The organism is Alkanindiges illinoisensis DSM 15370, assembly GCF_000619845.1.
GTDB lineage: Bacteria > Pseudomonadota > Gammaproteobacteria > Pseudomonadales > Moraxellaceae > Alkanindiges > Alkanindiges illinoisensis.
Map to the genome: position 1 here is coordinate 1 of NZ_JHUX01000004.1, position 57,671 is coordinate 57,671.

General features: G+C 47.0%; 48 protein-coding genes (1 of these 48 running past the window's edge). 28 read left to right on the top strand and 20 right to left on the bottom strand.

Annotated elements, in window-relative coordinates; translation table 11 throughout:
* Nucleotides 1-330 precede the first annotated feature (330 nt).
* The gene (locus tag Q337_RS0108845; protein WP_026471294.1) at nt 331-1,935 is read right to left on the bottom strand and encodes an isocitrate lyase; all 1,605 of its coding nucleotides are present in this window, start codon (nt 1,933-1,935) and stop codon (nt 331-333) included.
* A gap of 143 nt (nt 1,936-2,078) precedes the next feature.
* Here Q337_RS0108845 and Q337_RS0108850 point away from each other — a divergent pair, with 143 nt between their 5' ends.
* Entirely contained in the window at nt 2,079-3,065 is a 987-nt protein-coding gene (locus tag Q337_RS0108850) for a LysR family transcriptional regulator (protein ID WP_026471295.1), read from the top strand.
* Nucleotides 3,066-3,137: 72 nt separating this feature from the next.
* On the opposite strand, the gene Q337_RS0108855 is transcribed toward Q337_RS0108850, so the two are convergent.
* Nucleotides 3,138-4,148, bottom strand: a complete 1,011-nt coding sequence (locus Q337_RS0108855) for an AI-2E family transporter (protein WP_026471296.1) — start codon at nt 4,146-4,148, stop codon at nt 3,138-3,140.
* Nucleotides 4,149-4,368: 220 nt separating this feature from the next.
* Here Q337_RS0108855 and Q337_RS0108860 point away from each other — a divergent pair, with 220 nt between their 5' ends.
* Nucleotides 4,369-5,670, top strand: coding sequence for a hemolysin family protein (locus tag Q337_RS0108860; RefSeq protein WP_026471297.1), 1,302 nt, complete (start codon nt 4,369-4,371; stop codon nt 5,668-5,670).
* 163 nt (nt 5,671-5,833) lie between these two features.
* Here the strand turns inward: Q337_RS0108860 and Q337_RS0108865 are convergent, their stop codons facing one another.
* From Q337_RS0108865 to rplU, 7 genes are all read right to left on the bottom strand, one after another.
* Complete coding sequence (locus Q337_RS0108865) at nt 5,834-6,052, bottom strand: DUF378 domain-containing protein (protein WP_026471298.1); 219 nt, start codon at nt 6,050-6,052, stop codon at nt 5,834-5,836.
* A gap of 346 nt (nt 6,053-6,398) precedes the next feature.
* On the bottom strand, nt 6,399-7,772 hold the full coding sequence (cysG, locus tag Q337_RS0108870; protein WP_026471299.1) for a siroheme synthase CysG: 1,374 nt from the start codon (nt 7,770-7,772) through the stop codon (nt 6,399-6,401).
* Nucleotides 7,773-7,819: 47 nt separating this feature from the next.
* Entirely contained in the window at nt 7,820-9,091 is a 1,272-nt protein-coding gene (gene serS, locus Q337_RS0108875) for a serine--tRNA ligase (protein ID WP_026471300.1), read from the bottom strand.
* Between the two features lie 151 nt (nt 9,092-9,242).
* Complete coding sequence (locus Q337_RS0108880; protein ID WP_026471301.1) at nt 9,243-10,286, bottom strand: YheC/YheD family protein; 1,044 nt, start codon at nt 10,284-10,286, stop codon at nt 9,243-9,245.
* A 122-nt stretch (nt 10,287-10,408) separates the two neighbouring features.
* Complete coding sequence (lolA, locus tag Q337_RS0108885) at nt 10,409-11,125, bottom strand: outer membrane lipoprotein chaperone LolA (protein WP_026471302.1); 717 nt, start codon at nt 11,123-11,125, stop codon at nt 10,409-10,411.
* Nucleotides 11,126-11,390: 265 nt separating this feature from the next.
* On the bottom strand, nt 11,391-11,642 hold the full coding sequence (gene rpmA / locus Q337_RS0108890; protein ID WP_026471303.1) for a 50S ribosomal protein L27: 252 nt from the start codon (nt 11,640-11,642) through the stop codon (nt 11,391-11,393).
* A gap of 20 nt (nt 11,643-11,662) precedes the next feature.
* Entirely contained in the window at nt 11,663-11,974 is a 312-nt protein-coding gene (gene rplU / locus Q337_RS0108895) for a 50S ribosomal protein L21 (protein WP_026471304.1), read from the bottom strand.
* Between the two features lie 375 nt (nt 11,975-12,349).
* On the opposite strand from rplU, the gene Q337_RS0108900 reads away from it, so the two are divergent.
* The 6 genes from Q337_RS0108900 (at nt 12,350) to adeC (ending at nt 22,370) form a co-directional block, all read left to right on the top strand.
* A complete protein-coding gene (locus Q337_RS0108900) occupies nt 12,350-13,336 on the top strand; it encodes a polyprenyl synthetase family protein (RefSeq protein ID WP_026471305.1) in 987 nt (328 codons plus the stop codon).
* 43 nt (nt 13,337-13,379) lie between these two features.
* A complete protein-coding gene (locus tag Q337_RS0108905) occupies nt 13,380-15,434 on the top strand; it encodes a site-specific recombinase (protein WP_026471306.1) in 2,055 nt (684 codons plus the stop codon).
* A gap of 358 nt (nt 15,435-15,792) precedes the next feature.
* Nucleotides 15,793-16,332 carry a phosphatase PAP2 family protein gene (locus Q337_RS17255; RefSeq protein ID WP_322835827.1) on the top strand — a complete coding sequence of 180 codons (540 nt, stop codon included), beginning with the start codon at nt 15,793-15,795 and terminating at the stop codon, nt 16,330-16,332.
* A 2-nt stretch (nt 16,333-16,334) separates the two neighbouring features.
* A complete protein-coding gene (locus Q337_RS17260) occupies nt 16,335-17,699 on the top strand; it encodes an efflux RND transporter periplasmic adaptor subunit (protein WP_084494785.1) in 1,365 nt (454 codons plus the stop codon).
* 13 nt (nt 17,700-17,712) lie between these two features.
* A complete protein-coding gene (locus Q337_RS0108920; protein WP_026471307.1) occupies nt 17,713-20,865 on the top strand; it encodes an efflux RND transporter permease subunit in 3,153 nt (1,050 codons plus the stop codon).
* 2 nt (nt 20,866-20,867) lie between these two features.
* The gene (gene adeC / locus Q337_RS17265) at nt 20,868-22,370 is read left to right on the top strand and encodes an AdeC/AdeK/OprM family multidrug efflux complex outer membrane factor (RefSeq protein ID WP_051526746.1); all 1,503 of its coding nucleotides are present in this window, start codon (nt 20,868-20,870) and stop codon (nt 22,368-22,370) included.
* A 118-nt stretch (nt 22,371-22,488) separates the two neighbouring features.
* Here adeC and Q337_RS18820 read toward each other — a convergent pair whose 3' ends face one another.
* Nucleotides 22,489-22,695, bottom strand: a complete 207-nt coding sequence (locus Q337_RS18820) for a hypothetical protein (RefSeq protein ID WP_156935757.1) — start codon at nt 22,693-22,695, stop codon at nt 22,489-22,491.
* Nucleotides 22,696-23,387: 692 nt separating this feature from the next.
* Here Q337_RS18820 and Q337_RS0108940 point away from each other — a divergent pair.
* From Q337_RS0108940 to Q337_RS0108950, 3 genes are all read left to right on the top strand, one after another.
* The gene (locus tag Q337_RS0108940) at nt 23,388-24,947 is read left to right on the top strand and encodes a glycerol-3-phosphate dehydrogenase/oxidase (protein WP_026471308.1); all 1,560 of its coding nucleotides are present in this window, start codon (nt 23,388-23,390) and stop codon (nt 24,945-24,947) included.
* Between the two features lie 170 nt (nt 24,948-25,117).
* Nucleotides 25,118-25,462 carry a YbjQ family protein gene (locus tag Q337_RS0108945; RefSeq protein ID WP_026471309.1) on the top strand — a complete coding sequence of 115 codons (345 nt, stop codon included), beginning with the start codon at nt 25,118-25,120 and terminating at the stop codon, nt 25,460-25,462.
* A 22-nt stretch (nt 25,463-25,484) separates the two neighbouring features.
* On the top strand, nt 25,485-25,955 hold the full coding sequence (locus Q337_RS0108950; protein WP_026471310.1) for a YbjQ family protein: 471 nt from the start codon (nt 25,485-25,487) through the stop codon (nt 25,953-25,955).
* Nucleotides 25,956-25,987: 32 nt separating this feature from the next.
* Here the strand turns inward: Q337_RS0108950 and Q337_RS0108955 are convergent, their stop codons facing one another.
* Nucleotides 25,988-27,664: a putative bifunctional diguanylate cyclase/phosphodiesterase gene (locus Q337_RS0108955; RefSeq protein WP_026471311.1), complete on the bottom strand. Its 1,677-nt coding sequence runs from the start codon at nt 27,662-27,664 to the stop codon at nt 25,988-25,990.
* Nucleotides 27,665-27,989: 325 nt separating this feature from the next.
* Between Q337_RS0108955 and Q337_RS0108960 the strand changes: the two genes are divergently transcribed.
* The 3 genes from Q337_RS0108960 (at nt 27,990) to Q337_RS0108970 (ending at nt 33,203) form a co-directional block, all read left to right on the top strand.
* The gene (locus Q337_RS0108960; protein ID WP_026471312.1) at nt 27,990-29,195 is read left to right on the top strand and encodes an acetyl-CoA C-acetyltransferase; all 1,206 of its coding nucleotides are present in this window, start codon (nt 27,990-27,992) and stop codon (nt 29,193-29,195) included.
* A gap of 24 nt (nt 29,196-29,219) precedes the next feature.
* Complete coding sequence (locus Q337_RS0108965) at nt 29,220-31,355, top strand: 3-hydroxyacyl-CoA dehydrogenase NAD-binding domain-containing protein (protein WP_026471313.1); 2,136 nt, start codon at nt 29,220-29,222, stop codon at nt 31,353-31,355.
* Between the two features lie 399 nt (nt 31,356-31,754).
* The gene (locus Q337_RS0108970) at nt 31,755-33,203 is read left to right on the top strand and encodes a hypothetical protein (RefSeq protein ID WP_026471314.1); all 1,449 of its coding nucleotides are present in this window, start codon (nt 31,755-31,757) and stop codon (nt 33,201-33,203) included.
* A 61-nt stretch (nt 33,204-33,264) separates the two neighbouring features.
* Here Q337_RS0108970 and Q337_RS0108975 read toward each other — a convergent pair whose 3' ends face one another.
* On the bottom strand, nt 33,265-34,545 hold the full coding sequence (locus Q337_RS0108975) for a class I SAM-dependent methyltransferase (RefSeq protein WP_407636772.1): 1,281 nt from the start codon (nt 34,543-34,545) through the stop codon (nt 33,265-33,267).
* Between the two features lie 129 nt (nt 34,546-34,674).
* Here Q337_RS0108975 and trhA point away from each other — a divergent pair, with 129 nt between their 5' ends.
* From trhA to Q337_RS18370, 3 genes are all read left to right on the top strand, one after another.
* Nucleotides 34,675-35,325 (top strand): PAQR family membrane homeostasis protein TrhA, encoded by a 651-nt coding sequence (gene trhA / locus Q337_RS0108980; RefSeq protein ID WP_026471316.1) that lies wholly within the window; start codon nt 34,675-34,677, stop codon nt 35,323-35,325.
* Between the two features lie 332 nt (nt 35,326-35,657).
* Entirely contained in the window at nt 35,658-36,959 is a 1,302-nt protein-coding gene (locus Q337_RS0108985; RefSeq protein ID WP_026471317.1) for an MFS transporter, read from the top strand.
* A gap of 172 nt (nt 36,960-37,131) precedes the next feature.
* Nucleotides 37,132-38,607: a GGDEF domain-containing protein gene (locus Q337_RS18370; protein ID WP_051526747.1), complete on the top strand. Its 1,476-nt coding sequence runs from the start codon at nt 37,132-37,134 to the stop codon at nt 38,605-38,607.
* 30 nt (nt 38,608-38,637) lie between these two features.
* Here the strand turns inward: Q337_RS18370 and Q337_RS0108995 are convergent, their stop codons facing one another.
* Entirely contained in the window at nt 38,638-39,648 is a 1,011-nt protein-coding gene (locus Q337_RS0108995; RefSeq protein ID WP_026471318.1) for a metallophosphoesterase, read from the bottom strand.
* 259 nt (nt 39,649-39,907) lie between these two features.
* Between Q337_RS0108995 and Q337_RS0109000 the strand changes: the two genes are divergently transcribed.
* Nucleotides 39,908-41,530, top strand: a complete 1,623-nt coding sequence (locus Q337_RS0109000; protein WP_026471319.1) for a phospholipase D family protein — start codon at nt 39,908-39,910, stop codon at nt 41,528-41,530.
* Nucleotides 41,531-41,657: 127 nt separating this feature from the next.
* On the opposite strand, the gene Q337_RS0109005 is transcribed toward Q337_RS0109000, so the two are convergent.
* On the bottom strand, nt 41,658-42,497 hold the full coding sequence (locus Q337_RS0109005; protein ID WP_026471320.1) for a lysophospholipid acyltransferase family protein: 840 nt from the start codon (nt 42,495-42,497) through the stop codon (nt 41,658-41,660).
* Between the two features lie 257 nt (nt 42,498-42,754).
* Between Q337_RS0109005 and Q337_RS0109010 the strand changes: the two genes are divergently transcribed.
* The 9 genes from Q337_RS0109010 to Q337_RS0109050 all read left to right on the top strand — a co-directional run bounded on the left by Q337_RS0109010 (nt 42,755) and on the right by Q337_RS0109050 (nt 49,587).
* The gene (locus tag Q337_RS0109010; protein ID WP_026471321.1) at nt 42,755-43,369 is read left to right on the top strand and encodes a superoxide dismutase; all 615 of its coding nucleotides are present in this window, start codon (nt 42,755-42,757) and stop codon (nt 43,367-43,369) included.
* Nucleotides 43,362-43,538, top strand: coding sequence for a hypothetical protein (locus tag Q337_RS18825; RefSeq protein WP_156935758.1), 177 nt, complete (start codon nt 43,362-43,364; stop codon nt 43,536-43,538). Before Q337_RS0109010 ends, Q337_RS18825 begins: the two co-directional genes overlap by 8 nt.
* Before the next feature lie 132 nt (nt 43,539-43,670).
* Nucleotides 43,671-45,152: a ribosome rescue GTPase HflX gene (gene hflX, locus Q337_RS17275; RefSeq protein WP_084494786.1), complete on the top strand. Its 1,482-nt coding sequence runs from the start codon at nt 43,671-43,673 to the stop codon at nt 45,150-45,152.
* 197 nt (nt 45,153-45,349) lie between these two features.
* Nucleotides 45,350-45,775, top strand: a complete 426-nt coding sequence (locus Q337_RS17280; RefSeq protein WP_051526806.1) for a hypothetical protein — start codon at nt 45,350-45,352, stop codon at nt 45,773-45,775.
* A gap of 289 nt (nt 45,776-46,064) precedes the next feature.
* A complete protein-coding gene (locus tag Q337_RS0109030; protein WP_026471322.1) occupies nt 46,065-46,733 on the top strand; it encodes an LrgB family protein in 669 nt (222 codons plus the stop codon).
* A gap of 262 nt (nt 46,734-46,995) precedes the next feature.
* On the top strand, nt 46,996-47,454 hold the full coding sequence (locus Q337_RS0109035) for a DUF2147 domain-containing protein (RefSeq protein ID WP_034279832.1): 459 nt from the start codon (nt 46,996-46,998) through the stop codon (nt 47,452-47,454).
* 120 nt (nt 47,455-47,574) lie between these two features.
* Nucleotides 47,575-48,021, top strand: a complete 447-nt coding sequence (locus Q337_RS0109040; RefSeq protein ID WP_034279836.1) for a DUF2147 domain-containing protein — start codon at nt 47,575-47,577, stop codon at nt 48,019-48,021.
* Nucleotides 48,022-48,490: 469 nt separating this feature from the next.
* Entirely contained in the window at nt 48,491-48,937 is a 447-nt protein-coding gene (locus Q337_RS0109045; protein WP_051526748.1) for a DUF2147 domain-containing protein, read from the top strand.
* Nucleotides 48,938-49,029: 92 nt separating this feature from the next.
* Complete coding sequence (locus Q337_RS0109050) at nt 49,030-49,587, top strand: hypothetical protein (RefSeq protein ID WP_026471326.1); 558 nt, start codon at nt 49,030-49,032, stop codon at nt 49,585-49,587.
* Here the strand turns inward: Q337_RS0109050 and Q337_RS0109055 are convergent.
* The 4 genes from Q337_RS0109055 to pdxA are packed head-to-tail and all read right to left on the bottom strand — an operon-like array spanning nt 49,533 to nt 53,473.
* Nucleotides 49,533-50,372: a symmetrical bis(5'-nucleosyl)-tetraphosphatase gene (locus Q337_RS0109055; RefSeq protein ID WP_026471327.1), complete on the bottom strand. Its 840-nt coding sequence runs from the start codon at nt 50,370-50,372 to the stop codon at nt 49,533-49,535. The two genes, Q337_RS0109050 and Q337_RS0109055, sit on opposite strands and share 55 nt — an antisense overlap.
* 52 nt (nt 50,373-50,424) lie before the next feature.
* Complete coding sequence (locus Q337_RS0109060; protein ID WP_026471328.1) at nt 50,425-51,573, bottom strand: hypothetical protein; 1,149 nt, start codon at nt 51,571-51,573, stop codon at nt 50,425-50,427.
* Nucleotides 51,574-51,581: 8 nt separating this feature from the next.
* Nucleotides 51,582-52,406 carry a 16S rRNA (adenine(1518)-N(6)/adenine(1519)-N(6))-dimethyltransferase RsmA gene (rsmA, locus tag Q337_RS0109065; protein WP_026471329.1) on the bottom strand — a complete coding sequence of 275 codons (825 nt, stop codon included), beginning with the start codon at nt 52,404-52,406 and terminating at the stop codon, nt 51,582-51,584.
* Between the two features lie 56 nt (nt 52,407-52,462).
* A complete protein-coding gene (gene pdxA / locus Q337_RS0109070; RefSeq protein WP_026471330.1) occupies nt 52,463-53,473 on the bottom strand; it encodes a 4-hydroxythreonine-4-phosphate dehydrogenase PdxA in 1,011 nt (336 codons plus the stop codon).
* A gap of 271 nt (nt 53,474-53,744) precedes the next feature.
* Between pdxA and Q337_RS0109075 the strand changes: the two genes are divergently transcribed.
* Nucleotides 53,745-55,730, top strand: coding sequence for a BCCT family transporter (locus Q337_RS0109075; RefSeq protein WP_026471331.1), 1,986 nt, complete (start codon nt 53,745-53,747; stop codon nt 55,728-55,730).
* 94 nt (nt 55,731-55,824) lie between these two features.
* Here the strand turns inward: Q337_RS0109075 and Q337_RS0109080 are convergent, their stop codons facing one another.
* Entirely contained in the window at nt 55,825-56,991 is a 1,167-nt protein-coding gene (locus tag Q337_RS0109080; RefSeq protein WP_034279839.1) for an HlyD family efflux transporter periplasmic adaptor subunit, read from the bottom strand.
* An 85-nt stretch (nt 56,992-57,076) separates the two neighbouring features.
* Nucleotides 57,077-57,671, bottom strand: partial view of a type I secretion system permease/ATPase gene (locus Q337_RS17285; protein ID WP_084494804.1) — the final stretch only. It continues 1,577 nt past the right edge of the window; only the last 595 of its 2,172 coding nucleotides appear in the window; its start codon lies beyond the right edge, outside the window; its stop codon occupies nt 57,077-57,079.

Below are 57,671 nucleotides of genomic sequence, written 5' to 3' on the forward strand. Positions count from 1 at the left end.
GCCAAAAACCAGTAAAAATCCACACAAGTTGTTCTTTACAATCTTTTAATGAATCAGCCCTTAATCTCTTAAGGGCCACAACACCTCGTCAGTGTCGTTCAAATCAGAGCGCGTATTCTATATCATTCACACCCTTTGTCAATCCCCAATTTAGATTTATTTGCAGAAAATTATTTGTTTTAAATTTTCTTGCAATGCTTCATCGCTTGGGGAGGTCTATATTAGCGCATTTGTAGTTTTTTGCAAGTGGTTTTGATAACTTTTTTATCTTTGAAAGATAAAAAAGCCCCACTCTTACGAGTAGGGCTTTTTCTGAACTTAATTCACGTCTTAGTGAGCAGCGAACTGGTTCATGGTGTTTTTGCTGTCATCACCAGCTTTCAGTGCATTGTCACCAGCGAAGATTTCTTTGTGATCATCACCAATGTCAGAACCAGCCATTGCCTGGTGTTTAACACAAGCGATACCGCCGCGGATTTCTTTACGCTGAACACCAGCTACATAAGCCAGCATGCCTTCTTCACCAAAGTAACCTTTTGCCAGCTCATGAGTAGACAGCGCAGCAGTGTGGTAAGTTGGCAGCGTGATCAGGTGATGGAATACACCAGCTTCACGGGCAGCATCAGCCTGGAATGTACGGATCATTTCGTCAGCTACCTGAGCCAGCTCAGTTGTATCGTAATCAGCGCTCATCAGTTTAGCGCGGTCATAAGCAGATACATCTTTGCCTTCAGCAACAAAACGGTCATAAGCCTGTTGACGGAAGTTCAGCGTCCAGTTGAATGATGGGCTGTTGTTGTAAACCAGCTTGGCATTTGGAACGATTTCCTTAACACGGTTAACCATGTGAGCGATTTCAGCAACGTTTGGCGTTGGTGTTTCGATCCACAGCATATCAGCACCGTTTTGCAGGCTGGTTACACAGTCCAGAACTACGCGGTCAATCTGGGTGCCTTCGCGGAACTGGTACAGGCCAGAAGCCAGACGAGTTGGGCGATGCAGCTTGCCATCACGCTTGATCAGGATTTCGTCGTCCTGAGCTTCAGAGATGTCGATTTCGTTAGTGTCTAAATAGCTGATGTATTGAGAAGCCAGGTCGCCTTTTTCTTTGGAAACAGGGATCTTCTGGGTCAGGTCAGCACCTTCAGAGTCGGTACGGGCAACGATCACGCCATCATCAATACCCAGTTCCAGGAATGCATAGCGAACTGCATTGATCTTGGCCAGAAAGTCTTCATGCGGAACTGTTACTTTACCAGCTTGGTGACCACACTGCTTGGCATCAGAAACCTGATTTTCAATCTGGATAGCAGCAGCACCAGCTTCGATCATTTTCTTGGTCAGCAGGTAAGTGGCTTCTTCGTTACCGAAACCAGCGTCGATGTCAGCAATAATGGGCACAACATGAGTTTCAAAGTTGTCGATCTGGCTTTCCAGTTCTTTAACTTTAGCATTGTCACCAGCAGCCTCAGCTTTTTGCAATGCACGGAACAGGTCGTTCAGCTCTTTGGCATCGGCTTGACGCAGGAAAGTATAGATTTCTTCAATCAGCGCTGGCACAGAAGTTTTTTCGTGCATAGATTGGTCAGGCAGAGGACCAAAGTCAGAGCGCAGTGCAGCTACCATCCAGCCAGACAGGTAGATGTAACGCTTGGAAGTAGTGCCGAAGTATTTTTTATTGGCAATCATTTTCTGTTGCGCAATAAAACCATGCCAGCAGCCCAGAGACTGGGTATATTTGCTGCTGTCAGCATCGTATTCAGCCATGTCCTGACGTAGAATAGCAGCTGTATACTTGGCAATATCCAAACCAGTACGGAAACGGTTTTGAACGATCATGCGCGCAGCGTCTTCTGGACGAATCGCATTCCAAGTACCGCCTAGTTTGGCTTTAACGCCACGAACGTGCTCTAGAGCTGATTGATAGGTTCCCATGACATTTTCCTGTCTTGAATGTTAGAAGTAATAAAGCGCCTATTCTAAAAAACAGATAAATATAGTGCTTTACTGATGGGCTGAGTCTACTTTTTATGCCATAATTTAGCTAATTTATCATTTTAATCTTCGGTATTTATTTTATGAATCTTGAGCGCGTCGATTTAAATTTATTAATCTATCTCGATGTTTTACTTAGGGAAAAAAATGTAACGCGTGCGGCTGAACAGCTTGGTGTCACGCAGCCAGCCATGAGCAACATTTTACGTCGCTTGCGTACGCTGTTTAATGATCCCCTATTGATTCGCTCATCTGAAGGAATGACACCAACCGAACGGGCGCTGGAATTGCAGCCCCGTATCCGTGATGCATTGTCTGACTTGTCGATGATTCTGGAACCACGTACTGAGTTCAGGCCATTTAGCAGTTCGCGGGTATTCCGGATTATGACCTCGGATTACGCTGAGGCCACACTGGTGCCCAAGCTGGTTAAAGCCATGCGCAGTGAAGCACCCAATGTGGTGCTGGACTTTTTGACGCCCAGTGATGTGTCGTATCGTGACATGGAACAGGGCAAGGTTGATCTGGCCATTAACCGGTTTAATGAAATTCCACAAAGCTTTCATCAGGTGCTGGTATGGCGCGACAGTTTTAGCTGTTTGCTGAGTGCCAATCATCCGGCAGTTGATCATTTAAGCCTGAAAAGCTACCTGGAAGCACAACATATCTGGGTATCCAAAACCGGTATGGGCGTTGGGTTTGGTGTTAATCCCGAGAAGTCTGGCGGATTGGGCTGGATTGATCAGGCACTGGAACGCATTGGCCAGAAGCGCAAGATTAGTGTGTTTACCCGGCATTACCAGATGCCTGCCCTTCTAGCCTCCAATGTTGACCTGATTGCTACCTTACCAACCCGGATTGCCCGTTTACAGGCTGAAAACCTGAATCTGGTAATTAAGGAACCGCCATTTTATATTCCGGAATTTGAGTTAAAGATGGCATGGTGTCCGCTATTACATCATCACCCCGCGCATCGCTGGTTGCGCCAACTCATTATGTTTGTGGCTCGGCAAATTATTGATGAGGAACAACGCGAAATGCTGGCCTTGCAGCCACGGCTTGAACCTTAAGGTTTTTGGTTTTAAAAATTCGGGCAGATTTTTTCTGCCCTTTTTTAATGATGGAACTGCTTATTCAAAAACTTAAATCAGCTTGGCCTGTTCAAGTTCACTTTTAAGATAAGCATAATAAATTGGGGCTGCTACCAATCCTGCCACGCCAAAAGCACCGTGAAATACCAGCATGGCAATCAGTACTTCCCATGAATTGGCCCTAATTTTGGCACCAACAATTTTGGCATTTAAAAAGTATTCAAACTTGTGAATTAGAATCAGGTAAATCAGGGTAATTACGGCTACTGATAATGAAACGGTCAGGCCAGCAATAAACACCAGGGTATTGGATACCAAGTTTCCAACCACGGGTAATAGGCCTAAAATAAAAGTTAGGATAACTAGTGTTTTGGCAAATGGCAGATGCAGGCCAAAAATTGGCAGCAACACCAGAATGAACAAACCTGACAAGATGGTGTTGATGGTTGAAATTTTAAGCTGGGCAAACACAATATTGCGAAATGCATTGGCCAGTGTCGTAATCCGGTTGATGAGTTCAGTTTTAAATAAAGGGGGTTCGTTACGCGGCATCACCTGATGCAGTGACACAATGGCACCCAATACCATGCCAATCAGCATGGTAATAAAAGCATGCAAGACATACTTGCCCGTATATTGCAGCAAACCAATATTACGCTGTACCCATTGCATGATCTGGTTTTTCAGCTCTTCCACGCTGTTGGGCAGATAGCCTGGCAAATAAACAGCAAGCTGGGTTTGCAAGTCCTGAAGCACTAGTGTAATCCGGTGACTCAGTGCTGCTGCACCACGTACATCCTGAATGATAAAACCAATCAGGCTCCCCACACTAACAATCAAGAAAGCCATGACGATCAGGCTTAACATGGCCACTACTGCCAGTCTGGCCCGCCGTCCATAAATAAATTTTTCGAAATATGGCGTGAGTGCATTGACCATTTCATAGACCAGAAAACCGGCAATAAAACAGGGCAACAGATGAAGTGGAATGAGCAACAACAAGCCAGTTGCCATAATAATATAACTGGCAATCAAGGCCTGCTTTTGGTTTAACAGTGGCATTACGTACATCGCCCTTAATCAGTTTTTGACAAAATTTTTCTTGTGGAATGTCAGATTGAATGTAGCGTATTTGCTGCTAAAAAGCTGGATTTTAAGGCACAAAACACTACAAATATTGGAATATACAAGCACCCGGGCCTTTAAGGTATGATAGGGTAAGCTGAATCAAAGTGTTAGACGGTTTTTTATTACCCGTTAGCGATAATAATCAGGTGTCGTCGTGAGCTTACTGCAAAATTTTACTGTGATTGCTGTGCTGGTGCTGGCATCGGCATTTTTGTCAATCTCCGAGATTGCTTTTGCGGCTGCCCGAAAAATTAAATTAAAACTTCTGGCTGAAAGTGGCGATCACAATGCAATAAAAGTGTTGGCTTTACAGGAACAGCCAGGTAATTTTTTTGCAACCACCCAGATTGGTTTAAATGCAGTTGCTATTCTGGGCGGTATTCTGGGTGAGTCGGCGTTTCGGCCTTATTTTGTAGAACTGGTTGGGCTGGTTTATCGTGGGCCATTTACCCAGACCATTGGCTTTACCCTGTCTTTCGTGTTTGTCACGTCAATTTTTGTATTGTTTGCCGACCTGATTCCTAAGCGGCTGGCCATGATTGCACCTGAACGGGTAGCACTGGCCGTGATTAACCCTATTAATGTGTTTATCAAAATTTGCAAGCCGCTGGCATTTTTTATCAATATGCTGGCCAATATCCTGTTTCGGCTGTTCAAAGTCAACATGACCCGTGACGACAACCTGACCTTTGACGATATTTCCGCCATTGTAGATGCTGGCGCGCAGGCCGGTGTATTACAGCAGCAGGAACATCACTTTATTGAAAACGTGTTTGAACTGGAATCGCGCACTGTCCCCTCCTCCATGACTACGCGTGAAAATGTAGTGTTTTTTTCCATTAAAGAAAGTGAAGACAGTATCCGCAAGAAAATTGCCATTTATCCGCACTCCAAATTTCTGGTTTGTAATGAAGATATTGACCATGTGATTGGCTATATTGATACCAAGGATATTTTGATCCGTATTTTAAATAACCAGTCGCTGCTACAACTCAATGAAACCACCATTCGCAGTGTACTGACCATTCCGGATACGCTGACTTTATCTGAGCTACTGGATCGCTTCCGCTCCACCAAGGAAAAGCTGGCAGTCGTGATTAATGAATATGCGCTGGTGGTTGGCCTAATTACCTTAAGCGATGTGATGAGTACGGTGATGGGCGACTGGGTGAGCCCGATGCAGGATGAACAACAGGTGGTAAAACGTGATGATCATTCGTGGCTGATTGATGGCGGCACCCCGATTGAAGACTTAAAACGGGCACTGGATCTGGATGTACTTCCTGAGGAAGGCAACTATGAAACCGCTGCTGGTTTTATTATGTTTATGCTACGCAAAATTCCCAAGCGAACCGATTTTGTTGAGTATGACGGCTATAAATTCGAGGTCGTTGATATTGATCATTACAAGATTGATCAGCTGCTGGTCACACAAGTCAGCGAGCCACTGATATAAGCCAATAATATAAAAACAACCCAAACAACTTAGTGATTGTTCTGATTAAAACCTATTTATGAAAATTATGAAAAGGACTGATTTCGGTTTAATAAAATCAGTCCTTCTCAGCCATTATTTTACTGGCAATTTTGACAGTCTAAAACTAAATGGCCTGATTGGCTCAATGCGCTACATCATGGTGTGTACGCAATTTAGTACCTGTATAAATCAGGTAAATTGCTGATACACCAACAAGAATATAAATGATACGTGATAATAAGCTCATTTCACCGAAAATCGCAGCGACCAAATCAAAGTTGAACGCCCCAACCAATCCCCAGTTTAAGCCACCAATAATTGTTAAAACGTAGGCTATCCAGTCAATCGTATTTAGTCTCATGGGTTTCTCCTGTTCAGTTGAGCATTTAGTATGCTGATAATTAAAACTTATTATGTTGGGTTGATGATAATAGGCAGTTTATTGTGTGAAGTTTGTGTGGTGTTTCAGCTATAAAACTTTAGTTCTATGACTTTTCCTTTAATACTGATAATCATCAGTTAAATAAAAGAATTTATTTTTTTATCCCAAGTCACATTTAAATATTTTTTGAACTTCTATTTTAGATCGCCAAAATTAATTTTATGAAGCTACTTTTTATAAATATTAGAATTACTATTCAACGCAGGCTAGACAAAATGCCCAGCCTTTCTTCTTTCCAGCAACTTTATATTAACATCTAGAGTGCTTACATCCACTGTAATTTATCCCTGAGTTTCACCACTTCACCGATAATGGTTAATGTTGGCGCGGCAATGCCACTGCCCTCTACCTTGGATGCAATGTCAGCCAGCGTACCAACCACTACAGTTTGTTCCGGTGTTGTCCCTTTGGACACCAGAGCAACCGGCATCTCCGGGCGCTGGCCATGTGCAATGAGTTGCTGGCAGATTTTTTCCAGACCTACCAGTCCCATATAAAGTACCAGTGTCTGGTTTTCATATACCAGTTCTCGCCATGGCAACTCGGGTGAACCTTCCTTTAGATGGCCTGTCAGGAAACGGACACTTTGCGCATAATCGCGATGGGTTAATGGAATACCTGCATAGGCTGAACAGCCTGAGGCCGCCGTTATACCAGGTACCACCTGAAACTTGACCTTGGCAGCAAATAGCTCTTCAATTTCTTCACCCCCACGGCCAAAAATAAATGGATCACCGCCTTTAAGACGGCAGACACGTTTGCCTTCCTGCGCCAGTCGCACCAGCAGAGCATTGATACCTTCCTGTGGCACCGCATGATTAGAGCGGGCCTTACCCACATAAATCCGGTCTGCATCACGACGGCATAAATTCAGGATAGGTTCGGATACCAGACGGTCATACACGATCACATCAGCTTGCTGCATCAGACGCAATGCCTTGAAGGTGAGTAAATCCGGATCGCCTGGCCCGGCGCCAATCAAATAAACTTCACCGTGCGGGTTTTGCCAGCTATCAATGAATTCAGGCATGCCAGCATTGGCCTGCGCTATATTCCCAGCCAGTACCTGCTCGGCAACTGGACTGATATACAGTTTTTCCCAGAACACCCGGCGTTGGTCGGGATTGGTAATTTTTTCCTTGACCGCTGGACGCCATTGCCCTGAAAAAGCCACCAGATCGCCCAGACGCGCAGGCAAAATGCCTTCAATTTGCGTGCGCAACTGACGTGCCAACACTGGTGATGCGCCACCAGTTGCAATGGAAATCAGTAAAGGTGAGCGATCAATAATCGCTGGCATCATAAACCGGCAATGTGGTGGGTCATCGACCGAATTCACCAGAATATTTTTAGCTTCGCAGTCAGCAAATACCTGAGCATTAACATTGGCATCATTGGTAGCTGCAATCACCAGACGATAGTGATTTAACTCAAGCTGTTGTGAATAGACAGCAGGCAGATATTGCCCGCAGGTTTTTTCAACCAGTGCCTGTAGTTGTGGCTCAATAGCGGGCGCCAGCACATCAATACAGGCACCCGCATCTGCCAGCAGTTGTGCCTTACGCCATGCAATATTGCCACCTCCCACAATTAAACAACGCTGCCGGGAAAGCTTTAAGGTAATTGGCAATAAATCCATGACACACTCACTATCGGGTTGGCACTAAAAGGTCAATTGATGAGCGGTTAGTCAATACGTTGCAAGCCACCCATATAAGGCTGCAAGACTTTAGGCACGGCAATACTGCCATCGGCCTGCTGATAGTTTTCCATAATGGCGAGCAGCGTACGTCCTACCGCAAGACCAGAACCATTCAAAGTATGTACCAACTCTGTCTTTTTCTCGCCACTGCGATAGCGCGCACTCATGCGGCGTGCCTGAAAATCACCCATATTGGAGCAACTGGAGATTTCACGGTAGGTATTTTGGCTTGGAATCCACACTTCCAGATCATAGGTTTTGGTCGCTCCAAAGCCCATGTCACCACCACACAGCAAAATTTTCCGGTATGGCAGTTCCAGTAACTGTAAAACGCGCTCTGCATGGGCAGTCAGTTCTTCCAATGCATCAAAAGAGTGCTCTGGCTTAACAATCTGCACCATTTCGACCTTTTCAAACTGATGCTGGCGAATCAGGCCACGGGTGTCCCGGCCATAGGAACCAGCCTCGCTACGAAAACATGGCGTATGTGCTGCATACTTTAAGGGCAAACGATCCGCATCAATGATTTCATCACGCACAAAATTGGTGACAGGCACTTCTGCAGTGGGAATTAGATAAAATTCTTTTTCACCTTGCAGTTTAAACAGGTCTTCTTCAAATTTTGGTAACTGGCCTGTACCACGCAAACTGTCGCTATTAACCAGAAAAGGCACATACGCTTCGGTATAGCCATGCTCAGTGGTGTGTAAATCCAGCATAAACTGAGTTACTACCCGTTGCAGACGTGCCAGCGGGCCTTTTAATACACTAAAGCGGGAACCAGTGAGCTTGGTGGCAGTTTCAAATTCAAGCCCACCCATCATCTCGCCAATATCGGTATGATCCTTGATCTCAAAATCAAACTGACGCGGCGTACCCCAGCGCAGCACTTCAACGTTATCGTGCTCACTCTTGCCTTCCGGTACAGACTCATGCGGTAGATTTGGAATATTTAAGGCTTTTTGTTCAATGTCCTGCTGCAAGCTGGCCAGTTCAGCCTCGGCCGCTTTCATTTCCTCGCCCACTGCCTGCATGCGTGCCATTAATTCAGAAGCGTCACCACCTGATTTTTTAATCTGGCCAACCTGCTTGGCGCCCTGATTGCGTTCAGCTTGCAGGTTTTCGGTTTTTTGCTGGATATTTTTGCGGTGACTTTCCAGCGCATTCCACTCGGCAACATCCAGTTGAACGCCGCGTTTGGCTAGCGCAGCATTAACGACATCAATATTGTTTCTTAATAATTTGGGATCAATCATGATTCATGGATAACAGCAAAAAAGATTGCCGATAGTGTAAAGGCTAGACAATTGAAAATATAGGGGCAACCACGACTGATCGCTAAAGACTCGCCTAAGCTATAAAGCCGCCCGGTGCCATGTTTGCCGTGGCCTCTTTTAAAAGACTGCCCTACAAAACAGTAGGTAAAAAATTATGGGCAAATGGTGGCCTTGCCTGTTGCACCAGATACTCCATATAGCGAACCTGTGCCATAGCCACGGGAAAGTTCATAAAGCCTACGCCTGCACCGGCATTCACCTCGTAAATGTAGACCCTGCCCTGTTCGGTAATGGCAACATCAAGCCCCAGCGCATCCAGATAATAAGGATAGAAAGTCTGGAATCTGCTGGGAAACTCACGGGCTATGCGCAAGATTTCCGCATGCACAATATTTTTCACGGCAGGAAACTGCTGTTCCAGGAACAGGGTTTCGCGGGTGCTTATCAATGCTCCCTGCATGCCGTTGGTAACGGTATGACTGGCATCAAGGTTGACATAGGGAAAATATTTAATCAGCTGCCACTCGGCATTTTCACCACGAGCCAGATGAATGCGCCATACGATGGTTTGTCCCTGCCGGGTTAGCCCCACAATATAGGGACTCATCAGATAAGCTTTGCCATGAATATTTTTCTGGTAAAAACTGTCCAGCTGATCCAGCGCAATAAACTCGTTTTGTTGTTGATGCTGAACCTGTACGGTATGACCGTTGAGAAACAGGGTATAAATTCCTCTGGCCTGAAGACCTGCCGTAGGTTTTAAAATCACTCTCTGATGCATGTGCAGATAGACTGAAATCTGGGGCGCATGCTGTACGGGGATAACTTCAATCAGGTTTTGCTGAATACAGTCAATTTTTTCCAGTTTTTCCGAGACAGCAGCCTTACTACCAATCCGGTGTGTCGTAAAAGGAATCTGTTCGGCCAGCTTAAGATAGATGGGCTTGTCCTCTATGGCCATTGTAAGGCGATTCTGGATCACATGAGGAAAGGGAAAGCTCTGCTTAATAATTTTGTCCTGAATCAAGGTTTTCCCTGCAATGATCCGTTTTTCAAAATCAACATTGCTTGCGGTAAATACAAAAGCATCATGTCCAAAGGCCTTTGCCACGGTAATTAGGCATTTTTCCAGATCGGTCAGACTGGCGACCCTTTTTAGTATTCCTATCCGCATACTTTTAAATTCTCATTCATGCCTGCTGCCTGCAGTTTTTGCTGTTATGGTTACTGCTTATACTATCAAGAAAAAAGGCCAGATAAGCTGACCTTTTTTAAGTTAAGGATGCCTGTACTGCCTTACTGATCAATAATATCAGTACCCTTGGGCGGCGTAAAATTGAAAGCATTATTGCTCAGGGCCGGATTTAATTTGACATTGTTAAAGTTAATGGTGGTTTGCTGGCCTAGGGAATCTTTCAGAATCATTTGAGATGGCGCGTTATTAGTAAAACGGATTCCTAGGCTTTCAAACACGCCATCCTCACTTTTCGGATATAGCACAAAATAAGGCTCGCTTCCATTAGGCTGGGTTACCCGGAATGATTTCATGATAGTGCCGGGCTGCCCGGACAATAACAGTGCTGGCGTATTGCCCACCTGCTCATCCAGATTCTGGCGTACAGCCTGCTCAAGATCAGGATCGTAAATCCAGACCGTTTTGCCACTGGTCACAATGAGTTGTTTGGCCGGACTGGTGGTTTCCCATCTAAACTGACCAGGACGCTTTACCTGCATGGTGCCGACAAATTTCTGGTTCAAATGGGTGCTTTTAAGCCCCTGATTGGCCATTGGTCGTGCGGGTGCTTTACCACTTGCTTGCGTGGTTTGCACAAAACTGGCCTGCATACTGCCAAGACGTGACAGGTACTGGTTCAAACTGGCTGTAGCTGCACTTTCACTAATCTGATTACTATTCTGGGCAGGCGCTGCATAGGCACTTAAAATAAAAGCAGGCGTGAAGAATACACTGGTGGTCAATAGTGTGGTAAGTAACGTATTTTTAATCGTTTTCATAAGATACCCTTAAAGCAATGTATTGATTCAACAACAGTAAATATGCCAATTAAACTGTGAATATTCTAGGTTACAACTGTGTATTGAATAGTAAAAATGTCAATGTTTTTCTAATGTTGAATAAAATGCGGCTTATTTATGAAATATTTTGTAATACCTTATCCACACTATTAGAGCTGTTTATTTGTCATAGAGAAATTTTAACGCTAAATAATAAAAAACCCGCTAGAGTAGCGGGCTTTTTATCTGTGTAGACAGTGAAGTATTACACTACAGTCACGTAGCGACGGCCAAAAGCGCCTTTAACTTCAAACTTAACTACACCATCAGCAGTTGCAAACAGGGTATGGTCACGACCAAGACCTACGTTTGCACCTGGATGGAATTCTGTACCACGTTGACGCACGATGATGTTACCAGCAACAACAGTTTGACCGCCGTAAACTTTAACACCCAGCATCTTTGGATTGGAATCACGACCGTTACGTGTGGATCCACCAGCTTTCTTGTGAGCCATGTCTTATACTCCTCGTATGATTAGCCGTCGATACCGGTAATTTTCAGCTCGGTAAACCATTGACGGTGACCTTGCTGCTTACGGTAGTGTTTACGACGACGCATTTTAACGATGCGAATTTTGTCGTGACGACCATGACCAAGCACTTCTGCGGTTACGGTAGCGCCAGCAACTACTGGTGCACCAATTTGAATGCTGTCGCCATTCACAACCATCAGTACATCATCAAATGTAAGGGTTGAGCCAGTTTCAGCTTTTAACAGTTCAACTTTTAGCGTTTCGCCAATAACAACACGATGCTGCTTGCCGCCGCTTTGAATTACTGCGTACATGAATGTACTCCATCATGCCCGTGTCGTCGTGCCGATAACGGATTTTATCGATCTTAAAACGAGCGCCACTGGGGGTACTTGCAAGGGGACGTATTTTAGGCAAAGGCTTGGGCTTTGACAAGGTCTTTTGCGGGCTTTTAACCATATTGCTGCTTAGGCTTTGGTTTTATTACCTTAATTAAAAATAAACTGTTGAATATAATACTGGAAGTTGTGTTTTTGACTAGTTAGCATAACGTGCATACAGCAGTTGCCTTGAGGGCTAGGACTTTAGGCAGGTGACAGCCTGACCACTTGGTTTTTTGCAGCGTTTTTGGGTATAACAGTATTTAGCAGCTTATAAAATACAATGCATTTTTAGGGTTTTTAAAACACATGGTTGATTTCAAACAGGATATTCTTGCCCCTGTCGCTAGCGACTTTGCTGCAATGGATCATTTTATTCAAACTGGCATTAATTCCAAGGTGCCTCTGGTGATGTCGGTTAGTCGCTATGTGGTGGAAGCTGGTGGCAAGCGCATGCGTCCCTTGATGTGCCTGCTGGCGGCGCGTGCCTGTAGTAATGTGGATAACAATCTGGATAAAGAGGCCAGTTTGCGACTGGCAGCCATTATTGAAATGCTGCATACCGCAACCCTGGTGCATGATGATGTGGTGGATGAATCCGGCCTGCGCCGTGGTCGCCCAACGGCCAATGCCACCTGGAATAATGCAACGGCGGTACTGGTAGGTGACTACCTGATTGCGCGTGCCTTTGACCTGCTGGTGAGCTTAAAAGACTTTAGCTTATTACAGGAATTTTCATCTGGCACCTGTGAAATTGCCGAAGGTGAGGTATTGCAGTTGCAGTACCAGCATAACCCGGATACCGATGAAGCCACCTACCTAAAAATTATTCATGGCAAGACTTCACGCCTTTTCGAACTGGCGACTGAAGGTGCTGCAATTCTGGCGGGTCAGCCGCAGCACCGTGCGGCACTAAAAGCCTACGCCGGACATTTTGGTAATGCCTTTCAGATTGTGGATGACATTCTGGACTATACGTCGGATGCCGACACACTGGGCAAGAACATCGGTGATGACTTGATGGAAGGCAAACCGACGCTGCCGCTGATCGCTGCCCTGATGAATGCAACACCTGATGAACAACAATTATTAAAAACAACCATACAGACAGGTGGCGTAGAATCGCTGGACCGAATTATCCGTATTGTTCAGGACTCAGGTGCGCTGGATTATTGTCGTAAGCGTGCAACCGAGGAAACACATAATGCCGTTGCTGCACTGGACAGTTTGCCTGATTCCATTTACCGGCAGGCGCTGGAAAATCTGGCGCGTCTGGCGCTGACCCGTATTAGTTAACTTTATATGCTTTACACTTTTTTATTCAGGGACCATGCCTGTTATGCACATTGATTTTCATGATCTGTTTGAGAGCATGGAGGCCCAGTTAAAAAAAGGAGATTTTACCCAAGCCACCCCGGATACACTGGTTGAACTGGTAGCACGCCTGCGCCCCAAAGATGCCTATGATGAAGAAGAAATTCAGGATCGGCTGGGCGAGCTGATTGAGCTATTAATTGCCAAGCCGCATCATGCCACCATATTGCATGACTATATTATGTCAACGCTGGCCAATTACCAGCAGATTAGCCTGTATGCGGACAGTAGCCTGCTGGGCAATGAAAGTTTTTTTAGTGAACTCACTCGGCGGATTGGCAATCATTTCCTGCCACCGCTGCGTGACCAGTCCCAGTTAAGCGATTTATTCCGTCAGGTTTTCTGTCACCGCTATGACCCGATATGGCTGGATCATATTGATCTGGCCTGCTGGCAGGAGCTAATGACCCTGATTGTCCAGCCGTATGGAAGAATTGACTTGCGGGTACAGGCACGCGAACAGGTACTGAATGCCATGATGGTGATTTCGTACCGGATTACAGCTTTAAGCCTTGATCCTGAATTTGCCCATGCCTACCCTGACCTGAATGAATATGAATCACCTTTTTTAATTCAAAACCGTGAAATTCTGGATTTTATCCAGCGCTATCGCGAATATACCTCAGAAGAAAATCTGCGCTGGCCGCCACTACTCCCTGATGAAAAACAGGCATTGGTCATGCTGGACCAGTGTAGTGATGTGCTGAACCGTATCAAGCGTGGTACGCGGCGCAGTGGGGTAAGCCTAAGCCTGACCAATATTTTACTTAAAATGGATCAATGCCTGACCCGTATTGAATTGCTGTTTTATTTATTGCTGGATGATGCGATTCAGGTACAGGACTCGCTGATTGCCCTGCTACGCCAACTGAGCAAAACCCAACTGGATGCCACCAGTATTCGTGGGCTAGTGTCTGCCAATACCGAGCTGCTGGCCCGGCAGGTGACGGAAAATGCCAGTCGCACTGGCGGACATTATGTCAGTACCGACAAACAGGGCTTTGTAGACATGTACCGTTCGGCAGCCGGTGCAGGCATGATCATTGCCTGTATGTCTACGCTAAAAATACTGGCCGGACGGCTAACACTGGCGCCATTAAGTCAGGCATTTATTTACAGCATGAACTACTCGCTGGGTTTTATGCTGATTCATATCCTGCATTTTACCGTGGCGACCAAACAGCCTGCCATGACAGCTGCAGCACTGGCAGCTACCGTTCAGCAAAATATTGGCAACCGTGCCGCGCAAATGGCGGAGCTGGCAGAACTGACGGTCAACATCATGCGAACCCAGTTTGTGGCCATTCTGGGTAATATTTCAATTGCCATGCCCACGGCCTTTATTATTACTTCATTCTGGCAATTCAGCACGGGGCAGCCATTGCTCTCCCCACAAAAGGCTGAATACCTGCTGCACAGTATCAATCCGTTTACTTCGCTGGCCATTCCGCATGCAGCCATTGCTGGCGTATGCCTGTTTTTATCTGGGCTGATTGCAGGCTATTACGACAACCTTGCTGTCTATCGTAAAATTGGACCACGGATGCGCCAACACCCTAAACTGAATCAGTGGCTGGGGGCTGAGCGGCTGGATCGTGTGGCCGGATATATTGAACAGAACCTGGGCGCACTGGCCGGCAATTTCTGGTTTGGTATCATGCTGGGCAGCGTTGGCACCATTGGCTTTATTTTAGGGTTGCCGATTGATATTCGCCATATTGCCTTTTCGTCTGCCAATTTTATTCAGGGCTTGATGTGCGTCAATGGCATGCCCGACATTGGTCTGGTGGTGGTGTCATTTCTGGGCGTCATGCTGATTGGCCTAACCAACCTGCTGGTGAGTTTTGGCTTGGCCCTGTTTGTTGCCCTGCGCGCGCGTCAGGTGAAGTATGAGCAATGGCGTCCGCTGTTGCGCCTGCTACTCACCCATTTTATGACCCGGCCTTCCGATTTTTTCTGGCCGCCTAAAGAAGACAAAACCACAGCTTCGCTTGAAGATAAATCCTCTTCTCACTTCTAAAAACTGCATTTCAGGATAATTTTCTTGCTGTGCAGGCCGATTTTATAATTAAAAAATAACTGGTTACTTATTATTTTTTGATTATTTAAGTTATTTTTAAAAAATAGGCTTGATTAAAGTGTACTGGCTGGTACACTTTTACTGCTTAGATGATGACTAATTATTTTTATGCTTAACGGTAAGCACAGTGAAAATAACATTGGGTAAAAATTTAGCGCATGCTGCATTGGCCAGATTATTTATGGCTATAGTTTTGGCTGGCCTACTGTTTATCCTTTTGGCAATTGCTGTCCAGTACCCAGCGTTAACACAGTGGGAAACCGGTCTGTTATGGCACGTTCATGCATGGCATAACCCTATGCTTGATCAACTGGCGCTGGTGCTGGCTTATCTGGGCGGTATGCCTGCCATGATTGTCATCACGCTGGTGGTTAGTGTAGTAGCCTTTTGCAAAAACCGTACAGATTTCAGTTGGTTTGCATGGGCTGCATTTGGTGGTGCTGTTAATATAGGCTGGCTTTGTAAAGCTGGCTTTTCCCGTTTGCGTCCAGCAGTCTGGGAGCAAATTGCACCCTTTTACGGAGATTCATTTCCCAGCAATCACAGTTTATATGCCATGACACTGGCCGTAATGTTATGGGTTATGGCCTTGAATACACCGTGGCGAGCGGTAGTACTGTTCTTTGGCGCAGTATGGAGTATGGCTATGGGGCTATCCCGTCTTTATCTGGGGGCACATTTTCCAACCGATGTTCTGGCAGGCTGGAGTCTTGGCATTGTGTGGTCGGGTTTGCTCTGCTGGTTATTTATTCATTTTAATTTTTTCCGGTTTGATCCTTTTCAACCAAATCATTTTCAACATCGCGCCAGCAAGTCTGCTGGCAATCATGAGGTGTAATTATGTTGTTAGCAAAACAATGGGCGCGTGTGGCGGTGTACTCGACGTTAGCTGCCAGCGTTGCGCTCACTGGCTGTAATAAAAAAGAAGAAGCAGGCGGTGGTGCAGCGGCAGCAGGAGCGCAGCAAATGCCGCCTCCTGAAGTTACTGTGGTGGTGGCACAAAAACAGGCCGTCGAACAAACGGTTGATCTGGCTGGCCGTACAGCAGCCTACCAGATTTCCGAAGTACGTCCACAGGTTAGTGGTATTGTGCAAAAACGCCTGTTTGTGGAAGGCAGTTATGTAAAAGAAGGCCAGCCACTGTATTCTATTGATGCCAATACCTATCAGGCTACGGTGAGCAATGCCCGCGCTGCACTCAACCGCCAGATTGCCAACCTGAATGCGCTAAAGGTCAAGGAAAACCGATATAGACAGCTGGTAGGCACCAATGCCATCAGTAAGCAGGAATACGATGATGTTGCCGCGCAGGTAGCACTGGCTCAGGCCGATGTAGCTGCCAGCCGTGCCACGCTGGAAAATGCCAATATCAGTCTGGGATATGCCACAGTACGTGCACCAATTTCCGGCCAGACCAGCCGTTCCAATGTGACTGCCGGTGCGCTAGTAACCGCCGGACAGGCTGACCCGATGGTAACTGTCCAGCAGCTTGATCCGATTTATGTGGACATTAGCCAGTCCAGTGCCGACCTGTTGCGTTTGCGCCAGCAAATGAATCAGGGGCAGCTGTCCGGTGCTGATAGCAGTGCCCGTGTCAAATTAACCCTTGAAGATGGCAGCACTTATCCAGTTGAAGGCCGTCTGGCGTTTTCCGGCGTGAGTGTTGATCCAAGCAGTGGTGCCGTGACCTTGCGCGCAATTTTTGCCAACCCGTCTCACCTGCTGCTGCCGGGTATGTATGTGACTGCCAAGCTGGTTCAGGGTGTGAATAACAACGCTATGCTGATTCCACAACAGGCAGTAACACGCACTCCACAAGGTGATGCCAACGTGATGGTTATTAATAATCAGGGCATGGTTGAGGTAAAACCAGTTGTTACTGCAGGCACTCAGGGTAGTTACTGGATTATCAACAGTGGATTGAACGAAGGTGACAAGGTGATTGTTGAAGGAATTGCCAAAGTCCAGCCGGGTGCACCTGCTAAAGCCGTACTGGCCCAGCCAAAAGCCGAAGCCAGCCAAAATGCGGCTGGTTCAAATGCAAGTACTGGTGCCGGTAATACTGGTGGTAGCAATACTGCTTCTGGTAATGCTGGTAGCGCAGCAAAGCAGTCAGCTCCGGCGGCGGGTGCAGCAGTTTCAAATGCAGCCCCTGCTGCAAATGGCCAAGCACAATCCGCTCAACAATCATCAGCTCAACGTTAAGGAGCGATGACCTATGTCACGTTTTTTTATTGATCGCCCCATTTTTGCCTGGGTGATTGCAATTGTTGCCATGCTGGCCGGTATTATATCCGTGCTTAACATGCCAATTGCGCAATATCCCACTATTGCACCGCCTACTATTACGGTGAATGCAATCTATCCGGGTGCGTCTGCCAAAACTGCTGAAGATTCTGTGACCCAGATTATTGAGCAGCAGATGAATGGACTGGATGGCCTGCAATATATTTCATCACAAAGCTCTGGTGATGGCCGCTCAACAGTAACCTTAAGCTTTATTCAGGGAACCAATCCGGATATTGCTCAGGTTCAGGTACAAAACAAGCTTCAAGCCGCTACTCCATTATTGCCAGAAGAAGTACAACGTCAGGGTATTCGAGTAACCAAGTCTGGTGCCAGCTTCCTGCAGGTACTGGCCTTTGTCTCTGAGGATGGCTCGCTTAGTGGGGGTGATATTAAAGATTATGTCACCTCTACAATTGCCGATCCATTAAGCCGTGTTGAGGGCGTTGGTGAAATTCAGGTGTTTGGCGGTTCGTATGCCATGCGTATCTGGCTGGATCCTGCCAAGCTGATGAGCTATCAGTTGACGCCGGCAGATATTAGCACTGCAATTCGTGCCCAGAATACCCAGGTTTCTGTGGGCCAGCTGGGTGGTGCGCCCTCGGTGGCCGGACAGCAACTGAATGCCACGATTAATGCACAAAGTCGCCTGCAAACGCCAGAAGAGTTCCGCAATATTTTCCTAAAAACCATGCCTAACGGCGCTCAGGTCCGCTTGCAGGATGTTGCCCGCGTTGAGCTGGGTAGTGATAACTATCAGTTTGATTCCCGTTTTAATGGCAAGCCCGCAGGTGGTGTCGCGATTCGTCTGGCAACAGGTGCTAACGCGCTGGATACTGCTGAAGCTGTTGAAGCACGAATGCAGGAACTGCGCAAGAATTACCCCGCTGGCTTAAAGGATGTAGTAGCCTTTGATACCACGCCATTCATTAAAATATCAATTGAAGATGTGGTAAAAACCTTACTGGAAGCTATTGTACTCGTATTTCTGGTAATGTTCCTGTTTCTGCAAAACTGGCGTGCAACCATCATTCCTACGCTGGCAGTACCGGTTGTTATTTTAGGTACTTTTGCAATCATTAATCTCCTGGGCTTTTCCATCAATACCCTCACCATGTTTGGTATGGTACTAGCCATTGGCCTCTTGGTCGATGATGCCATTGTGGTGGTGGAAAACGTTGAGCGGGTAATGCAGGATGAAAAACTCTCACCAGTTGAAGCTACCCGCAAGTCAATGGGCCAGATTTCAGGGGCATTAGTAGGTATTACCACGGTATTGTCTGCTGTATTTATTCCAATGGCTTTTTTTGGTGGTTCAACCGGAGTGATTTACCGTCAGTTCTCGGTCACACTAGTCACCTCAATGGTGCTTTCAGTACTAGTCGCGTTGATCTTTACTCCCGCCTTATGTGCCACCATTTTGCGTAAAAGTGATGTCGACCATCACAATAAAAAGGGCTTTTTTGGCTGGTTTAACCGTAATTTTGAAAAAGCCAGTCATGGTTATCAGGGTTTTGTAGACAAGTTGCTTCATCATACTATTCCTGTGGGAATTGTTTATGCTGCAATTATTGCAATACTAGCAGTACTGTTTATCAGAATGCCCACTGCTTTCTTGCCCAATGAAGATCAAGGAGTAATTTTTACCTTAATCCAGTTACCGCCCAATGCAACGCTGGATCGCACCAATAAAGCAATTGAACAAGTTAACTATTACTACCTGAACCATGAAAAAGATGTAGTGGAGTCTGTCTTTAGTGTGGCTGGCTTTAGTTTTACGGGTATTGGCCAAAATGCGGGTATTGCATTTGTCAAACTCAAAGACTGGGATGAACGCACCAGTGCGGACTTTAAAGTGCCTGCACTGGTACAACGTTCTATGGGTGCCTTAAGCCAGATCAAGGATACTGCGTATGTATTGCCTGTTGCTCCTCCAGCAGTAATTGAGCTGGGCACAGCCAATGGTTTTAACCTGCAACTTAAAGATGTGAGCGGTATGGGGCATGCCAAGCTGGTTGAGGCACGTAACATGCTTCTGGGCATGGCGGGACAGGCATCTGATACAGTAGTACGCGTGCGCCCTAATGGTCAGGAAGATACTCCACAATACCAGATTAATATCGATCAGGCACAAGCCGGAGCAATGGGGGTTAGTATTGCTGATATTAACAGCCTCATGTCCACGGCCTGGGGTGGTACTTATGTGAATGACTTTATTGATCGTGGTCGTGTTAAAAAGGTTTATGTCCAGGGTGATACTGAAGCCCGGATGACGCCTGAAGATATGAACAAGTGGTATGTTCGTAATAGCCAGGGAGCAATGATCCCATTTTCAGCTTTCGCCACCGGGCAATGGAGTTATGGGTCACCACGTCTGGAGCGTTATAATGGCGTGTCATCTGTCAATATTCAGGGTGAAGCAGCACCTGGCGTAAGTTCTGGTGATGCCATGCGCGCCATGGAACAAATGATTGCTAAGCTACCACCTGGTCTTGATTATGAATGGACTGGTTTATCGCTTGAAGAACAAAGTTCCGGTGCCCAGGCTCCGATGCTGTATACCCTTTCCTTGCTCATTGTTTTCCTATGTCTGGCAGCATTGTATGAAAGCTGGTCAGTGCCATTTTCCGTACTACTGGTTGTACCATTAGGCATCCTTGGTGCTGTACTGTTTACAACTTTACGTCATTTAAGTAACGATATTTACTTCCAAGTTGCTATTTTGGCAGTGATCGGTTTGTCTGCTAAAAACGCCATCCTAATTGTTGAATTTGCCAAGGAACAACAGGAAGCCGGGCGCGAACTCAGGGTAGCTATTCTTGAAGCCGTACGCTTGCGTTTACGCCCTATTGTTATGACCTCACTTGCATTTGGCTTTGGTGTGATTCCACTGGCTATCAGTAATGGCGCCGGTGCTGGTAGCCAGAACGCCGTAGGTACCGGTGTACTGGGTGGAGTGATTTCTGCCACATTCCTTGGTATCTTCTTTATTCCCATTTTTTACTTCTGGGTACGTCGCCTGTTCAAGGGCAAGACGGTTATTGCAGAAGACCATCGTATTACTGATCAGACTCAGGAGCCTTAAGCATGCGTTTAACAGGGTCAACTTATGGTCGGGGACTGGCGCTTGGTGCGCTGGCCCTGGCGATTGCAGGTTGTCAGAATCTGCGTGGGCCTGAGCCAGGTTCGTCGGTCGCTGTCCCAACGGTTTACCAGAACCTGCCGGATGGTTATGAAGGCGCAAATGGCCCGACCATTGCGTCGCAGGGCTGGCAGGAGTTTTTCAGCGATAGCCGCCTGCATCAGCTCATTACGCTGGGTCTGGCCAATAACCGCGACCTGCGTACTACGGTGTTGAATATTGAGCGGGCGCGCCAGCAATACCGTATTAGCGATAATGCCCTGCTGCCGACTGTCAATGCATCGGCAGGTGCAACCCGTCAGGAAACAGTTCAGGTGAATGACCCCTATACCACCTATTCGGTCGGTCTGGGTGTGACTGCCTATGAGCTGGATTTCTTTGGACGGGTGCGTAACCTGCGGGATGCCGCACTGGATACCTTCCTTGCCACCCGCAGTGCCCGTGACGCCACCCAGATTAGCCTGATTGGCCAGATTGCTCAGGCATGGACTGCCATTTCCTACGATATGGCACAGTTGCGATTGGCCGAGCAAACCTTAACAGCGCAGGAAGAAGCTTACCGCCTGAACAGTCGTCGCTTTGAAGTGGGTATTGATAGTGAAGTCACTGTTCGTCAGGCGCAGATCAGTGTTGAAACAGCGCGGAATGACGTTGCTGCCTTCAAGACCCAGATTGCCCAGGATCGTAACCTGCTGGAACTGCTGGTTGGCCAGCCAATTCCCACCGACTTGCTGCCGACCACACAACTTGACCGGATTACCCGTAATACGGTACTGGGTGCTGGCCTGCCTAGTGACTTGCTGCAAAATCGACCTGATATTACCAATGCCGAGTACCAGTTACGGGCGGCAGGCGGTAATCTGGGTGCAGCACGGGCACGGTTGTATCCCAGTATTAGCCTGACCGGTTCTGCAGGTCTGGCCAGTACGGATTTGTCTGATTTGTTTAAGAGTGGCTCGTTTGTCTGGAGTATTGGTCCGCAACTGGACTTGCCCATTTTTGATGCAGGTACCCGTCGCGCCAATGTCAGGATTGCCGAAGTGGATCAGGACATTGCACTGAACAATTATGAAAAATCCATTCAGACCGCATTTCGTGAAGTCAAGGATGTGCTGGCTACCCGCGCCACCATTAATGACCGCCTGAGTGCGCAAACCCGTTTGGTAGAAGCCACCAATACCAACTATCGCTTGTCAAATGCACGCTTTAGGGCAGGTATTGACAACTATCTGACAGTACTGGATGCCCAGCGTAGCCAGTATGCTGCACAGCAGTCTTTACTGTCTTTGCAGCAGGCCAATCTGAACAGCCAGATCAACCTGTATAAAGTACTGGGCGGTGGTATTCAGGCCTTTTCAGCCGCCAATACTAATGCAGATAGCGCTGTAGTAGCACCTGCAAATCCAACGGCTACCCCAGTAGCTAGCACAACATCCACTGCCCCTTAAGGGGTGGTGAATAATGTATTAATAACAGACCATAAAAAACGGGACGCATTGTCCCGTTTTTTATTGCCCGCAGCTTTGCCATTGATAATGTGCTTAGGCAGCAGATGGACAAATAATATTAATGTTGCGGATGCAGCCAGCGGCTCTGAAGCCATGCCCCGGGTTTTTTTAATTTGTCGGTAAAGTTTGCATGGCGGTATTTCCAGGCATCCTGCTGACAGCGACGACAAACCGGGAAATCATACTTTCCCTGTGACGGATAAAGCACCGTATTGTAATCACAATTGCGGCAAACAATTTTTAAGGGTAATACTGGAAATGTCATTTTCACCACGCCCCTGATTTATAACCAAATTAACCAGCATACTTTTAGTGATAAATGGCGATTGCTTAGAAGAACATCCACATTATTAACTATCATTTTTAGCCGTAGTGTTATCACACGACGCTTAAGCAATCCCATCCTGATCTTAATAAAACTTATTAAGTAAAACTTTGCTATAACATTTTAATAAGTTTTAGGCGAAACAAATTTACTTAAAATCTTTTCTTTAAGCAATAAAAACATATAAGATAAACAACCATTTGTCTTTTTAATAAGCATTTCAGTGAACAAATGTATTCTTATGTAATCTTATTTCAATATAATATTTAGCTGAGCTTAATAATAATTCTACTATAGTTACCTGTAAAATTGATCACTGGTTTTTAGATTAGAACAGAGGTAGTTAAAACTAGTTTTATTAAATTTTTATGAAGAACTAAAAATTAATATGCTTGAGCCAAATAACTTAAAAAACAGCTAATTTTCTCTGATAAAAACATTACGCTAAAAAATTGACATAATTGACAGGTTTTCTGGCATATTTGGTCAATACAGGGTATGTATTGTCAACATTGCGCTGTCGTTAGTGGTCATAATGGCAGGTCGTACCCTACTGATTCATACAGGGATTTTTTTCAGGGCCACCCTATAAAACCCTGAGCATAATCATAAAGATATAAAGGAAATAGTACATGCTTGGGCAACAGGTTAACTTGCAGGCGCTTGCCGATACCCACTGGGATGTGGTGGTGATTGGTGGCGGTATTACCGGAGCAGGTATTTTTCTGGAAAGCGCACGACGCGGGTTAAAAGTGCTGCTGCTGGAACAACAGGATTTTTCATGGGGCACTTCAAGCCGTTCCTCCAAAATGGTGCATGGCGGCTTGCGCTACATTGCACAGGGTGATATCCCGCTCACCCATCACTCGCTACAGGAACGCGAACGCCTGCTCAAGGAATTGCCGGATCTGGTGGTGCGCATGTCGTATTTTTTCCCCATCCGCAAAGGCCAGTTTCCGGGCCGCCTGTCCATGCAAATGGTGATGATTGCCTACGATGCGCTGGCCAGTATCAAAGACCATGAATGGCTGGAAGCCGATGCGGTCAAAACCCTGTTTCCAGCCCTGAATAGTAAACAGCTCAAGGGTGCATTACGCTATACCGACGCGCTTACCGATGATAGCCGTCTGGTCATTCGGGTACTTCAGGAAGGCTGTCTTGAAGGAGGTATGGCGCGTAATTATAGCAAGGTAACTGTCATTGCACAGCAGGAAGATGGCAGTATGTTGCTACAGGTTAGCGATACCGCCAACTTCCCTTCCAGTCAAAATTGTGCCAGTCAACAAAATCATCACATTAGAGCCAGCCATGTGTTTAATGCTACCGGGCTATGGGCTGACCAGTTATCCGGCACTGCCCCGCGTATTCGTCCGCAACGCGGCAGTCACTTGTTTGTGGCCAAAGATCGCCTGCCTATTGATAGCTGCCTGACCCTGCTGCATCCGGATGACAAGCGCTATGTATTTGTCTATCCGTGGAAAGGCGAAACCTGTATTGGCACAACCGATCTTGATCACCGCTTTGATATTGATGAAGAAGCCTTTTGCACCGAACAGGAAGTGGATTATTTATTAAAGCTGGTAAATCATGAGTTCCCGGACGTCAATCTTGAGCGCAGGGATATTCATTCCACCATGGCTGGCGTGCGGCCCATTATTGCCTCTGGTGCCGGGCGCGACCCGTCAAAAGAGCGACGCACGCATCTGGTTTGGCAGTCCAATGGCATTATTTCTGTGTCTGGCGGCAAACTTACTACTTTTCGGCAAATTGCGCTGGATGCACTGGCAGCAGCTGGAATCATTGATGAGGCAACCCATAAATCCCTGTTAAAAGGCAAAACAGGCCGCTGCTTTAACCATCAGCTGGATACACCAAAGATATTGGATCAACCGCTGGCTGGCATTGCAACTGGAGCAGAACTGGAGCAGCAGGTGCGCTGGATTTTACAGCATGAAATGGTGCAGCATCTGGATGACCTGATGCTCCGGCGTTTGCGGGCTGGCAACTTATTACCTGATGCCGGGATGAGCCTCTTGCCACAGCTTAAGCCCCTATGTCAGCAGGTTTTAAAGTGGAATGAGCAGCAGTGGCAACAGGAAGTGAACCGCTATCAGGCCATTTGCCAGCGTTATTACCAGCCGCAAGCTGCCGAAGCACAAGCATTTATTGCCGCGCAACCTTTGCAGGCGTAGTGCTTAAATTACTCCCTGACTATGAGCAGCCTGCACTCATCTCGCCATGTCATATATAGTTAATTACAGGGAGATTAATGCTGATATGGTCTTTGCAGAGTGGCTATTTTTTTGGCACACTCACTTAAACTTTAAGTGTTTATACAATGCAAACCACTATGCCCTCAAATCTGCTATTAAGTAATCTGGAAAGCCTGCCCGGCCATCGTATTATTAAACAACTGGATGTGGTGTATGGCAGTACGGTTCGCAGCAAGCATGCCGGCCGCGATATTCTGGCTGGCCTGAAAAATATTGTGGGTGGAGAACTTACCGCCTATACCGAACTTCTGGAAGAATCACGGCAGGAAGCCATTAGCCGCATGACTGAGAAAGCACGCCTGCTCGGTGCCAATGCCATCGTTGGTATCCGGTTTTCCACCTCCAGCATTGCACAGGGCGCAGCCGAGCTGTTTGTCTATGGCACCGCAGTCATTGCCGAACCTGAACACATGCCGCCATTTCCGAACTCTTAATCACTGATAACAGGTTTACGGCATGGAATTTTTAATCAAGCTGGTGATTTTTGCTTGTCTGTTTTGCATTGGCTGGTATTTTGGCCGCCGCGCTGAACACAAGCATTTGCAGGAGCTATTGACGGCTGAGGCAACCCTAAGTCATATCCGGCTGGGCAGTCGCCGCTTTGAAACTCGCCAGCAGCCCGGCCAACTGGTTACTGCCAGCGTGGTCATTTCACATGATTATTTTAAATGGGTCTGGTCGCAGATTCACAACTTTTTTGGTGGTCGGCTGACCACCTATGAGAGCCTACTGGATCGGGCGCGGCGTGAAGCCATTGTACGCCTCAAGCAACAGGCTCAAAAAATGGGTGCCTCGGAAATTCTGGCGCTACGACTGGTTACCACCGAAATTGGCGAACAGGGAGGCATGGTAGAAGTACTGGCTTACGGTACTGCCATTATTTCCAGTCAGCCCAACCAGTCTGCCGCATGGCCGCCGATTCCCTGAGCTTTAGAGGTAGTTGTGTTCATATTGAACAGTTAAGAAGTGCTGTCGGAGTGATGATAAGTTCCGGCATATTGCCTGTACCACTCTACAAATTTTTCTGCGGGCAATGGCTTGGCAATCAGATATCCCTGCGCCATGTCACAGCCCAGCGTGGCCAGAAACTGGTAAATTTGCTTGTTTTCCACCCCTTCTGCAATCGCTTTTAGTCCCAGATTATGCGCCAGCATGACTGCTGCTTCCATAATATAAACAGCGCCCTGATCTTCCGGCAGACGGCGTACAAACGACTGGTCAATTTTAAGCACAGAAATGGGTAACTGATGCAAATATTGCAGCGATGAATAACCTGTGCCAAAGTCATCAATGGAAATTACAATTTTTAGCTGGGTCAGGCGTTTAAGCTCGTCAATGGTATGTTCAACATCCACCATCAATGAGCCTTCGGTAATTTCCAGCTCAAGTAACTCACCCGGTAAATCATACTGGTTGAGCAAGCGCACCACTAAATCGGTAAAACCCGGCTGTAGCAGATTGCGGGTAGAAATATTGACTGAAATCGACACATCAATTCCGGCTTTTTGCCATGCTGCGAGCTGCTGGATTGCCTGCTCCAGCACGAATTCGGTGATCACATCAATCAGGGTGCTTTGCTCGGCACGCGGTATAAACTTGACTGGTGGAATCATGCCACGGCTTGGATGCTCCCAGCGAATCAGTGCCTCTGCTCCATAAATCCTGCCCGTGTCAATTTGCACCTTGGGCTGGTAATGCAGCGCCAGTTGTCCCATTTTTAACGCATGTTTGAGCTGTCCCAGCAGGCTAATGTTTTCTTCGGTTGCAGTCTTGATGGCCGGATTATACGCCACCATGTCACGCGAGGTTTGCTTGGCCACAATTAAGGCAGCTTCGGCCATATTGATGCAATCTTCCGGTAGCTCCTCAGCATCATTGAAAATAAAGTAGCCAATACGTGTATCAATATGAATCTTCACGTTATTATATAAAACAGGCTCCCGTGAATCTTCCAGCAAATTAGCCAGTAACGGATCAATTTCGCTATAACTTACGCGGAATAGCAGGGAAATCTGGCTTAGGTCGGTATGGAAAATCTTCACCTCTGTGCAAAGTCTGGAAAAGCGGTCAGCCAACTGCAAAATGGTTTGCTCTACTACGCTCGAACCAAAAGCTGACTTTAGTTCAATTTCATTTTCACAGCACACCACCACCAGCAAAAAGGTACGTGCCTCATCCCCGGTAATGTCATATTGTTCCAGTGTTTTAATCAGTGCATTCCGGTTGGGCAAATTGGTGAGTGTATTATGCTGGAGTAGCCATTTAAGACGCTGCTGATAAGAACGCGCACTGTCACTGGTCAGACCTGCCAGAAAACCGATCAGGGTAAAAACAGTGAGCCTGAAGGTCCAGTTACCGGCACTGTGCGAATCACCACCAATCACATCATGCAGCATATACGGCCCCAGCATGAAACCTGCGACCAGCCCGGCCAGTACACCACCCCGGAAACCAAATACAAAGCCAGCCAGTAATACAGGAATATACATGGCATGCGAATAGCCCAGCTTTACGCCCCCGGTATGGCTAAACAGGAAAGTAATGCAAATCATCAGCACAATAATTAAAGGTAACGTGACTCTTTCCACCATCTGCCGATGTTCGTCAATCCAAATCAGAAATATTCCCTTTTTCATGCGCCCTTCCCTAGACTTTTGGCCTGATCGTGCGTGCCTGTATGTGACTACAGCCTAATCTTTACTCTAAATGCATTTTTTTAAACGATCAGCGATTTATCAAATTTAAGTTTCTAAATTTTATACGCTTTCTAGTAAATTTATACAAGTCGTTCTACTACAACTGTTTTGCTAATTTTTGTGTCAACGATGCGAATATTGACTGTTGTGGCAGGTTTAATGCTAACCATTCTCGCCAGAATAATTGGCACTTCTTGTCATTGCCCAATTGGTACAACTCACTACACTCATTGCCATTGTTAAATCACTGATTAAGGACATGGCAATGAGCGAAGCCTACATTTTTGATGCCATTCGCACCCCTCGTGGTAAAGGAAAAAAAGACGGCAGCCTGCATGAAGTCAAGCCGATTACCCTGCTGACGACCCTGATGCATGCGCTGGAACAACGCAACAATCTGGATACCAGTAAGGTTGAAGACGTAGTGCTGGGCTGTGTGACGCCAATTGCCGACCAGGGTGGCGATATTGCCAAAACTGCGGCCATTGCAGCGGGCTGGTCTGACAACGTGTCTGGTGTACAAATCAACCGTTTTTGTGCCTCTGGTCTGGAAGCCGTTAACCTTGCCGCCATGAAAGTACGTTCCGGCTGGGAAGACTTGGTGGTGGCGGGTGGTGTTGAATCCATGTCGCGTATTGCGATGGGTTCGGATGGCGGCCCTTGGGCATTGGATCCGGAAACCAACCTGAAAGCCGGATTTGTACCACAGGGCGTTGGCGCCGATCTGATTGCTACACTGGATGGCTACACCCGTGGCGACGTGGATGAATTTGCAGCTAATTCACAAGCCAAGGCTGCACAGGCACAAAAAGAAGGCCGTTTTGATAAATCCATTGTTCCGGTTAAAGATGCTGCTGGCGTCACTATTTTAGATAAAGATGAATTCATTCGTGAAGGTACAACAGCGGAAAGCCTGCAACGCCTAAGCCCCAGCTTTGAAATGATGGGCAATATGGGGTTTGATGCGGTTGCCCTGCAAAAATATCCAGAAGCCCAAAAGGTCAATCATGTGCATCATGCGGGTAACTCCTCAGGCATCGTTGATGGTGCTGCGCTGGTACTGATTGGCTCTGAAAAAGCAGCCAAGGAATACAACCTAAAACCGCGTGCCAAAATTATTGCCACAGCACTGGTGGGTACTGATCCAACTATCATGCTGACTGGCCCCGCCCCTGCTGCGCGCAAGGCACTGGAAAAAGCTGGCCTGACCATTGATGACATTGACCTGTTTGAAGTGAATGAAGCCTTTGCAGCCGTAGTCATGCGCTTTATTAATGAACTGAACGTGCCTGCGGAAAAAGTAAACGTGAATGGCGGTGCCATTGCCATGGGCCATCCACTGGGCGCAACTGGTGCCATGATTCTGGGCACACTGCTGGATGAACTCGAACGTCAGGACAAAAAACGTGGTCTGGCCACGTTATGTGTTGGCGGTGGTATGGGCATTGCCACCATTATTGAGCGGGTTTAAGGGAAAAGGTTAAGGAGTTAAATAATGAGCGCGATTCAATATCAAAAAGACCAGGACAACATTGTTACCCTAACGCTTGACTCTACCGGTCAATCTGCCAACACCATGAATGCCGAGTTTCGCAGCAGCCTTAAAGAAGTGGCAGAGAAACTAAAAGCGGAGACCGATCTGACTGGAGTAATTATTACCTCTGCCAAGAAGACTTTCTTTGCTGGCGGTGACCTGAATGAACTGATTCAGGTTAAGCCTGAAAATGCGACTGAATTCTTTCAGCAGATTCAGGATCTTAAAGCCCAAATGCGCATCATCGAAACTTTGGGCAAGCCAGTGGTTGCTGCATTAAATGGTACAGCACTGGGTGGTGGCTGGGAAATTGCACTGGCAACCCATCGCCGGATTGCCTTAAATGACCCAAAAACCAAATTTGGCCTGCCAGAAGTCACCTTGGGCTTGCTGCCAGGTGGCGGTGGTATCGTCCGTATGGTGCGCTTCTTGGGTCTACAAAATGCATTTCCTTACCTGATGGAAGGCAAGCAGTTTGACGTGAAAACTGCCGTGTCTTTGGGTTTGGTGCATGACACCGCCGACAGCATGGAAGATGTGCTGGACAAGGCGCGCGCATGGATCAAAGCAACGCCTAAGTCACAACAGCCCTTTGATGTAAAAGGCTACAAGATTCCCGGCGGTGATCCACGTACGCCAGCCGTTGCTCAGGTATTGGCGATTGCTCCTGCCATGCTGCGTGACAAAACCAAAGGCTGCTACCCAGCGCCAGAAGCCATTATGAGTGCAGCGGTTGAAGGTGCTCAGGTGGATGTAGATACTGCGCTGCGCATTGAAACCCGTTACTTCAACAAGCTCACCACCGGACAAGTTGCCAAAAACATGATTGGCACCTTCTGGTTTGGCCTGAATTCCATCAAGGCCGGTGGCAGCCGTCCACAAGGCATTGCACCTTGGCAAGCCAAAAAAGTGGCAGTGCTGGGTGCTGGCATGATGGGCAGCGGCATTGCCTACTCCTGTGCAATTAAGGGCATTCAAGTGGTACTTAAGGATGTATCACAGGAAGCTGCCGACAAAGGCAAAAGCTACAGCCAGAAACTGCTGGAAAAGCGCGTTTCCCGTGGCCGCATGACCACTGAGAAAAAAGACCAGATTTTGAGTCTGATTACAGCCTCTGCCGATTACAACGACCTTGCTGGTTGTGACCTGATCATTGAAGCTGTCTTTGAAAATCAGGAGTTAAAAGCCAAGGTCACACAGGAAGCGGAACAGCATCTGGTTGCAGGCGGCATTTTTGCTTCCAATACCTCTACCCTGCCCATTACCGAACTGGCCAAAGCCAGCCGTGACGAAAGCCATTTCATTGGCCTGCATTTCTTTAGTCCGGTTGACAAGATGCAACTGGTTGAAATTATCAAGGGCAAAAACACAAGTGCTGAAACACTGGCTCGTGCTTATGACTTTGTCCAGCAAATTGCCAAAACACCTATTGTAGTCAATGACAGCCGTGGCTTCTTTACCAGTCGTGTGTTCGGCACGTTTATTCAGGAAGGCATGCGTCTGGTGACTGAAGGTGTTCATCCGGCTAAAGTTGAAATGGCAGCCCTAAAAGCCGGTATGCCGGTTGGCCCACTGGCCATTCAGGATGAAGTGAGCTTAAGCCTGACTGAACACATCACTAAGGAAACCCGCAAAGCGCTGCAAGCCGAAGGTAAAAACTTGCCGGAATCCCCAGTGGAAGAACTGGTTGAATGGATGATTCATTCTGAAAACCGCAAGGGCAAAGCAGCTGGTGCTGGTTTTTATGAATACCCACAGGGCGGCAAGAAGCACCTATGGGATGGCTTGTCCAAATGGCAAAAAACCAATGACATTACTGAACAGGAAATGATTGACCGTATCTTGTTTGTACAGGCACTGGACACTGTGCGCTGTATGCAGGAAGGTGTACTGGAATCCGTGGTTGATGCCAATGTCGGCTCTATCTTTGGGATTGGCTTTGCACCATGGACTGGTGGTGCCATCCAGTTCCTGAATCAATACGGTCTGGACAAGGCTGTTAAACGCGCGCAGGAGCTTGAAGCCAAATACGGCGAGCGTTTTGCGGTTCCACAACTGCTCAGTGACAAAGCCCAGAAAGGTGAACTGTTCCAGTAACAGTAACCCTGATAGCTGATGAAAAAGGCGCCATGTGCGCCTTTTTTCTGTGCTGCTTTTTTAAGAGCCAACTGATGCTGTTTTTTATTCCTGCACAACTTTATACTTAAAACCTGCCACTACCTACGTGAGATTTTGCAATGTCACAACAACCGGTTAAGCCCACCTCGGGTGATGATATATTCCCGCTTAAATATCTTTATATCAGTGTCCTTGTGGTGATTTTATTTATGGTTTTTTTCTATTTTGCTACGCATTAAGTCGTGTAAAGAAACAAATTTAGTTTTTCTTCTTTTTAGTGATTCAATCCCTTCTTTTAAATACAAATGCGATAAATCATGATAATTTATCGCTCATTAAAATCTGCTTTTTATACTTAACAACATATTTGAGAATGCAATGCTTCATCATAAAAATTATGCTGGCTGTCTCGTATTGGCGGCAAGTTCCCTACTGATTAGTGCTTGTGGTGGAAGTAGCAGCACGAACGATCATAATGAAATTAAAATCCCGGAAACCAAGCCTCAGTCCTTTCAGTCCAGCTTTAATAGTACTTTAACGATTGAGGAAAAAACGACGAATGGCTCAAAAAAATATGACATTCCTAGTAAATCAACGAATCAAAAAGACAATGTACTTGCTTATAGCGTAATCACTGAGCTGGCAAATTCACTTGCAACCGAGACGGAGCATGCTGCAACACGGCATCCTCGATTAAATCAATTAATGCGCTTTGCGCTTGATGAAAATGGCAATACTTTCAACCTTGATATTGAATATAACCCGCTTCTAAAAAAAGTAACGTTTTTTTCCTTAACCAAAAACACGATAGATTCTGATAATCCCCAGCAGACCTTTAGCTGTAGACAGGAAGATTCTCAATATGATGATCAATGTTCTGGCTCAACCGTTCAGTATGATCCAGCTACTGGCTCAGTGGATATTAATTTTACTCAGACAATTCTAAAATCCAATAATTCATTGGATAATTTATTAATACTTAATGGAAAGCTTAAGGGTAGACTCTCTATTGCACCGCAAACAGTGCAAGATATTCCCCAAACAAGTCGCGGCTCGGTGATTATAGATGGCAAAACCCATCAGGTTATCGCTGCGGTTAATACTCCGGAGCAAATTATTGGCTCAAGAATATTTAATCAAGGTATTTCTGTTTTAACCGATAATGATATTAATATGTCCTTTAGCAAAGATGATCATGGCCTTTACAGCCAGTATATAGACTTCTTACATGCTGAACCGGCGGATACGCAAAACTTAAGCTTTAAAGATTTACAGTCAGCCAGTCAGTTTACCTTGCTACCGACACTATACAATTTTTCCAGTTTTGGTAATGAACCTAAACCAGCGTCACTCATGATTAGTGCCTCAGTGGAGGCATTAAAGCCACAACAAGTATTAACTCTTCGTCCTATATCATCAAACTCACCAGCCGCAGATCAGAATAACCCCTGGTATTCAAGTAACTCAATTTTTAATAGAAGTAATACGCCTAATGACTTCACCGTTCGCTTGATAAATCACAACACCGTTGCGATTGAAAGCCAGGACATCACAGCAACTATCAAAGATAAAAAAGTAAAGTCTGTTCAACTTAATACGGTATTACTTGATTCTAGCGCCAGTAGCTTAACGCGCTTAATTGTACTTGACTATCAGTGTGGTGAGGCTAATTCACCCTGTAAAGGAATTCAGGTTGAGCCAAATGGATTTGGTGTAAAATTTAATAATACTGTTCTCACCAATTCCAGCCCATCTAACCAAGGCAGTGATAATCCACCCCCTCCAGCCATTACCCTAAATGGTGGACTGGACTATACAGGACGTTAATTCAATTTAGCATCGTTCATCCAAAAGCACGCCATAATCAGCGTGCTTTTGATCATTTATTTTAACCATTCTTTTCGGCTAGCAACTCCTCTAGACTCTGTTTTTCAATCCCATAAAACTGCTTCAATTCCTGTACTTTTTCCAGGATAGCAGCCTGTTTTTTCGCACTCTGCTGTTTTTTTACTGCCAGAATCATCTTGTTTTTGCTGGTATGTTCCAGCGCCACAAATTCAAAAACCTTGGTTTCATAACCGTTGGCTTCCAGCAACAATGCACGCATACTATCAGTCAGCATTTCAGCCTGCTGTCCCAGATGCACACCATATTGCAGCATGGGTTGTAGCAGGCCCGGCATTTTAAGTTGCGGCCGGATTTCCTTATGACAACAGGGCGCGCACATGATGACCGACGCATTCAGGCGAATCCCGGTATGCAGGGCATAATCCGTTGCAATATCGCAGGCATGCAGGGCTATCATGACGTCCACCTTACTCGAACTGGATTCTCGTCTTGCGTCTGGGCGAAGCGGTGCTTCGCTTGATCCAGACTCAGGATTAAAACTGCGCACATCGCCCTGATAAAATGTCATTCCCTGTGCATCAATCGTATTAGCCACCCGATTACAAAACTGCACCAGCTCATCACGTAGCTCTACTCCGGTTACCTCTGCGGTTTTATGCAATTGCTGCACAATAAAATCGTGCACAGCAAAGGTGAGATAGCCTTTGCCTGAACCAAAATCCACCACCGAAATAGATTCGTGCTGTTCCAACTGTGCCTGCCCCACTGCATTGGCAAAAATTTCTACAAACTTGTTAATTTGTTTCCATTTGCGCGACATGGCCGGAATAATCTGGCCCTGCTGATCCGTCACACCCAATTGTTGCAGGAATGGCCGTGATTGCTCCACATAGCGCTGTTTGGCACGGTTATGCAGTGCGCCGGTTTGAGAGCTATTTTTAGGTTGCATGCCATTTTGTCCAAGCTGCAAACTTGCCTGTTGCGTGAGCAGCGGTTTGCCTTTTTTACTGATCATTAACTGATATTCAGTGCTGGTTGTTTTGACATTAACCTGCTTAAAGCCTGCATCCAGTTGCCGGGTAATTTCGGCCAGTGCATCGCTCAAGGTATAGTTTTTGGTGATGTCACGAGTCTGATAGCGATAAACCATGCTCAGCATAGGCTGGTCTTTTAAATAAACTGTGCGAATCTGGATTTTTTCCAGCCCGGCTTCACTGCCCTTATATTTGCTTAAACTGATTTTTTCCAGTTGACCCGCCGCAAAACCATTGCTAATGATGTGATGTAACTGATGAACGCTGTCCGATGAAGATACAGGCAGTGGCTGGTCAGACATGGCAATACCCAGTTTTACAATAACGAAAACAGATATGATAAAACATCCCACTGATGAGTGCTAAAAATGCCCTTAAATTTATGTTAATGTGAGGCAAAACAGGTTTGTATTAGCATGAATTCATCCAGTCCCATGATGCCTTATAACAGCCAGGAAGAACGCATCAATGCCCTAACGCATGCGCTGGGTGCTGTACTGGCGCTCATTGCTGGTATTTTTTTACTCAAAAAAGGCCTCGGCAGCTTAAGCAATGCGCAAAGCACCGGACTGGTAATTTATAGCATCAGTATGGTGGTGCTGTTTTTAGCATCTACCCTGTATCACAGTATTCAGTCGCCTAAAGCGCGTACCTTTTTAAAACAACTGGATCACAGTGCGATTTACCTGCTGATTGCAGGCACATATACGCCATTTTTAATGATTAGCCTTGAGGGTTTTAAAGCAGAGCTGCTGTTGTGGATTTTATGGGGCATGGCAGGCCTTGGTATTATTTTTAAGCTGTTTTTTATCCATCAGTTTCCCAAGGTTTCCCTGACTGCGTATCTGGTGATGGGTTGGCTTGCCGTGTTTGTATTGCCGGATATTTATCATGCCTTACCCTCGGCAGGATTTTTCTGGCTGGTTGCAGGCGGTGTGAGCTACACACTGGGAACGATTTTTTATGCAGCCAAGAAATACCCTTATACTCATGCCATCTGGCATTTATTTGTGCTGATAGGCGCTGCCTGTCATTGCTGGGCAATTTACACTTATGTTTTGCCTTAACAAATAACTATGGCCTAAGTATTCACCAAGCTTTTTAAAGTAATTTTTACAGCAGTGCATTTTTATAATGCTGATCCTTAGCAGCAATTTACTAAACCCTGTCAGATTATAATTTTACCCATAATTCAGGTTGTAGATTTTTTGCCATAAACTTCTGGATGATACTGGCTTGTTAAAAATACAGACTTTATAAAAAACAGTATCAAACACTGGTATCACAACCCGGCTGGTGGCAATATTAACCGCTTAATAAATTGTGTCTTTTTTAGTCAGGCTAATGAATTCCTATCATTTCCTGAATTAAAAAATACTTTACTGCACAACCGGGATAGATGATGAGTAATGTTGCTGTGGCAGCGCCTGCCAAAACCAACTCAAAAGCAACGGTGCTGTTTGCCAGCCTGATCGGCACCACGATTGAATTCTTTGATTTTTATATTTTTGCTACTGCTGCAGTTCTGGTATTTCCAACCCTGTTTTTTCCGGGTAATGATCCTGATCTGGCTCGCTTACAATCCTTTATGACCTTTGCGATTGCGTTTTTTGCGCGACCCATTGGTTCTGCCCTGTTTGGACATTTTGGTGACCGGATTGGCCGCAAAGCAACGCTGGTTGCCGCCTTACTCACCATGGGACTCTCAACCGTTGCCATTGGTTTGTTGCCCAGTTATGCACAGGTTGGCGTGCTTGCTCCTTTGCTGCTGGCACTATGCCGCTTTGGACAGGGATTGGGTCTGGGTGGTGAATGGGGTGGTGCGATATTGCTGGCGACCGAAAACGCCCCGCCCGGTAAACGGGCATGGTATGGCATGTTTCCACAACTGGGCGCGCCGATTGGTTTTTTAATGGCCAGCGGTTCTTTTCTGCTTTTGGGTGAATTCCTGAGCGAAGCAGACCTGTTTGCCTGGGGCTGGCGCCTGCCTTTTATTGCCAGTAGTGTGCTGGTGCTGATAGGGCTGTTTGTGCGCCTAAAAATTCATGAAACTCCTGTGTTTCAGGCCACACTGGACAAGCATGAGCAGGTTAAGGTTCCCATGCTTACTGTGTTTAAACATCATGGAAAAATGCTGTTTTTAGGCACTTGTATTGCGCTGGCCACCTTTGTGCTGTTTTATTTGGTGACTGTTTTTGCCCTAAGCTGGGGTACGACCAGTCTGGGTTATAGCCGCGAGCATTTTCTGGTTTTGCAGATGATTGCGATTTTGTTTTTTGCGGCTTGCATTCCGGTTTCTGCACTGCTGGCAGACCGTCATGGCCGTAAAGTTACTTTAGGCATTATTTCACTGGCAATTGCCGTGTTTGGCCTATTTATGGCTCCCCTGCTCAACAGCGGCACCGATGCAGGTGTGCTGGGCTTTTTGTGTGTTGGATTAGCCCTGATGGGACTCACCTATGGGCCTCTGGGTACTATTTTATCTGAATTGTTCCCGACGAATGTCCGCTATACCGGCGCATCATTGACGTTTAACCTTGCTGGAATTTTTGGGGCTTCACTTGCGCCTTCAATTGCAACATGGCTGGGTAAACAGTATGGCCTTGGCGCAGTAGGCTATTATCTGGCCGCGGCTGCCGTGATTACCCTGCTAGCAGTGCTGGTGACGCAGGAAACAAAAAATCAGCAATTGGACAATTAAACACAGCGCTAATCGTCGGTTTTTTCATGTAGTTTTAAATGAAGTCAGCTAAGCTTGAATGCGAAGCTGGCTTTTAACTATAGACTTGATGCTAATGCCTAAAACCAGCCTATGGGTACTGGTTTAGATTAAAACAGAGCGGCTGATGCCCTCATAAAAGGACGAGGAAATATTGGTTAAACTTTCCCATCAGCAACCTAATCTGCACTACATTGATGAGCGCATTTTCCTGCTTAAAATTGCAGTGCTGCTGATTTGTTTACCCTCAATACTGGTGTTGTATGGCTGGCTGTGTGAAAGCCGCCTACTGGCCTGGTTATTCCCGTCCGGCATTTCCATGAAGGCCAACTCGGCGTTTTGCTTTATCATCGCCAGCGCTGCCTTACTGCTGTTCCTGACCCGGCGTCCGCTAGCTATAGTGGTTCAGCGTATCCTGTCGCTCACCCTGATTGGCATTGGGCTAATAACGGCTTACCAGTATATTAGCGGTACTGATCTGCCTTATGTAGATTCCTTGCTGGTTCAGAATCAGTTGATCCAAAATGATCCTGACAACCAGCTATTTTCAAACCGGATGTCACCGCTGTCTGCCATTAATTTTACTTTAAATGGCCTAAGTATTTTTTTACTGACCTTCCGTAATTATCACATCTTAAACCTGGCCCGTATTATTACTATCCCGGTTATCCTGACTGCCATCATGGTACTGATTGGTTATGCCTATGGGGTACGTGAGCTGTACCGCTTTGGTTTTTATGTGCCTTTGTCGCCTTTGTCGGCCATTGCATTCATTGAGCTGAGCGTAGCGCTGATGTTCATTCATGCCGAACGCGGCTTTATGCGCCTGTTCGTTGGGCAAACACTGGGCAGCAAAATGGTACGCTGGCTGTTGCCTACCCTGATTCTGGTGTTTATCACCATTGGCTGGCTTTGCCGTCAGGGCAACCTGATGCACTGGTACAACAATCAGTTTGAAGTTTCCATGCTGATTTTCCTGACCCTGTTTCTGTCATCCTGCCTGATTATCTGGCAGGCCCGTGCCCAGCATGGTCAGGAACTGCTGCGCCAGCGTGCCCAGCATGCACTAGAACTTAACAATATCAACCTTGAGAAAAAAGTCGAGCGGCGCACGCAGGAACTTAAAAAGCTCATGGAAGAACTGGAAGCCTTAAGCCTGACCGATAGCCTGACCGGCCTTGCCAACCGGCGTGCCTTTGAACAACGCCTGAAAATGGAATGGCAACGCGCCACCCGTTATGAACATCCACTTACTGTTATGCTGATTGATGTGGATCATTTCAAGCGCTTTAACGATGATTTTGGCCACCAGACTGGTGATCATGTATTGGCACAGGTTGGTGCTATTTTACAGCAGGCTGTACGCACGACTGATCTGGCCTGTCGTTATGGCGGTGAGGAATTTGTGATTATCCTACCGGATACCCCAATGGATGATGCCCTACCCATTGCCCATCGCATTCGTGAACAAGTGGCTGACCACCGCTGGGAAGCACGCCAGGTTACGGTGAGTGTTGGGGTAGCCCAGCTTAACCAGCATAAAACCCCCAATCAACTCGTGTCCGATGCTGATCAGGCGCTCTATCAGGCTAAGGCAGCAGGTCGTAATCAGGTGATTTATCTGAGCTGATTAGAACTGGTTGATTCACTACTAAACGTATCAATGCACATGCAAAATATCAATAGTAGGCGGCGTTCTAAACCTTAAAGGTATGCCCACCAGTCCAGTACCAACCGTGACAAATACCTGGGCATTTTTGACCTGATATAGGCCCTTTTTAAAGCCCAGCAAAGATACCCGGCTTAGCACATAATCGGTAAGCCACGGTAACTCCAGTTGGCCACCGTGCGTATGGCCTGACAGCATCAGCGGGCGATAGGGTAAATCGGGTACTTGTGCCACCGTATCCGGGTTATGCGCCAGAATGAGCCAGGGTTTATCCTGTGGCAGCGCTGGCATGGCTTGCATGTCTGCTTTACCTGCCCATAAATCCCCCACCCCAATCAGACGGATTTCATTCATTTCAATAATTTTTCCTTCGATGGGAATAATATTGGCAGCTTCAAGTCCTTCCTTGAGCACCTGCTGAATGGGTGGTCCCGGTATTTGCTCATCATGATTACCCGGCACTGAATAAGCCGGTGCGTTAAAACCGGATAGAATTTTCAGGTCTTTAATCAGTTGGTCACTGGGTTCATAAGTCCAGTCCCCGGAAATCACAATAAAGTCCGGTTGTTCCTGATTCACCAGATTGACAATGCGTTTAAGCTGACGGGCACGTCCTGAAAACAGGCCCACATGAATATCGGCCAGCAAGGCTACCCTTAAGGGGTCCTGCAAGGGTGGCGAATCATGTAAGTGTACCGGGGTGCGACGGACAACCAGAATCTGCGGTTCCACAAAGCGGGCATAAATTAAAAAAACCGACAGCAGCAACATCGGCACCGCTTGCCATGCATCCTGCAGACCAATTGACCACTGCCAGAGCGTCCATGAGAAAAACGGCAAGGTCAGATATAAACCGTAATAGACAAATAACAAAATAAAGGTCTTGAATGGCGAAACAGTCAGGGAATGACGGCAGCCATGAATCGCACGGATTACAGCATATACTGCCAGAAGCAGAAAAATGCCATTAAAAATAATCTGTACTGAAGCAGGGTCAGTCATTATTTCTCCACTGGTTGAAAACCCCAAGCTATGGGGCAGTATCAGGCGTTGATTCAATTCTATATAAATAGCGTTACGTAAACACAAAACTCATTGAATTACAGCTTGTTCATTTCTATTCTAGCAACACACAGTTATTTATTTATTTTAGTCAAGCAGTGCTTATACTATGTAAGCATTTCGCAACCAGTTTAATGATTGTGTGTCCCTGATTTTTACTCACTAACTCATTATTTTCTTGAAGAATAGGATATCCTGCATGGAGCGCCAGACGACCTCAGGCTTTCTCTCCCAGTGGCTGAAGCTTGCGTTCATTTTTTGTTTAGGTTTTCTGCTGTATGCCTGCTCCAGCCTGCCGGAACGGATGCCTGTCAAACCCAGTTATTACATTTCTGATACTGGTAATACGCAACTTGGCCAACTGTTTGAAACGCGTAAGGCAGCGCATGAAGGGCTAACCGGCTATCACTTGCTGATTGACCCGATTGATGCCATTGCTGCACGTTTAATGCTGATTGAAAAAGCGCAAAAAAGTCTGGATCTGCAATATTACATCTGGCACAACGACAAGGTTGGCGCGCTGGCACTGGAAGGCCTGCTGCGTGCGGCAGATCGTGGCGTTAAAGTACGTCTGCTGCTGGATGATAATAATACTGGCGATCTGGATGCCAGCCTGCTGGCACTTGATCAGCACCCGAATGTGGAAGTTCGCCTGTTTAACCCGTTTGTGTACCGCAAATGGCGCATGCTGAATTATGTGCTGGACTTTAGCCGCAATAACCATCGCATGCATAACAAGACATTTATTGCTGACACTCAGGTCGCGCTAGTCGGCGGACGCAATATCAGCAACCAGTATTATGATGCTGGTGAGAGTTTCCAGTTTTCCGATATCGATGTGATGATGGTGGGACAAGTGGTGCCAGAAGTTGCCAAGTCGTTTGACGATTACTGGAACTACCCGATGGCCTATCCGGTTAGCCAGATGATCAATGCTAATGATCATCAGCTCACCCTCAACCAGTTACGTTTTCAGTTGGCCCATTATAAGGCCACCAGTACCGCACAAAATTACCTGAACCTAACCCGGGAACAGGCCGATTTTAATAACTGGCTGTCCGGTGACGAAAAAATGCAGTGGGTGCCTGTGCATCTGGTGCAGGATTCGCCTGAAAAAATTAACAAGGACGCCAACCGCAGTGAACACCTGACATTCCAGCTACAGAACTTGGTGGGCAAACCACAAAAGCAACTGGATATTATTTCAGCCTATTTTGTACCTGCCGATACAGGCACTGAATCGCTGATCAACCTGAAACGCCAAGGCGTACGGGTACGGGTGCTTACCAACTCCTATGCAGCCAATGATGTGGGCGTAGTACATGCTTTTTATGCCAAACGACGCAAAGAGTTGCTGGAAAATGGCATTGAGCTATATGAATTTTTACCACAGTCACGTACTGTAAAAAGCCGCAAGGGCAAAAAAAATCACATTAGTGCCTTAGCCGATGACAGTGCCGACAAGAAGGGTTTGAATGTGGGTGACAGCAGCGACGCTAGCCTGCATGCTAAAATGATGACGTTTGATAACCAGCAGGCTTTTATTGGGTCTTTTAACTTTGATCCGCGCTCGGCCAATTTAAATACCGAAATTGGTGTTATCCTGGATAGCCCCACGCTGGCTACCCAGGTTTCCAAGGATCTGGACAGCGCCATTATGAATATTGCCTACCGCGTGCGACTCAATGAACGTGGCAAAATTGTCTGGGAAGAAAAAACACCCACGGGTATCAAAATTTATACTCAAGAACCCAACATTAGCCCGGTCAAGCGTTTTGGCTTGAAAATGCTGTCTTACCTGCCGCTGGATGGGTATATGTAAACCTATAAAGCTTAGATATCATTAGTCATCAATCAAAGCGCTATTTTGAATCTACTCTCAACAGCGCTACTTTCTATAGTTACCTGTCTATCTATAATATATAACTAATAGCTGCGAATTAGACTCATCATGCTGAGTAGGCTGGCTGAAGCACTTGCTGCTGCAATGCCAGCAGCCCTTCACTCATCTGGCGGTGCAGTTCTGCCGTTAAAGATTCTACATCGTGGCCTTCTGGTGAAATTGCAGGCAATGGCATCAGATGTGCACGTATTTTTTTAAGTGCCAAGACCTGAAACAAGTGTGGCACAAAACCGTTATCATCAACAAATGGTACAATTTGGTCCAGTTGCCCCTGCTCATTCACATAGCACAGCACCAAGGGCTGAATGGCTGTCCGTGTTGCTATGGCCGAGGCTAGTAGCTTGCCATGCAGGCGCTTTACCGCACTGCCATCGGTGGTGGTGGCTTCAGGAAAAAACAGTACGGGAATTTTCTGGTTTAAAAATCCGGAAATCTGTTCTTTAACCACCACAGAATCACCAGAACCACGCTTGATAAATAGCGTTCCACCTGCCTGTGCCAGTCGGCCAAATACGGGCCAATTCTGGATTTCTGCCTTGGCCAGAAAGAAAATCCGGGTTTGCGAGCCAATCACTGCTACATCCAGCCACGACACATGATTGCTGACCCAGAGAGCATGTTCAACAGGCATCGGTGCATGAACCGTCACTTCAATATCCAGTGCCTCGCACAGGCGACGGCAAAAATAGCGCACCATTCGCGTATGTTTTGGCTGGTTAGGCTGGCTAAATGCACCTTCCCGAAACGCCAGTCCAAAACCCTCATTAATCACTTTAAGCAAGGCAGTCATGTGTTTTAACTGCCTGAGCGTCAATTGGCCCTTAACCTTTAACTGCTTAAATTGCTTTAATGAAACAAAAGGAACCTGGGACGGAAATAAATTCAACGTTTTCACCTGACTTATCGCTAAAAGCGGTGACCCGCCTGCTTAGCGTTTAACTAAAATGACCACAATATAGTGCCATATTTTCGGGCTAAAAAAATGAATGATAAAGCAGGCTTTTAAAAATCATCTGGATGTGATTTTCCCCATACAACCCAAAATTATCTTAGTTAAATACATTTGATAATAATTATCATTTGCGTTAATGCATTTATTTCTTTATTCTCAATCATCACTTTTGCCTTACTCCCGGACTGATCATGGCTTATCAATTACCCGAACTCGCCTATGCCTACACTGCACTCGAGCCACATATTGATGCCAAAACCATGGAAATCCATCACAGCAGGCATCATCAGACTTACATCAACAACTTGAATGCAGCCATTACAGGTACAGTATGGGAAAAGCTGACGGTTGAAGAACTGCTTTCCCGCGTTGGCGAAATTCCTGCCGAACTCCGCAACACGGTCATTAACAACGCTGGTGGACATGCCAATCATTCGCTGTTCTGGACTGTCATGCAGCCTGATGCAGCGCAACAGCCTGTAGGTGTACTGGCACAGGCTATTGAAGATAATCTGGATGGTTTTGATGCTTTTAAGGCGGCATTTACCAAGGCGGCCTTAAGCCGGTTTGGTAGCGGCTGGGCCTGGCTTAATGTTACGCCTGATAAAAAATTAATTGTAGAAAGCACTGGCAACCAGGATTCCCCACTGATGCACGGCAACATCCCTATTCTGGGGCTGGATGTATGGGAACATGCTTATTACCTGAAATACCAAAACCGCCGACCTGACTATATTGGTGCTTTTTATAATGTTATCAACTGGGATGAAGTTTCACGGCGCTATCAGGTAGCACTTGATGCTTAACTCTACACAGGATACCGATACACATATGACCCATAAAACTGCTATTTCGCCGCCCATTGTAAAACCCAGAGCATCTGCCATGCCTCGCCTGCTTCGCTACGTCATTGGTACGCTGATTTTGCTGTCTGGCAGTGCAGTATTACTGATGAATGCTTTTAACAGTTTCTAGATCAATAGCACTGTTAATACAGCGTCAACGCATGACCTGCGCTTGCCAAGATCACACAAATAATGCAGCAGACAACCACAAAATTGCTTAAAATAGCTGCTTCTTATTTTCTTGCTACAGGTCAATTCATACGTGGAATATTTTGAGCGGCATCAGGGCGGTGAACGGGCATTGCTGGTTCACATGAGCGTTTATCAGCTTGAAGAACTGGATGTTGAAGAATTCAAGCTGCTGGCCCAGTCTGCCGGCGCTGATATTGTTGACTTGATTACCGGTTCCCGCCAGCGCCCTGACCCCAAGCTGTTTATTGGCAGTGGCAAGGCTGAGGAAATTGCCGCCCGCGTTCAAACTGATGAGATTGATCTGGTCATTTTTGACCACACCCTGACACCAGCGCAGGAACGTAACCTTGAGCGGGTCATGCAGTGCCGGGTCATTGACCGCACTGGCCTGATTCTGGATATTTTTGCCCAGCGCGCACGTACCCATGAGGGCAAGCTACAGGTGGAACTGGCCCAGCTGGAACATTTGTCCAGTCGTCTGGTACGCGGATGGACTCACCTTGAGAGGCAAAAAGGCGGGATTGGTTTACGTGGTCCCGGTGAAACCCAGCTGGAAACCGACCGCCGCCTGCTGAGAATCCGGGTCACCCAGCTCAAGGAACGGCTGGAAAAAGTACGGAAAACCCGTAGTCAGGGTCGTGCTGCACGCCAGAAAGCCGATGTACCAACCATTTCACTGGTGGGCTATACCAATGCCGGCAAGTCCACGCTGTTTAACAAGCTGGCCAACAGTGATGTCTATGCGGCCAACCAGTTGTTTGCCACACTTGACCCCACCTTGCGCCGTCTGGAATGGGATGGTCTTGGTACCGTCGTGCTGGCTGATACCGTGGGTTTTGTGCGTAACCTGCCGCACTCGCTGGTTGATTCCTTTCGCGCCACGCTGGAAGAAACGCTGGAAGCCTCATTATTGCTGCATGTGATTGATGCCAACAGCTCGGAAATGCACGAGCAAATTGAAGCAGTTGAAGCTGTGCTCAAGGAAATTGGCAACAATGTACCAGTGCTGCGGGTCTATAACAAAATTGATGCCAGTGGCGATGAACCCCGCCTGGTGGAAGCCGCACCCAACCAGCCAGACCGGGTGTATGTGTCGGCTTATACTGGCGCCGGGATCAACTTGCTAAAACAGGCAGTACAAACCTGCCTGATGGGCCAGCTGCATGACTTTGAACTCACCCTGCCGGCCAGTGCGGGCAAGTTGCGCAACCAGCTTTATCAGCTCAATGTGGTGCGAAACGAGCAAACACTGGACAATGGCTATAGCGTGCTTCAGGTTCATCTGGCACAGGACCAGCTCCAGCAGTTGATTGGCAAGGCACAGCTTTTGCCGCGCGAGGTATTGCCATCACATCAGGCTGCCTTGTTTGAACGGCCTCTGGAACATTTTGAGCAAACTTCGGCTGAGCAAGCGCAATTTGAGCCCAGTGATGACCCAGAACTTGCGTTTGACTTTGACGATGAAAATCCTTTATTGACAACGCAGGAGCAAGCAGGTCAATCCGATGATGCCTTAGCGCATCCGCTGGAAAAGCCGCGTTCATCCTCTTAAACTGTGCTCTCAAACATTAGCCCAGTTTTAATCTTAATCAATACGTTGATACGCTTAGGTATAGTATTTAGCTAAACTGTTTATTGGCATGTGGTTTATTAGCAAATGGTGGAATAGCACTGATTGTGTTGGAGCGCTATGCTACCGCTGGGATTAATTGGGTCACTCCGGTTTTACAGTTCACTTTAGGCGATATCATGCTGTGGAATAAATATGACTGGCCAGCATTGCTTGCCACTTTAAGCCTGATTGTGCTGGTGCGGGAAAGCTGTGTCTGGTTGATGGGCCTGTTTGCACATCCCGAGCTTGGCAATTTAGTGGGTTTGCTGTTATTGCTGGCAATTCTGGTGCTGTGGCGCAAGATTAAACCCTTGCCCATTCGTATGCTGGATGCCAACACGCATATTATGAAAGAAAGTGCCTTTGCCTTTTTGCCTATTTCAGCAGGTGCCATCATCATGCTGGCGCATCTGGGCAAAGAGCTGCCGTGGTTTCTTTTTATTCTGGTATTTAGCACCCTGCTGCCACTGTGGCTTTATGCACAAATGGCCAAACGCTGGATGAGCTCAGGTAAGCAGAGCACCGCTCTGCCTGAGCGCAAGACGAAGGCTGTGCCTGAGTAGCAAGTATCAGCACGTATTGCTTCATCTAGGCGCAAGAGGCAAGCTCTACTTAAGTAACTCAGCTTAGCAGTGCCGCTTCGCCTTGCGGCATATATGCCTCATCTGCCTAAGCACAAGACCTTGCGACACTGGTGTCTCATATAACTAATTGGGTAAAAACTAATTCAGCGTTGAGTAAATAGTGACCAGATATGAAGACGCTGATTAATTAACATGGTTCTGGCCCAGCGCTTATCACCATTAAATAAACACTTCACAGGCTTAGCCAGTTAAAGAGGAAATTATCACGATGCTATTGGTCATTGCTGGCTTTGTCCTCACACTGGTTGCACATATATTAGCCCGTTTTTTGGGACAGTATTTTCCACGCCTGCCTGTGATTGTGATTGCCATGTTTATTGTACTGGCCCTGTTATGGCTGGTGCGCTGGCCGTATGACCATTACATGCAACAGGTGGATCAGCTATTCCGGCATTTGCTGGGCTATGTCACGGTGGCACTGGCCATTCCACTGGCAGCAATCCGGCTGGATGATGTGCCGCTCAAGGCACTGGTTGGGCTGTTTGTGTTTGCCACCCTCACCAGTGTAGCCATTCCCATGGGGCTGGCTTATGCCGTGCATTTGTCCTCGCCAACCGTACTGGCCTTTGCCACCCGTGCAGTGACCACCCCGATTGCCTTGAATATTGCAACATTAATCCATGCCCCACTGGCTATGGCAAGCCTGATTGTGATTTTATCCGGTCTGGTAGGTGCTGCCCTGTCACCTTTGATCTTGCGTCACCTGAATGATGAGCGCGCCGCAGGACTGGCCTTGGGACTGGCTGCCCATGCCATTGGTACAGTACAAGCCTGGCAACGCGGCCCAGTGGCCGGACGTTATGCGGCTTTTGGCATGGCGGTGAATGGAATTTTAACCGCCATCTGGCTGCCGCTGCTGTTCCTGAATTTGTTTTAATCCAGTGTTTGATTCTCTATTTTATGATCTGCATGGATCCAAATGTAGATATAGTTCCTTAATTTAGCGATAAATGATCGATCCGTTCACATAAAATAGTTGTAGGGAACCTTGTATTCGATTAAATTGTCTACAGATATATCAATGTTAAGTGTTGTTAATTTAATTAACTTCAATTGCCGGTGATCTTATCTGTCCGCGCATCCATGCGCTGCTTAAAAGTAACAGATCATGCGATCGTTGAAGGTTAAGGAGAACCTAGATGTTAAAATCGTTATCCATCGCTTGTGCAGCAAGTTTGACTTTCTTATGTGCTAGTTTTGCCCAGGCAGGTGATTTAACCGGCACATGGCGTACTATTGATGACAAAACCGGCTTTTCCAAAGGTTTGGTTGAAATCAGAAAGGATAGTGCGGGCGCTTATCATGGCACCATTGTTAAAGTTATTCCCCGTCCCGGCTATACGCCCAAGGAAACCTGCCAGAACTGTCCAGCGCCTTACACTAATAAGCCCATGATTGGCTTGACTGTGCTAACTGGTTTACAGCAGGATCCCAAAAATGAAAACAACTTCATCAATGCCAAAGTGCTTGATCCATTGTCCGGTAATATTTACAAAGGTAAAGCCAAGCTGAGTGCTGATGGCCGTCGCTTGACCATGCGTGGTTATGTCGGGATTTCTGCGCTGGGTCGCAGTCAAACCTGGATTCGCGAGGACTAAACCTAACCGCTGCTAAATACTTTTCTTCATTGCAATAGGGCATAATTATTAAAAAAATGATTATGCCCTTTTTTTTGTTTCAGCTACTATTAGAATGATTACTCTAATAAGGATTCTGCAATGAAAAACTGGACACTGGGGTTAGTCTGTCTGATGAGTTGCGCCATAAGCCACGCGGCAGATGTGGCCGGGATCTGGCGTACCATTGATGACCGCACAGGCTTTTCCAAGGCACTGGTCGAAATCAAGAAACAGCCTGATGGTTCTTATACCGGCACCATTATCAAGATCATTCCGCGTCCAAATTACACGCCCAAGGAATTATGCCAGCACTGTCCAGCACCCTATACCGACAAACCAATTCTGGGGCTGACCGTATTATGGGGCCTAAAAGCCGATCCAAACCGTCCTAACCAGTATACTGGCGCTCAGGTACTTGATCCGTTATCCGGCAAGATTTATAAAGGCAAGGCCAAAGTAAATGCGGATAACCGCCAGCTAAGCATGCGTGGTTATGTGGGTATTTCTGCCTTGGGTCGCAGCCAGATCTGGATTCGCGAGCATTAATCAGCCAGCATTTCCTGATTTATTATTTAAAAAAATTTAAACTTACTGAAAGCATGCGAGCCCATTTTTCCATGCTTTCAGTCGTTTTGTTACACTGTTTCGCCACACTATAATCTGCCAATAAATGATCAATAATTATTCATACCAGTCCTTGTTTTGTCAGTTCACCATTAAAATGATTCAACAATAGCTTTTTTTAATTTACAGTTCCGCAATTGAGTTTATTCAGGCTAAACAGTTTTCATATCAATATGAGTAGTATTTAATAATGCGGCTTGCAGAAAGCCCCTTGCAGTGCTTGTAAGAAAATTTTATAACCTCAATCTTAAAATAAATTTAGCCTTAACAATGTATATTCGCATTTATTCCACAGTTAGGATATAAATTGTGTACTGAACAGTTTTGCCCATTAATCACTTTTACTGGTTTAATAGCACCCTGTTTAACCTCTTTTTAGGAAGTATAATTGATGAAAGCATGGATGATGATTCTTGGCAGCTTAAGTCTGGCCTCTGTTGCTAATGCAGCTGATCTCAATGGCGTATGGCGTACGATTGACGATAAAAGTGGCGTCGTCCGTGCCCATATCCAGATGGCCAAACAACCTGATGGCAGTTATATCGGTACACTGATTGAGGATTTTCCAGCACCGGGTGAAAAACCTCTGGTGAACTGCACTAAATGCCCCGCGCCTTATACCAGCAAACCCATCATTGGTCTTCAGATTTTAAAAGGATTTAGAGAAGATCCTAAAAATCCCAACAATTTTATTGACGGCAAAGTGCTTGATCCACGCAATGGACATATCTATAGCGGCAAGGCCAAACTAAGTGCTGATGGCCGGAAGTTTCGCCTACGCGGCTATGTGGGCGTATCAGTATTAGGCCGTAGCCAGACCTGGTTACGTCAGGAATAATTTCTGTCTTGTTCAGCTTTTGTAGCAAGCACTTAACAGAGCCCTAAAATCCTCTACACTGTAGCCACGATAGACTTCGCCTGTGGGTCATCATGGCTACAGTAGCCCTGCATAAAAGCAAATCCCTAGCACTTAAGAAAACCAATTTACCGTATGGCCTGCTCCTGATTCTTTTCATTAGCAGCGCCCTGATCTGGCTGGTATTTTATTGCCTTTCACCTTACTGGTATAGCCGTAGCATGGTTCATCAGCTGAGCCAGAATAACCTTGCCTTAGCTGAACAGGCGATTCCCCAGCATTTGTTACAGCCCTATCAGGCAGACTTGATGACCTCCCAAAGCCTTGCTGTGCAGCAATGGCAAGGGCCGGGTGCCAAATACCTTAAACAGGTCTGGCCAAAAGTGGCAGCCCAGCAAAACTTACATCAGCTATTGCTGCTTCATTTTAACAGTGCACCACCTGATAGCATCAAGCTCGCTTATTCGCGTTTTCCATCGCGTTTTCGGCTGACGGTAGGCAATACACCAGAAAATACCCTGTGGCTTGAATGGCAACGGAAATCATGGAATAACTGGACACTCAGCAAGCTTTGTATTTATAACCCGCAGCCTGTGGCTGAGGTAAATAATTGTTTGTCTTCCAGCCGATAGGCAATGAGTTGCCCACCCCACACGCAGCCCCCATCCAGCGCATGGATATGCGGACTAATTGCCTTACCCTGCAAGGCAGCCCAATGCCCAAAAAATAGTTGTGTATGATTTTCTAGCTGGTCTGGCCACTCAAACCACGGCTTAAATCCTTCCGGCATCGGCGCACTTAAGTCATCCTTGAAGTCAAACTCCAGCCTGCCATTTTCATCGCATAGGCGCATGCGGGTAAGGTAATTGGTAATTACCCGCCAGCGTTCATAACCCGATAAATTCTCCTGCCATGTATCAGGCTGGCTACCGTACATATGGCCTAAAAAAGCATCCAGATGATCCAGCTCACCAGCAATGACTTTTTCCACTTCCCGCGCATACTGGCTGGCCTGTGCCAATGTCCAGATGGGTGGAATCCCGGCATGTACTACTACTGACCCGGCAGTTGGTTGTAACAGTAGCGGCTGCTTGCGCAACCAGTTTAACAGCGCATTACAGTCTGAGGCATCAAAAATCGGCTGGGTGCGGTCTTTATCCTTAATTTTCTGGAAGCCACGCCAGACGGCCAGCAGATTTAAATCGTGGTTGCCCAGTACTGTTCTGGCAGCCCCCAAATCGGCCAGCCGTTTTACTTCGCGTAAAGTATTTAATGAATCCTCACCACGTGCCACCAGATCACCTGCAAAATACAGGCAATCCTGTTGTTCATCAAAAGCCAACCTATCCTTTAAAGCCTGTAGTGCGGCAAAACATCCCTGCAAATCGCCAATAATATACTGATAGCGGTAAGTCATTATCTTGTTCCTGTTTTGCCCATCATGTGCTGTATTGGTTCACGCTTGGCGATCAAGAATACTGTCTTAAGAAAGCCTTGATTGCCTTTGCATCTTTGAGGTTCTTTAATTGCTGTGAAAGCATGGCATTGTACTGCGTCAGGAGAGAAACCTGTTCTTTCAGTTTTTTGATCACACTCTTTTCTGTAACCATTTCAACCCGCTCAATAGCACATAAGCTGGCCAGCCTAGCCTTATGCTCAGCAATGTTTTCATCCAGTGTTTGGCTATATCGGCGCAAATTCAGGTTATATAACTGCAACTGCTCATCGGCCAGTTGGGCAAAATTAGAATTCGTATTAAAGCTCACTGCATTTTGTAACTGAATTAATCCCAATAAGTCCTGTGACTGGTAGGCTTCGGTTGCTTGCTGCATCAGATCAGTTTTGGTAATTTTCTGCTGCTCATCTTGCTCACGGTCAGGATGCAGCATCGCAGCCAGCCGCTGATAAAGCTGTCTTAATGATTTTTGCGCCGGCGCATTCGCCTGCTGCTGTGCTGTGTCCCGTTCTTCCTTAGACTGTTCCTTAGCCTGTTGCTTGAGTGCAAGCCGTGCCATTTTTCGTTGCTGCTTTTGATAATGACGCTCAGCTTCCTGCTGCTGTGCCATGACTTCAAAACTGGTTGCCGGGTCAGTTGCTGGGTCATCTGCATCGAATAAGGCAACGCCACAATCAAGATCAAAGCTAGGGTCTAGCGGCTGTAGATGCTGCTGTTGCGGCAGTTCACTGGCTGCTGGTGCAAGGGGATTTGTTTGGGCTTGTTCAGCCCGGTACAGCTGATAAATCTGAGCAATGAGCGGATCTTCATCTGGCAATTTGTGCCTTAATACCTGCTCGCATAACTCAATAATCAACTGATGCAGTTGGGCACTTTCCCAGGCTGTTAGCGAATATTTTAGGCTGGCCTGATGTAGCTGCTCAATTAACTTGCCATGTTGACGCGCCAACTGATCATACAGTGGCATCAGTTTTCCATGAATTCGTTGTTGCACCGAAACCACCAGCGCCTGCCATTCTTCAACTTGCTGTTTTTGCTGCGTTATCTTTTCACCCAACACATTAAACTGTTGTTGTGCAGGCGTTAGCGACTGTTGTTGTGAAGGTGATTGCGTGGCTTCACCCTCAACTAAAATAATTGCTGTTTTGCTGGGTGCTCGCACGGCTGTTGCTATCCTGTATAAGCAGTGCACGCATCTGCCAGCGCCACAAACTGTGCCAGACTCAGATTTTCCGGGCGTGCCATGGGATCTACTTGTGCACGCGCAAAACCTTCCTCATCCAGCTTGCCCTTGAGCGTATTACGCAATGTTTTACGGCGCTGGGTAAATACATGCGACACCAGACTGGCAAACTGTTTTTCATCCTGCGCAATCAGTGGTTTTTGCGAGTAAGGCGTTAACCGAAATACCGCACTGGTGACTTTTGGTGGCGGATTAAAGGCACCCGGTGGCACTTCAAACAAGAACTCAGGCTTACAATAATACTGAATCATGACAGACAGACGACCATAATCCTTGCTGTTGGGTTCGGCTACGATCCGGTCTACCACTTCCTTTTGCAGCATAAAATGCATGTCCTGCACCTGACTGCCATATTGCAACAGGTGAAACAGCAATGGCGTAGAAATGTTATAGGGCAGATTACCCACAATACGCAGCGGCTTGTTGTCTTGCACCAGCGTTAAGAAATCAAAGCGTAAGGCATCGCCTTCCACAATGGTGAGCTTTTCCGGCTGGGTCACCCGTCCCGGTAAACCCGCCGCCAGATCACGGTCCAGCTCAACAACAGTTAAGGCTTCACTGGCCACCAGTAATGGTGCTGTGAGCGCGCCAAGGCCGGGCCCAATTTCCACCATAAAATCACCCGCGCGTGGCGCAACGGCATGCACAATTTTTTCAATTACGCGGTTATCATGCAAAAAGTTTTGTCCAAACCGCTTGCGCGTCCGGTGTCCTTCATCTTTTGGATTGGGCGCGCTAAATTGATAACTCATGACAAAACCTTTTTAACCCTATAAATATAACAATGCGTAATTCAACTAAAACGCACTCAAAGTGTTGCTTCATAACGGTCTGCCAACTGCAATGCCAGTTCGGTAGCAACGAATAAGCTGCTGCTACTGGCCTTGCCACTGCCCGCCAAATCCAGTGCCGTGCCATGATCCACCGAGGTGCGGATAAATGGCAAACCCAGCGTAATATTAACAGCTTCACCAAAACCCTGCGATTTTAGCACTGGCAAACCCTGATCATGATACATGGCCAGCACGGCATCAGCATCTTTTAAATACTTGGGCGTAAACAGGGTATCGGCAGGCAGGGCGTGGCCCACATCAATACCCTGGGCACGATAACTGGCCAGCACTGGTTCAATCACGTCAATTTCTTCACGACCCAGATAACCGCCCTCGCCTGCATGCGGATTCAGGCCACACACCAGAATTTTTGGATGGCTAATGGCAAATTTGGTTTTCAGGTCATGAATTAAAATGTCCAGAATTTGTGTCAGGCGCTGTTTGGTAATCGCTGCGGCCACGTCTTTTAGCGGTAAATGCGTGGTCACTAAAGCCACCCGAAGCTGATGGGTAGCCAGCATCATGACCACACGCGGCACACCTGCATATTCCTGAAAAAATTCGGTATGACCACTAAAGGCCTGCCCCTCAAGAGAACCTGCTTCATTAATCACTGACTTTTGCACAGGAGCTGTGACCACCCCGGCGGCATCACCACGCATGCAGGCGCGGGCAGCTTCGGTGAGCTGCGCTAGCACGTAGACTGCATTGGCACTGTTAAGCTGACCATTAGTTACGGGCTGTGCCAGTGGCAGGTCTTTGACATACAGCGCACTGCCTGATGCAGGCTCGGATTGCCCCTGATAATCCAGCAAGGTCACTGTTTTGCCCAGTTCGGTTGCCCGCTGCTGCAACAGGGATTTATTGGCCAGCACCACCAGTGGACGCGGTGTGGTAAATCCGGCCAGATCCAGACAAATGTCCGGCCCAATGCCTGCAGGTTCACCCGAGGTAATATAAAGCGGCTTTAATGGCGAAGGATTCAATTGAGGGTTACGCCTTTTTCATTCTGGTGTGCCGTCATTATATAAACTTGGCCTGCATAAAACAGGCATAAAACATTCACAGTTGTTGGGCTTACATTTCTATAGCCAGGAATTTATAGGTTTTAAGTTACTATTTTAAGTGATCATCGTGATGAATTTTTTCAGAAGCATGAGTTTTTCTGCTGTTTAAGTTCATTAGCAGCTTTTTGTTTCAATCCGCATTTTTGGTTAAGCATTTTAATCAAGCTAATTTTGATGGAGTAACTCTTAAATGAATAAACCATCAGTACCAGGTCAAAAAAACTGGTATCAAATTAATCCACCGGTTTTTTTCGGCTCAGCCCTGTTTATCGTGCTGCTTATTGGTATGGTACTGGTTGCACCGGAAAGTTTTGATGCACTAACTGACTATGTCAAAAACTGGATTACCAGTTCAGCAGGCTGGTTTTATATTTTATCCGTGGCATTTTTCCTGATTTTTATCGTGGTTGTGGCGCTGTCCAGTTTTGGCCGGCTTAAACTGGGGCCCGATCATAGTAAACCTGATTATAGCTATGGCTCATGGTATGCCATGCTGTTTACGGCCGGGATGGGCATTGGCCTGATGTTCTTTGGCGTGGCCGAACCAGTCATGCATTTTGCCGACCCGCCGGTGGGTGATCCAGGTAGTCTGAATGCTGCACGGCAGGCCATGCGCATTACCTTTTTTCACTGGGGGCTGCATGCCTGGGCCATTTATGCCGTGGTGGCGTTATCGCTGGCTTATTTTGCCTACCGCCACCGTTTGCCCTTACAAATTCGCTCGGCTCTGTACCCATTAATTGGTAATCGAATTTATGGCCCAATTGGCCATGCGGTTGATATTTTTGCAGTACTGGGCACTATTTTCGGGGTGGCAACATCGCTTGGCTTTGGTGTAACGCAGGTGAATGCCGGATTTAATTACCTGTTTGGCCTGCCACAAAACACCACGGTACAAATTAGCCTGATTGTCATCATTACGGCTATTGCCACGCTATCGGTGGGTGCCGGGCTTGACAAAGGCGTCAAGCGGCTGTCCGAGCTGAACATGGTGCTGGCCGTGGTGCTCATGCTGTTTGTGCTGATTGCCGGGCCGACTATTTTTCTGCTGCAAACCTTTGTGCAAAACACCGGAAACTACCTGTCCAACCTGTTTAGCATGACTTTTAATCTGTATGCCTATGAAGAATCCAGCTGGATTGGTGGCTGGACGCTGTTTTACTGGGGCTGGTGGATTGCATGGTCGCCATTTGTAGGCATGTTTATTGCGCGGGTATCACGTGGTCGCAGCGTGCGCGAGTTTATTCTGGGCATGTTGCTGATTCCAACCGGCTTCACTTTTATGTGGATGACCTTTTTTGGTGATACCGCCATTTTCCTGATTTTAAAGCAGCATGCAGTGGCGCTGATTACTGATGTACAGGCCGACCAGTCGGTAGCATTGTTCAAGTTTTTTGAATACCTGCCGTTTTCCAGTATTAGCTCACTGATTGCAACTATACTGGTGGTGATGTTTTTTGTGACCTCGGCAGATTCCGGCTCGCTGGTGGTGGATATGCTGACCTCAGGCAAGCAGGAAGGTACACCACTATGGCAACGGGTGTTCTGGGCGGTATTGCAGGGAGTGATTGCCGCGGTGCTGTTACTGGCCGGTGGTCTTACGGCGCTGCAATCGGCCACCATTGCCAGTGCGCTGCCCTTTGCTGTGGTGATGCTGTTAATGTGCTGGGGCCTGTTTGTAGCCATGCGGCTGGATGTGCTGAAAAAAGAAAGCATGCAGGATGCCCGCATTACCCCACGTGCCGGTATCCATGCGCCGCGTAGCTGGCAGCAGCGGCTGCACCTGATTATGCATCGACCCAACAGTCTGGCCGAAGTCACTGCTTTTATGCACAATACGGTCAAGCCTGCCCTGCTGGAAGTCGCAGAAGAATTCAGGCGGCAGTCGATTGAAGCCACTGTGATTGAAAAAAGTCCGGAACACATCTGGCTTCAGGTCGGTCATCAGGAAGAATCTGATTTTTATTATTCAATTCGCGTGCGGCAGCATCAGCCTCCCGCTTTTATGACACAGGCGCAACAGCAGGCTATTCCGGCCATGTATTACCGTGCTGAGGTACACTTGCAGGAAGGGGGACAGGATTATGATATCATGGACTGGACTACAGAGGATATTATTCAGGACCTGATTGACCAGTATGAACGTCATTTGCACTTCCTGAATGTGGTGCGCTAGTAACTCCTCTACTGCATCAACGCGCTAATAAAAAGGTCATGTTTATCGCATGACCTTTTTTAATTCAACTACCCTTGAACTGGCTCGCTAATGCTTAGCGTTCACGCAAAGCTTCCTGAGCCTTGTTAAAGGGCTTGATCAGGTAATCCAGCACAGTCTTGCTGCCGGTATGAATGTCCACCGTGGCAATCATGCCCGGTACAATCGGGAATTTTTGGCCATGCTTGTTGGTGAGATGATCAGAATCGGTCAAAATATAAACGCGGTAATAATACACGTCTTTTTTAACTTCATCCTGAATGGTATCCGGTGAAATGATGGTGACCTTACCGGGCAAGCCGCCATAAATGGCATAGTCATAAGCGGTAATCTTGACCAGTGCCGACTGGTTGGGATGAATAAAAGCCACATCACGCGGGGAAATACGCGCTTCAACCAGCAATTGCTCATCCAGCGGGACGATTACCATCAGGCGGCCATTCTGCGGAATCACCCCGCCTACCGTGGTTACGGCAATTTCCTTGACCACGCCACGCACCGGAGAAGTAAAGGTCAGCCGGGTCAGTGAATCGGATTTACCGCGTACTACCGAACGTTGCGCTTCAATTTCAGCATTGGCTTTAGCCAGCTCTTCACGTGCCTGCACATAATACTGGTTGCGCACGTCATTGAGCTTGTTTTCAAGGTCATTGGCCTGTCGCTTTAGACGCAATACCTCAACATCACTGGCGGCGCCGCGTGCGACCAGCGGTTCAGTCATGGTGAGTTCCTGCCGCACCAGACGCAATGCCTGATTCAGCCCAGCGCTGGTTTCTTCCAGATTGGTACGCCGCGATTGGTACAGCGCGGTTTCTTCCCGCACTAAAATGGGTTCCTTACGCACTTCTTCCGGAAAACTCAAGGGCACGCCGCTAACTTCAGCCTTCAGGCGTGCCGCTGTGGCCAGTGCAGCCCGCAAGCGTGAGGCACTTTCTTCCACAGTGGATTCAAAACGGGTACGATCCAGCTGCGCCAGTACCTGCCCTTTTTCAACAATGTCGCCTTCGCGCACTTTCAGGTCAGTCAAAATGCCGCCATCCAGCGACTGAATCACCTGTTCTTTGGAGGACGGAATGACCTTGCCTGTACCAGTGGAAACTTCATCCAGTTTGAAGTGCCAGGCCCACAGCACAAAACAGCCAACCGCCAGTGCCACAATCCAGATAATAAAGGACGCCCGCGGCAATGGAGGTTCGGACACATAAGGGGCTGACTTGCTCATGTTAATCTCATTATTGATTCATCAGTACACTAAAACCCGTCAAAAGGCATAGTCCGTGCGTGTTATACATCAAGCTTGTTACGCATCAGGCCTGTTGCAGTCTGGCCTTGCTGGTGGCCAACACCTGCTCTTTAGGCCCATCCATCACAATCTGGCCATCATTGACCACAATCACACGGTCTACCAGATTCAGTACTGCCATGCGATGAGTAGCCACCACCAGCGTGCGGTGACCCAGCCAGAGTTTTAGCCGGTCAATGAGCTGCTTTTCGGTGACTTCATCAATAGCCGCTGTGGGCTCATCCAGCAGCACAATATTGGGCTGGCGAATCAGCAGGCGTGCCAGCAGCAACATTTGTTTTTGCCCACCAGACAGCCCATTGCCACCTTCCAGAATCAGATAGTCCAGACCTTCCTTGCGTGACTGCACAAAATTCAGCGCACCCACCATGTTGAGCACGTCCAGAATTTCCTGATCATTCACCAGCGGGCTGCCCAGTGTCAGATTTTCACGTAGCGTACCAAAAAACAAATGCGCATTCTGGTTGAGCAAACCCATATCACGGCGTACATCAGCAGGATCAATCAGGGTCAAATCCAGATCATCCAGCATCACCTGCCCGCTTTGCGCCATTTGCATACCAGACAGCAATTGCAGCAAGGTGGTTTTGCCAGCGCCA

What these genes read in the sequence shown, in the direction of transcription:
- Q337_RS18820 (WP_156935757.1), bottom strand. Translation starts at nt 22,695, where the DNA reads ATGACATTTCCAGTATTACCCTTAAAAATTGTTTGCCGCAATTGTGAT.
- Q337_RS17260 (WP_084494785.1), top strand. Translation starts at nt 16,335, where the DNA reads ATGTTGTTAGCAAAACAATGGGCGCGTGTGGCGGTGTACTCGACGTTA.
- Q337_RS0108985 (WP_026471317.1), top strand. Translation starts at nt 35,658, where the DNA reads ATGATGAGTAATGTTGCTGTGGCAGCGCCTGCCAAAACCAACTCAAAA.
- Q337_RS0109075 (WP_026471331.1), top strand. Translation starts at nt 53,745, where the DNA reads ATGAATAAACCATCAGTACCAGGTCAAAAAAACTGGTATCAAATTAAT.
- Q337_RS0109035 (WP_034279832.1), top strand. Translation starts at nt 46,996, where the DNA reads ATGTTAAAATCGTTATCCATCGCTTGTGCAGCAAGTTTGACTTTCTTA.
- Q337_RS0108845 (WP_026471294.1), bottom strand. Translation starts at nt 1,935, where the DNA reads ATGGGAACCTATCAATCAGCTCTAGAGCACGTTCGTGGCGTTAAAGCC.
- Q337_RS0108880 (WP_026471301.1), bottom strand. Translation starts at nt 10,286, where the DNA reads ATGCGGATAGGAATACTAAAAAGGGTCGCCAGTCTGACCGATCTGGAA.
- Q337_RS0109050 (WP_026471326.1), top strand. Translation starts at nt 49,030, where the DNA reads ATGGCTACAGTAGCCCTGCATAAAAGCAAATCCCTAGCACTTAAGAAA.
- Q337_RS18825 (WP_156935758.1), top strand. Translation starts at nt 43,362, where the DNA reads ATGCTTAACTCTACACAGGATACCGATACACATATGACCCATAAAACT.
- Q337_RS0108950 (WP_026471310.1), top strand. Translation starts at nt 25,485, where the DNA reads ATGGAATTTTTAATCAAGCTGGTGATTTTTGCTTGTCTGTTTTGCATT.
- Q337_RS0108965 (WP_026471313.1), top strand. Translation starts at nt 29,220, where the DNA reads ATGAGCGCGATTCAATATCAAAAAGACCAGGACAACATTGTTACCCTA.
- trhA (WP_026471316.1), top strand. Translation starts at nt 34,675, where the DNA reads ATGAATTCATCCAGTCCCATGATGCCTTATAACAGCCAGGAAGAACGC.
- serS (WP_026471300.1), bottom strand. Translation starts at nt 9,091, where the DNA reads ATGATTGATCCCAAATTATTAAGAAACAATATTGATGTCGTTAATGCT.
- Q337_RS17255 (WP_322835827.1), top strand. Translation starts at nt 15,793, where the DNA reads ATGCTTGATCAACTGGCGCTGGTGCTGGCTTATCTGGGCGGTATGCCT.
- Q337_RS17280 (WP_051526806.1), top strand. Translation starts at nt 45,350, where the DNA reads ATGCTGTGGAATAAATATGACTGGCCAGCATTGCTTGCCACTTTAAGC.
- Q337_RS0108920 (WP_026471307.1), top strand. Translation starts at nt 17,713, where the DNA reads ATGTCACGTTTTTTTATTGATCGCCCCATTTTTGCCTGGGTGATTGCA.
- Q337_RS0108955 (WP_026471311.1), bottom strand. Translation starts at nt 27,664, where the DNA reads ATGAAAAAGGGAATATTTCTGATTTGGATTGACGAACATCGGCAGATG.
- rsmA (WP_026471329.1), bottom strand. Translation starts at nt 52,406, where the DNA reads ATGAGTTATCAATTTAGCGCGCCCAATCCAAAAGATGAAGGACACCGG.
- Q337_RS0109055 (WP_026471327.1), bottom strand. Translation starts at nt 50,372, where the DNA reads ATGACTTACCGCTATCAGTATATTATTGGCGATTTGCAGGGATGTTTT.
- Q337_RS0108940 (WP_026471308.1), top strand. Translation starts at nt 23,388, where the DNA reads ATGCTTGGGCAACAGGTTAACTTGCAGGCGCTTGCCGATACCCACTGG.
- Q337_RS0109040 (WP_034279836.1), top strand. Translation starts at nt 47,575, where the DNA reads ATGAAAAACTGGACACTGGGGTTAGTCTGTCTGATGAGTTGCGCCATA.
- rplU (WP_026471304.1), bottom strand. Translation starts at nt 11,974, where the DNA reads ATGTACGCAGTAATTCAAAGCGGCGGCAAGCAGCATCGTGTTGTTATT.
- Q337_RS0109000 (WP_026471319.1), top strand. Translation starts at nt 39,908, where the DNA reads ATGGAGCGCCAGACGACCTCAGGCTTTCTCTCCCAGTGGCTGAAGCTT.
- Q337_RS0108995 (WP_026471318.1), bottom strand. Translation starts at nt 39,648, where the DNA reads ATGACTGACCCTGCTTCAGTACAGATTATTTTTAATGGCATTTTTCTG.
- Q337_RS0108865 (WP_026471298.1), bottom strand. Translation starts at nt 6,052, where the DNA reads ATGAGACTAAATACGATTGACTGGATAGCCTACGTTTTAACAATTATT.
- adeC (WP_051526746.1), top strand. Translation starts at nt 20,868, where the DNA reads ATGCGTTTAACAGGGTCAACTTATGGTCGGGGACTGGCGCTTGGTGCG.
- Q337_RS0109080 (WP_034279839.1), bottom strand. Translation starts at nt 56,991, where the DNA reads ATGAGCAAGTCAGCCCCTTATGTGTCCGAACCTCCATTGCCGCGGGCG.
- Q337_RS0109045 (WP_051526748.1), top strand. Translation starts at nt 48,491, where the DNA reads ATGAAAGCATGGATGATGATTCTTGGCAGCTTAAGTCTGGCCTCTGTT.
- Q337_RS0108905 (WP_026471306.1), top strand. Translation starts at nt 13,380, where the DNA reads ATGCACATTGATTTTCATGATCTGTTTGAGAGCATGGAGGCCCAGTTA.
- Q337_RS0108855 (WP_026471296.1), bottom strand. Translation starts at nt 4,148, where the DNA reads ATGCCACTGTTAAACCAAAAGCAGGCCTTGATTGCCAGTTATATTATT.
- cysG (WP_026471299.1), bottom strand. Translation starts at nt 7,772, where the DNA reads ATGGATTTATTGCCAATTACCTTAAAGCTTTCCCGGCAGCGTTGTTTA.
- Q337_RS0109030 (WP_026471322.1), top strand. Translation starts at nt 46,065, where the DNA reads ATGCTATTGGTCATTGCTGGCTTTGTCCTCACACTGGTTGCACATATA.
- Q337_RS0108850 (WP_026471295.1), top strand. Translation starts at nt 2,079, where the DNA reads ATGAATCTTGAGCGCGTCGATTTAAATTTATTAATCTATCTCGATGTT.
- Q337_RS0108900 (WP_026471305.1), top strand. Translation starts at nt 12,350, where the DNA reads ATGGTTGATTTCAAACAGGATATTCTTGCCCCTGTCGCTAGCGACTTT.
- Q337_RS0108960 (WP_026471312.1), top strand. Translation starts at nt 27,990, where the DNA reads ATGAGCGAAGCCTACATTTTTGATGCCATTCGCACCCCTCGTGGTAAA.
- rpmA (WP_026471303.1), bottom strand. Translation starts at nt 11,642, where the DNA reads ATGGCTCACAAGAAAGCTGGTGGATCCACACGTAACGGTCGTGATTCC.
- Q337_RS0108970 (WP_026471314.1), top strand. Translation starts at nt 31,755, where the DNA reads ATGCTTCATCATAAAAATTATGCTGGCTGTCTCGTATTGGCGGCAAGT.
- Q337_RS0109010 (WP_026471321.1), top strand. Translation starts at nt 42,755, where the DNA reads ATGGCTTATCAATTACCCGAACTCGCCTATGCCTACACTGCACTCGAG.
- lolA (WP_026471302.1), bottom strand. Translation starts at nt 11,125, where the DNA reads ATGAAAACGATTAAAAATACGTTACTTACCACACTATTGACCACCAGT.